Origin of the sequence: Clostridium sp. CM74B_53 (genome assembly GCF_036318045.1) — a bacterium.
Lineage (GTDB): Bacteria > Bacillota > Clostridia > Lachnospirales > Lachnospiraceae > Pilosibacter.
Genome location: NZ_JAWQDE010000018.1, coordinates 1 through 57671, shown reverse-complemented (window position 1 = coordinate 57671; position 57671 = coordinate 1). Strand labels below are relative to the sequence as shown.

Here is a 57671-nt window from a genome sequence, read left to right as displayed (position 1 = left end):
GACCAGATACTTGTTATCGCTCCACACGAAGCACTCATTTCCTCTGACACATGGCTTAAATGCCGGAAAAAACTTATGGCAAATACCACCTTCCAGCAGGGACGGAAACCGAAAAATACTTGGTTGGCCGGAAAAATCAAATGCGGGCATTGTGGGTATGCTCTGAAAGCCACCCATGTACCAAACAGCACCGGATATTTCCGCTGTACCAAACGGACGGAAAACAAAGGCTGTCCGGGCTGCGGAAAAATCCGCAAAGAAGAATTTGAGCAATTCATTTTCTCGGCCATGCAGGAAAAGTTCAAAGACTTTCAGATACTCCACGGCAGAGAGGAAAAAGTCAATCCGAAACTGACCGCCTATCAAGTGGAGCTGGCACAGGTGGAGGCAGAAATTGAAAAGCTGCTGGATACGCTAACCGGAGCCAATGCGACCTTGCTTGCCTACGCTAACAAAAAAATTGAAGAACTGGACACCCGACGCCAGACCATTTCAAAGGCAATCGCTGAATTGAGCGTTGAAACCATATCTCCCCAGCAGATAAAGAAGTTATCCTATTATCTCGACAACTGGGACAGCATAGATTTTGACGACAAAAGAAAAGCCGCCGATGGTTTGATCTCTACAATCAAGGCCACCAGCGACCGTGTTCAGATAGAGTGGAAAATCTGATATTTCCGCTCTATCGCCCCTCATTTCTATTTTATCTCGTTTGTACCCCTTGTACACCGATGTTTCCTTTAATTCATAATATTTTTCTTCTGTATAGCTGATCAACATAAGTACAATGGAAACCGGAGCAATCGCATAGATCCATGCATACGGGATCATAAGGATTGGCGTCTTACGGTTTGTACGCAGCATAACATTGATATAGTCTTTGCTCCTAAACAGGAAATAAATCAGTACTGCGTACACGATTACAGGAATTAAAAGTTCTATTCCTTTACGTATCTTTTTGGGAAGTGCGTCCACCAAAATTTCAATCGCCACATGGCTCTTCGTGCGGAACGCTGCAGGTGCTGCCAGGAATGTGATCCACACCATACATGCAAGCTGAAATTCTTCTTCCCACGTAAATGGCCGACTGAATATGTAACGCATTGGTACTCCAACAAATGTAACGCCAATCAGCACTGCCAGCACCAGAGATGCCACTGCAACCTCGATTCTGTCTAGGATATCCAGGAATTTTTTCATTGTTTTCACCATCCTTATCTACAGGGCTGTCAAAAATGACAGCCCCTGACAGATCTCTTTCTACTGGATTGCAGCTTTTACTGTATCGTACAAACCATCACTCCAGCCAAACTGAGAACCTTTCTCATAGAAGGAAAGGCTTGCTTCCTTCCACTGTGCTCTCTCTTCGTCTGTCAGCTCTGTGAAGGTTACGCCTGCATCTTCCAGTTTCTTGCGGTAGTCTTCGTTTGCAGCCTCCTGTTTCTCGTTGTTGTAGAGACCAGCTTCCTCACATGTCTTGAATAAGAGGTCCTGCTGTTCCTGGGTCAGAGTGTTGAGGTAATCTGTTCCGATGCACCATGTTGTGAAGTTTAAGATATGTCCTGTCATAAGGATATTCTTTGTAACTTCCTGGAAGCTCTGTCCGTATAATGTGGAAAGCGGGTTCTCAACGCCGTCAAGAGTACCGTTCTGTAATGCTGTGTATACATCACCAAGAGCCATCGGCACTGCGGTAGCGCCTAATGCATTGAAGCCCTCTACATAGATCTGGCTGTTTGCGAGACGGATCTTTTTACCCTTGATATCTGCCGGTACAACTGCTTTGTCTTTCGTCATTAACTCACGCTCACCATAGATCCAGTTGGAGCCAAGAACGGTAAGTCCTTTGTCGGCAAGCTTGCTGCACTGGTCTTTATACCAGTCACTGTCGATCAGCTTCCATACCTCATCCCAGTTATCGAAGAAGAACGGTCCATAGAGGATACCAAGATCCGGAACACCGTAATCAGCATAGAAAGCGCCGTCTGCGATCGTGATCACATTCTCACCCATGACCATCTGGTCGATCAGTTTACTCTTGTTTCCGAGTGCGCTGTTTGCGAATACTTTGAGTTCCATGGTGCCATTGCTCTCTTCTTTTAAGAGTTCTGCCCATTTTTCAACAGCCTGTCCGATCGGCTCCTCGGTCGTGTTCTCAAAACCGATGTTGATCGTTACAACGTCTCCGGATGCTGCCGCTGCGGTCGTCTCTTCTGCTTTTGTCTCCTCAGCTGCTTTTGTCTCTGCCGGTGCTGCGGTTGTGCTTGTGGATGCGCTGCTGCCACATGCGCTGAGTACCATGGATGCACACATTACTGCTGATACGGCTGCCATTGCTCTTTTCTTCATAAGTTTTTTCCTCCCATAAATAAAATACATTTTTACAGTTTCTGTTTAAAACTCGAATTCAGCTTTTACGATTTCCCCATAATTTTTATCGAGATCTTCAAATGCTTCTTCCGCATGATCTGCGGAATATGTTCTGGAAATCAGTTTTGTAAGATCCACAAATCCTTCGCGGACAAGTTTTAATACTGCCCGGAAATCGTCTGAGGTTGCACCTCTGGATCCATACATATTCAATTCTTTTCTCTGAACTTCCAGGAAATTGAAATCCGCATTTTTCTTCGCGACACCGATCACAACCATCTTTCCGCGGCTGGCAACTGCCTTCACACAGGCTAAGAATGTTGCCGGGGCGCCAACAGCTTCCACCGTTGCGTCGAATCCGTCTCCTCCTGTGACCGTCCCGATAAATTCCGTCAGCTTTTCCGGGCTGTCATTGACAAATCCGCCGTCCAGCCCGAAATCATTGACTGCTTTTTTTACCTTTTCTTCGGCAATATCCGTGATATAAGCTTTCGCTCCGAAACTTTTTGCCGCAACACCGGCCAGGATCCCGATCGCTCCCGCGCCAAAGATCAGCACCTTGTCCCCCGGTTTTAATTCCGCTCTGGACACACCGTGGTAACTGATACAGAATGGCTCAACGAGCGCCAGCTCCTTCGGATCGATCCCTGCGCCGTCAAACAGCCGCTCGACCGGCATCGTGAAGTAGTCGCTGAAAGCTCCTTCCCTCTGGACACCCATCGTCTCGTTGTGGATGCAGGCATTCACATAACCGCGCCGGCAGGAATAACAGGTCCCGCAGTTGAAATACGGGTTTCCCGTCACCAGCATTCCTTTTTTGATCCCATATGGATTCTCGCCGACTTCCACAACCTCGGCAGCGAATTCATGTCCGATCGTACGCGGATAGCTGACATATGCGGACTGGCCGCGGTAGGAAGCCAGGTCACTTCCGCAGATCCCTCCGCAGACCATTTTCAGTAATGCCTCTCCCTGTTTTGGAACCGGAATTTCTCTTTCGGCTGTCACAGCCTTCCACGGTTCCGGAAGAACGATTGCTCTCATTTCAGATCACTCCTTATTTTACCTCTGTCATGAACTCATGCAGGAAGCGGAAGCCCCAGCCTTCGCCTTCACGCGGACGGGCAAAACCATTGTCGATGACCATCGGATTATCGATGATCGCATCGATCCAGTCAAAGCTCTCTGCGCCATACGGGTTTGCAACTGTGCAGAGAAGCGGTACATCATAGTCTTTATAGTAGTGAGGAAGTACCGGAATATTGTAAGCGTTTGCAAGTGCCGCGCTGTCTCTCCATGCTTCAACACCGCCGAGACGGATCAGATCCGGCTGCCAAAGATCAAGGGCACGTCTTCCGATCAGTTCGCGGAGAGCAACTGTGGAGTACTCTCTCTCACCCATTGCAAGGCTGACCTTTGTCTTTGAGTGGATCGTTGCATATCCTTCAAAATCTGTATTAACGACCGGCTCCTCAAACCAGAAGATTCCGAGATGTTCCACATTGCTGATCAGTTTAACGGCTGACGGAACATCCATACCCTGGTTCGCATCCATCATGATCTTCATATTCGGACCGGTTGCCTCTCTTACAAGGTTTAATCTGCGGATATCACGTTCCATATCCGGACTTCCGACTTTGATCTTGACTGCTGTAAATCCACGTTTCTGGTAGTTTACAACCTCATCAACAAGTTCCTCGTCCGTGTAGCTGATCCATCCGCCGCTTCCGTATACCGGGATCGGTTTTCTGTGGCATCCGAACATCCGGTAGATCGGCTGTCCCATGGTTCTTGCCCATGCATCCCACATTGCTACGTTTAAAGTTGCCAGTGCCCATCTCTGAAGTCCGACGATTCCGAAATACTCACTTTCGATCTCGTAATCCTTCTGGACCTGTGCGGTCTCATATACATGATAATCTTTCGCGAGTACGAAATTCTTCATATCTTTTAAGGCGCCTTCAATTGCGTTCGGGCTGTAATGGAAGCTTAAAAGATATCCCTGACCGATCACTCCGCCCTTTGTCTCAACCTCAAGAACGTAAAACGCGATCTTGCTGATATCATGAGTGGAATCTGCGATCGGATGGCTCAGTTTGCTGACAGCCTGGTAGATTCGTATATCTTTGATATATGTCTCATTTTCATTCATTTTTCCTGTTCCTCCCGTTATTATTTTGTCTTTATTTTTGCCATGTGATATATCTATCATCATATTACACTATTTTGTGATATATTTCAATGGATTTCTGTGAATTTTCACTTGCAATTTGTCACAAAATTATATATGCTTGTTACAGCATATTTACCAAAAAGGAGGAGAACAATGGCAGAAGCATTGACAAATCAGGCATATGAATATCTCTATCGCAAGATCGTATCCTGTGAATACCTGCCGGGACAGGAACTTAATGAAAAGCAGCTTCTGGAAGAGACATCCTTTGGAAGAACGCCACTCCGCGAGGCGCTGCTCATGCTGCAGGCAGAGAATCTGATCGACATTTTCCCGCGCAAGGGAATGCGGATCACTCCTTTTACCGAAAAAAGTATCGACGATCTCTATCAGACACGTAAGCTGATCGAGCCGACTGTCTGTAGGAAATATATCTCCATGTACTCCAAGAGCAGGCTTTTAGAATATCTGAAGCAGTTTGAAAAGGCGGCCACCGGTCCGGATTATGATGAATTTCAGATCGATACCTCTTTTCATTCCTATCTGGTCGATATCACCGGGAACGAGATCCTGATCAACCTGTATCAGTCTGTGATGATCCAGCAGATGCGTCTCGCCGTCTACGCCGCATTGAAGGATGACCAGAACCGTGTTGACAACCTTGAACAGCACCGCGCCATTATCGATGCGCTTTTAAGGGAGAACGAAGATGCCGTCCAGGACGCGATCATCCTGCACATCAACCACTCCCTGATCAAATCACTGAAAATGATGGAAAACGATAACTGACAATAAAACCAAAAGGCTGCCGTGATCCCGTATCGGATTATCCGATTCCGAATCACGGCAGCCCGTCTTTTTTGTCTTCGTTTTTAATATTCGTCCGCTTTATTACAGGATGCCAAATACTTTAAACGCTTCCGTCGCGCTCATCCCGCCTTCGATCGCACTGCGGACTTTTTTCTCACCCGCTGCTTTTTCAAACGCCTTCTCGATACATTCTTTTTCCACTTCTTTCGGAATGATCAGCACACCGTCCATATCTCCGAACACAATGTCACCATCGTGGATCGTAACCTGGCCGATCTCGATCGTGCAGCGGAAGTCCACCACATTCGTTCTGATCGAAGAGTCCTGTGCCCAGCGTCCCCTTGCAAATACCGGGAAATTCTGTGCAAGGACCTGCGGAGTGTCACGTGTATATCCGTCAAGAACTGCTCCCACAGCTCCGCGTGTCCTGGCTGTCGCCGTGAGGAGTTCTCCCCAGAGAGCACTGTTTCCCGCTCCCGTCGCTATATAGATCTCATCTTCCTTCAGCTGGTCAAGTGCTTCTGTCAGAAGTCCAAACGGCTTTTTCTGTGCTTCATATACATTATGTTCCAGGATCGTACACGCTCTCCCGGCCAGTTTCATGTCATCTTTTAACGGCATGATCTCCGGAGGCAGGAACTGGTGATTATATCCCATGGTATCAAGGATGTCTCCTACGACCGGAGTATAGAGTTTTTCTTTCATAAGCTTAAAGAGTTCTTTGTCGTCGTTCCACTTGCTCATTGTGCACTTTCTCCTTTATTTTCTATATTATATTTGTATTATAGTGCAATATGTGATATAATTCAATCATCAAATTTGGTATTGTGATATATCTATGTTGTGTAATTGTGACATTCTGCGCTGAAAACTTCCGGAATGGAGTTTTTATCTTACAGTGCAGAGACTTTATTCATTTCAGGAGAATCATTATGATCATTACAAAGTTCGAGACATGGTGGGTAACCCGCGATAAATGTCTCTTCGACGAAAAACGTCAGGGCGGCGCCAAAATGGGTTGGGATGTTTTCGCGATCCGGCTGACCACAGATGACGGAACCGAAGGGACCGCAACCTGTATGGCTGCCCGCAGCGGCGGTGTAACCGAAAGTTATCTCCACGACAGTATCGCTCCGATCCTGCTCGGACGTGATCCGCACGATCATGAGGCGATCTTTTATGAGTTGTGGAATGTTGACCGTCATGAAGCATTTTTTCCCGTATTTCTTCCGGGTCCGGTGGATGTCGCACTTTGGGATATGTGTGCAAAAGCAGCCGGTCTTCCGCTTTATAAATATATCGGCGCTTACCGCACAAAGCTTCCGGTATATGCCAGCGGAAATTTCCACGCCACTGTGCAGGAATATGTCGACGAAGCACTTTATTATAAGAGCAAAGGGATTTTAGGATACAAGGCACATCCGGGCGGACCGGTTGAATTTGACATGAAAGTCCACGAAGCTGTCCGGGAAGCCGTTGGTCCGGATTATACGCTCATGAGTGACCCGGTCGGCGAGTATACGCTGGACGATGCCATCCGTGTCGCAAGACAGCTGGAGCGGCTTGGATATGAGTGGTTTGAGGAGCCGTTCCGCGATTTCGAACTTTACAAATACACCGAACTCTGCAAGACCGTAGACATCCCGATCGCCGCTACAGAGACGACCAGAGGCTGTCATTGGGGCGTCGCACAGAGTGTGGCACAGCATGCAGCCGATATCGTCCGCGCAGATGTAAGCTGGAAGGACGGCGTCACAGGGACTTTAAAGATCGCTCACATGGCAGACAGCTTCGGATTAAACTGTGAGATCCACACAACGACCATGAATTACATGGATCTTGCAAACGTGCATGTAAGCTGCAGCATCCGGAACTGTAAATATTTCGAGTACTTTGTCCCGGAAGATAACTACAGACTTCCCATGAAAGGTGATCTGCCGATCCGCGACGGATATATCTATGTACCTGACAAACCTGGTGTCGGGGCCGAGCTCGACTGGGATCTGATCAACGAAAACTGTCACAGCTATCGCTGCCAGAGCTTATAACTACAGATCTTCGATCTGTTTTATGATTTTGAGGAGGCATATATCATCATGAAAGAATTTGAAGGACGCACCGGTATCGTTACCGGCGGAAGCAGCGGGATCGGATACGCGATCGCAAATGTACTGGCCGAAAACGGGGCAACCGTATATGTGATCAGCCGTACCGGAAAGGAAAAAGAAGGTCTTGCGCCGTCTGCTCCCGGCGTGATCCATGTAAAGGGAGATGTCACGGATTATGATGCAATGAAAAAGCTGATCGGAGAGATCGCAGGAAAATCCGGTCTCGATTTTCTCGTAAACAATGCCGGGATCACCAAAAAGGCACGCGCGGAAGTTTTCCCGATGGATGACTTTAAAAAGATCCTGGATGTGGACGTGACAAGTCTGTTCGCATTGAGCCAGATCTGCTACCCGTATTTAAAAGAGAGCAAACATAAAGGACGCATCATCAATATCAGCAGCATGGCCGCGCATCTCGGCTTCACCGAAGTCGTTCCGTACTGCGTCAGCAAATCTGCGGTCTGCGGTCTGACACGCGGGCTCGCCATCGAGTGGGCAAACGACAACATCTGTGTCAACAGCATCGCGCCGGGCTGGTTCCCGAGTGAGATGAACAAGCAGGTCATGACTCCAGAAAGAAAAGCCGCGATCCTCGCAAGAATGCCGGTTCATGCGTTCGGCGATACCAGGGATCTCGGTGCAATGGCTAAGTTCCTGATCAGCGATGGTGCCACCTACATCACCGGGCAGGATTTCGCGGTTGATGGAGGCGCACTGGCTTACGGATATTGATCCGGTTTTGTCCGGATCGGAGATTCCGCGAATTTCCCCGGTCATCAAAAAGTCCGCAGCATAAAAATTGCTGCGGACTTTTTTAGATGTATATGAGTTTTATGAAATACCTACATGAATCTGGATACTGCCTTGCGGATCTGCGGTCCTGCGATGATCGCGATGATGATCTTTGCGGTATCGCCCGGAAGATACGGGATCACGCCGACTCCGAGTCCTGCGACAAAGCTCATTCCAAGCTGGCCTGCAAGCCATGCCGTACCAAACGCGTAGCAGACTGCCATACCGAGGATCATGCCGATCACATGCATATAGATCTTTGTCGGGAACTTCTCAACGAAGAAGCCGACGATCGCTGCAAGGAAGATAAAACCGATGAGATATCCGCCGGTCGGTCCGAGAAGCTTGCCGACACCGCCGGAAAATCCGGAGAATACCGGAAGTCCTACGGTTCCCAGGAGCAGATATAAGACATAGCTCGCTACGGAAAGCTTTGTTCCAAGAATATATGCCATAAAGAAGATCACCAGGTTTGTCAGACTGATCGGTACCGGGCTTACCGGGATCGGAAGTGCCATCGGGGCAAGAATACAGGTGATCGCTGTCATCAGCGCTGTCACCGTCATCTGTGCAGTTGACATGTGGTGTTTTGCTGCTGTGTTTTCCATTTTTATTTTCCTCCCAACATCCATCGTTTCCGCTGCCGTGATCTGAACTGTGGATCTTCTGGATTCGCATTCCGGCATATGTATCTCAAGATGGAATTGTTATGATTGACTCTTCCCATATCATACGCATGTTTCGTCCATTTGTCAACTTGTTTTTGTTTTATAGTTTACATTTCTTTGTCCCATTGTTGACAAATGCCGCCGCATCCAGATCCTTCTTCCCGGAAAAAAGTAATTTACAATCTTCTTTCATTCCATTTACCGCTTCCGGAAATCGTGCTATACTCTATGGGCTGTGATCCTGAAAAAGATCATGTTCCGACACATTCAGAGGTCTTTTACAGCCACATGCAGCTGATCTCAGCCTGCACTGATCAGGATCACACCAGATCTTACACACATCCTGTTTTCGACCTGGAGTAAATCATCAGGAGGTAATTATGGCAGCAGAAAATGATCTCGGCCGTGACAATATAAAAAAACTTGTGATCCGCATCGCGGTCCCCAGTATGCTGGCGCAGTTTGTCAGCGTTCTTTACAGCATCGTTGACCGCATGTATATCGGAAACATCCCTGTTTCCGGCGATATGGCGCTCGCCGGGGCCGGTGTCTGCGGTCCCGTTGTGACGATGATCGGCTCCGTCGCATTTCTCGTCGGGATCGGCGGTGCCCCGCTTATGAGCATGAAGATGGGACAAGGCGATAACAAGGCCGCCGAACGGATCCTCGCCAACTGTTTTTTAATGCTCGCGCTGTGTTCTGTCCTCATGGTCGCCTGTATCTACCCGATCCGGATCCCGATGCTGCGGTATTTCGGTGCGAGCGACACCACACTGCCCTACGCAAACGCGTACTTTACGATCTATCTGACAGGGACCGTATTCGCGCTCATGTCAACCGGCATGAATCAGTTTATCATCTGTCAGGGATTTGCGAAAACCGGTATGTACTCCGTCATCATCGGTGCGGTGTTAAATATTGTCCTGGATCCCGTATTTATCTTCGGTTTTCACATGGGTGTCTCCGGCGCCGCGACGGCAACAGTCCTCTCCCAGACGGCAAGCTGCGCCTTCGTGCTGAAAACGCTCTTCGGAAAGACTGTGCCGGTACGCATCACTTTCGGCGGTTATGACTGGCGGCTGATACGCAGGATCCTGACGATCGGCTTCACCCCATTCATCATCATCGCGATGGACAATGTCATGATCATCACGATGAACGCGATCCTTCAGAAATACGGCGGTGCGGCACGCGGCGATCTTCTCATCACCTGCGCGACGATCGCGCAGAGCTTCATGCTGGTCGTCACTATGCCTCTCGGGGGCATCACGAGCGGAACCCAGGCGGTCCTCGCTTACAATTTCGGAGCAGGAAACACCGACCGCGTAAAAGGTGCCCAGAAATATATCTTTATCCTGGCAGCGGCGTACACCACCTTGCTGTTTATCCTCGCACGCACCGTCGGCGGCCTGTTCGTCCGTCTCTTTACATCCGATCCGACGGTTGCCGCTGAGGCGCTCCGGGCGATCCGGATCTTCACGCTGGCGATCATCCCGCTGGCGTTCCAGTATGAGATCGTCGACGGTTTCACCGGGCTCGGTCAGGTACAGGTCGCTCTGCCGCTCTCATTCTTCCGAAAGGGCTTATATTTCGTCTCCCTGTTCCTGCTGCCTGCAATGTTCGGCGCGGAAGCGGCATTCTTTGCAGAACCGGTCTCCGATATCGCCGGACCGGTCGTGTCGGCCATCGTATATATCGTTTCAATGAAGGGGATCCTGGCAAAAGCCGGTGAAAACTGATTTGATCAAAAAAGCACAGGCTCTGTAGATTCCTTAGTTTAATCCATGGAATCCACAGAACCTGTGCTCTTTTTTTATTTTTACACGCTGCTGATTTTTATAGCAGATCAGTCAGGCCGCAAGATCAGTCATCATTCTCTTCGCTCTCAGTAAGAGTATATGTGAATCTCTTTCTCGCCATCTCATCGCTCTCAAGGTACTCGTCGTAGGTTGTGATCTTATCGATCAGCTGTCCGTTGACGATCTCCATGATACGGTTTGCAGTTGTCTCTACAACCTGGTGGTCACGGGAGGAGAAGATGATCACACCCGGGAACTTCTTCATTCCGTTGTTCAACGCAGTGATGGACTCCATGTCGAGATGGTCAGTCGGCTCATCGAACATCAGCACGTTCGCGCCGGAGATCATCATCTTGGAGAGCATACAGCGCACTTTCTCACCACCGGAGAGAACTTTTACCTTCTTCACACCGTCTTCACCAGCAAACAGCATTCTTCCGAGGAATCCGCGGACATAAGTAACATCCTTTTCCGGGGAATACTGGGTCAGCCAGTCTACGATCGTATCATCGTTGTTGAACTCGGCGCTGTTGTCCTTCGGGAAGTACGCCTGAGTCGTTGTGAGACCCCATTTGTAGCTTCCGGAATCCGGCTCCATCTCGCCTGCAAGGATCTTGAAGAGTGTTGTCTTCGCGATCTCGTTCGGGCCTACAAGTGCAACTTTATCTTCTCTTCCGAGTGTAAAGGAGATGTTGTCGAGAACCTTTACACCGTCGATCGTCTTTGTAAGTCCTTCAACAGAAAGCACTTCATTACCGATCTCACGCGCCGGGCGGAAGTCGATATACGGGTATTTTCTGCTGGACGGACGGATCTCATCGAGCTCGATCTTCTCTAAGGCACGTTTTCTGGATGTCGCCTGTTTGGACTTGGAAGCGTTCGCGGAGAATCTCTGGATGAACTCCTGTAACTCTTTGATCTTCTCCTCTTTCTTTCTGTTTGCTTCCTTCATCTGCTTGATCATTAACTGGCTGGACTCGAACCAGAAGTCGTAGTTTCCGGCATAGAGCTGAATCTTGCCGTAGTCGATATCAGCGATCTGTGTGCAGACCTTGTTTAAGAAGTAACGGTCATGGGATACAACGATGACCGTGTTCTCGAAGTTGATCAGGAACTCCTCGAGCCATGCGATCGCATCGAGATCCAGGTGGTTGGTCGGCTCGTCGAGGAGCAGGATATCCGGATTGCCGAATAACGCCTGTGCGAGGAGAACCTTGACCTTCTGCGCGCCGAGGAGGTCTTTCATCATTTTGTAGTGGAGCTCTGTCTCGATTCCGAGACCGTTTAAGAGGTTCTCAGCGTCAGACTCTGCTTCCCACCCGTTCATTGTTGCGAACTCGCCCTCAAGTTCTGCTGCCTTGATCCCGTCCTCATCAGTGAACTCTTCTTTTGCGTAGATCGCGTCTTTTTCCTTCATGATATCGTAGAGGCGCTTGTTGCCCATGATAACGGTATCAAGAACTGTATATTCGTCGTATTTAAAGTGGTCCTGCTGTAAGAAAGAAAGACGCTGGCCCGGAGTGATCACAACCTCACCGTTTGTCGGTTCGAGCTGACCGGATAAGATCTTTAAGAACGTGGACTTTCCGGCACCGTTGGCACCGATGAGACCGTAGCAGTTTCCTTCTGTAAATTTAATGTTTACGTCTTCAAATAAAGCTTTTTTGCCGACACGGAGTGTCACATTATTTGCACTAATCATTTTCTAAATCTCCTTTTGACTGACAAGGGGTACCTGTGAAATACTTACGGATCCACGTACAATGTGGATCATAACACAAAATGCGCCTTAGCGCATCCCGCGCCGGGCACAAACACTCTGCCACAGATCGATATATCCGGGCATAATCAAAATGGCAACTGTCCACAAATCATAAAATCAAGCCGAGCAGTTACCAAAGTCCTTCTTATTCTATTAGGAAATGCCGCATTTTGCAAGGCTTTTCTTGAAAAAAGCCTGTTTTAGGGGGAAATTTTATAGAGGTGCAGAAATTTCTATCATAAAAAGAATATGCCCTGGCACATTCTCGCGCCGAGCGCGGTCGCCTGCGACATCCTTCATCTTCACGCGAGCGCGCATCTTAGGCATGCAATGCCTTTTTATTTAACAGGAAGTTCCATCGGAATTTCCTGTTAAACAAACAAAAAACCGCCGCTCCGGATATTCCCGGAACGGCAGCTCTTTGTTTTCTCTTTTATTCGAATTAGAGTTTAACTACGTTAACAGCGCGAAGCTTCTTGCTGTTCTTCGGATCCTGCTCTGTGTCGAAAGTAACCTTCTGGCCCTCTTCAAGAGTCTTGAAGCCGTCGCCTACGATTGCGGAGAAGTGTACGAATACGTCGTCGCCGCCGTTGTCGTTGGAGATGAATCCGTAGCCTTTCTCAGAATTGAACCACTTAACTGTACCGTTGTTCATTTTGGTACCTCCATAAAAAATTGAATTTTTCCGTACTAAGCCCTACTGGAAATCTCCACACATCGCTGATGGTCTTTATTTCAAAAAACTCACATGCTTTTGTAATTCATCGTATCGCGCAAATGACTTACAAAAACATGTGAGTTCAATAGTGCATCGGAATTAACTTAACAATATCACAATTCCGGTCCGGTGTCAATCGAATTTCCAAGAAACGGGCGGTCTGTTTTCCCCTTACAAACCGCCCGTTTTTCCTTATTTTCCGGCACTGTACCGCGTACGGCACACATCTGTTGTTATCGACAAAAGCCGACTCTGTCACTCGGTATTTTTGTCCTGTGACCGCACCGTCAGAACCGTCCAAATGTATCCACAAGCCATGAAAGATGGTTGATGTGATCCTGGTTCAGTTCGCCCGGTTTCATTCTCCATCTCCAGTTGTTTCCAACTGTTCCCGGAGTGTTCATTCTCGCCCAGTTGTCCAGTTTCAGGATATCCTGAGCCTGGAAGATGACAACACTCGCGACAGACGCATAGGCGGTCTTCAGGACCTTGTCTACGACCTCATGCTGATGGGAGACGCCCATGTAATCCGCAATGTACTGTAATTCCCACCACTGGCGCTCTTCCGGCTTAAAATAGCCCACCAGAGTCTCATTGTCGTGGGTTCCGCCGTAAACGACAGAATTCGGAGAGTACATATGTGGGAGATGCTCGTTGAAGCGGTCACCGCTGAATGCAAACTCGATGATCTTCATTCCCGGATAGCCGGTCTCCTCGAGAAGTTCCTTGACTTCCGGAACAAAGATCCCGAGGTCCTCCGCGATGATCTTCGTGTCCCCGATGACCATGTTGATCGCATCCGTGAGTTTCTTTCCCGGTCCCTTTAACCATTCTCCGGTCTTTCCGTCCTCGGAACCGGCCGGGATCGCGTAATACTGGGTCACGCCGATAAAGTGGTCGATGCGGACTACATCATACAGGCGGGCGGACGCTTTCATACGCTCCTTCCACCATGCAAAATCTGTCTTTTCCTGGACATCCCAGCGATACAGCGGGTTGCCCCAGAGCTGTCCCGTCTCACTGAAGGCATCCGGCGGAACTCCGGCAACCTTGAGCGGAGTCAGGTTTTCCTCGTCCAGAAGGAATAATTCCGGATGTGTCCAGACGTCCGCACTGTCAAGCGCCACATAGATCGGAATATCACCGATGATGGAGATTCCCTGTTCATTCGCGTATGTGCGGAGTTTTCCCCACTGCTGGTAAAACTTATACTGCAGGAATTTCCAGAAGTCGATCTCGTCCTTTAACTCCTCACGGTAGGACTCCACTGCCTCTTTTTTGCGGAAGCGGATGTCTTCCGGCCAGGCCAGCCATTCTTTATTATCAAAATGGAACTTTAGTGCCATGTAGAACGCGTAATCGTTCAGCCAGTACCAGCTGTCCATGCAGAACTTCTCGTAGCCCTGTTCCTCCCGGTACTCACTTCTCGCATACGCTTTTTTAAGCAGCGGGAAACGGTACCAGAACACTGCATCATATGCCACCTGGGTCGGATTATCGCCCCAGTAGCAGGCGTTGATCTCATCCTGTGTGAGAAGTCCCTCTTTCACCAGTGTGTCCAGATCGATAAAATACGGATTCCCCGCAAACGCGGAAAACGACTGATACGGGCTGTCCCCGTAGCTTGTCGGTCCGACCGGCAGAACCTGCCAGTATTTCTGTCTTGCCTTCTTCAAAAAGTCCACAAACTCATAGGCCGCACTGCCAAATGTACCGATTCCATACGGTGACGGCAAACTTGACACCGGCATTAAAATTCCGGCTCCGCGCTCCAGCATTGTCTTCATATGTGTATCCCCTTCTGTCCGGCAGATCCCCGCCGGTTTGTCTTTTACCATTCAGCATTTTACCGTCCATAACGGCTCACAGCCCGGCACATATTATGCGCAGGGCTGTTGCTGATTTCTTCTGTATCGTCCACCTTCTACACTCCGCTGTTCATGCCATGCGCAGACAGCAGCAGAAACTTTCTGGTGAATTAACGATTCTTCTTGATTCTCTCGTCGTTTTCAAGGACTTTCTTCGCGATCATAATGAAGTGGAGCTTGAAGTTATCCTCTGTATCATTTACGTCAAGTCCGGTATTAATACGGACCATATTTAAGCTTGTCTTTACATCATCCTCAGACATTCCGAGCTGTCTTGCAGTCTCAGCGATGTCCTCTTTGCATTTGTAGTATTTCGCGAGAACCCGCTTCTCAGTCTCACCGAGCTGTTTTAATACGGTTCTGGTAAGGCGGTCACCGAAGTTTACAACCATCTGATTGATGCTGCTGTAAATCTCCATACCCATGTATTCAAGGATCACCCGGTCTTTCTTGAAGATCTCGCCGGCCTTTACCGCATCCTGGGCATTGCTGTATGTATGCTTGATGCCTTTGATGCCGCTCTCGATCGTACCGATGCCGACACGGATCTTTCTGTCGGACTCGATCTTTTCAACTTCCTGAAGAGCAGTCTCCTTGATCTGCGGGATCAGGTCGCGCATTCCAGACTTATCTTTCATGATCAGGATCACACAGTCACCGCTGTCGCAGGTAATGATCTGTTTGCCGCCGATCTTTTTGTTGATGTCGGATAGAGCGATGATCGCATTTGCCGCATTTGTAAGTTTCTCGCGGTCTTCCGGTTTTACGTTCATATCAGACGGATACTGGAATGATACCGCCATAAAGGTGTCCATATCCACGTCGAATCCAAGCTGTCTTCCAAACTGTTTTACCAGGTCCTCGTCCTCGTAATATCCGATCACGATGTCGTTAAAGTAAGCTGATAATGTGATATCTGTCGTGTTCTTGTTCATGAAATACACCCCTCATTTCTATATATTCGCCGCCGCTCTTTCTGTCCCTTCACCGGATCCGTATGCGGCGGACAATGCTCTCCGGGAAAGCTTAATTATAAGAAAAATCCTCGTATTTGTCAAGATGTCTGACAATGTTTCTCAGTATTGCTATGACTTTTTGCAATTTTAAAAGGTACCAGCATTAAAACCAGCCTTCAAAATGATTTTCCATGGATTTTATCTCATTCCAGATGCATTTAGTTTACATAACTTTTCAGAGAAATTGCCTGATGCTGTCGTTCTGAAATTAACTCAGCATCTCACCTATCCTTTCCAACGTATCCGCCTCGTAATCCACATGCACCCCGGCTGTATTCTCCTGATGGTGCGGGTTGTACCACAGGGTATCGATTCCGGCATTGTTTCCTCCACGGATGTCAGAAGTCAGGGAGTCACCGATGATCAGCATGTTCTCCACATCGTTTCTGCCCATCTTTTCAAAGCAGTAATCGAAATACTCCTGCTGCGGTTTCTGGTATCCGGATTCCTCGGAAACGTAGATTCCCTGAAACAGCTTGTCCAGGCCTGCTGCCGCGAGGCGTTTATACTGGGTCTCAGCGACACCGTTTGTAACGATATGAAGCTCATAGCGATCCTTTAAGCCGTTGAGAAGATCCATAACACCGTCCAGAAGGAACGCGCTCTCATTTAATGTCTGGCGATACAAACTGTCGACCTCAGCGCCATTTACCTTGATTCCGAAGTCACTGAAGAAATCCTCAAATCGCAGGCTTAACACCTGCTCTCTCGTGATCTCCCCGCGCTCTAACTTCTGCCAGTAGCTTTTGTTCAAATGGTGGTACTTCTGCACATTCTCCTCTGTAGCCGGTACGCCAAAGTGGGTGAGTACCCGCTCGATGCCGATCCTCTCCGCCTTGTCGAAATCCAGAAGTGTTCCATCCACATCAAAAAGAAGCACCTGGTATTTTTTCATGACTTGTTTTCTCCTGTTCTTTATTTCTCACAATTCTCAGCTTTGCCTCCTCCTGCATTGCTGAAAACAGCTGCACTCCCCAGCTCCCAGCCCCAACCGGATTCTCTGAGTCTTATCAGCCCGATGCCAGGGAGCTCTGCTGTATGTTCTTAATCCTTGTATACAATCTTTCCGCCGCAGATCGTGTATTTCACGCGTCCGAAAAGCTTTGTTCCGATAAACGGCGTGTTGTGGGATTTTGATGCGATCTCGTCATCTGTAACAGTCCATTCCTCGTTCTCATTGAAGATCACGATATCCGCATCTTTGCCCTCCGCGAGATATCCCTTATCAAAATGGTATAATTTCGCCGGATTCACACACATCTTCTCAACGAGTTGCATCGTGGTCAGATGGCCTTTCTTCACAAGCTCTGTCACTGCAAGGCCGAGAGCAGTCTCAAGACCAATGATTCCACTCGGAGCTTTCCATACCGGAAGAACTGCCTTTTCCTCCGCGCTGTGCGGAGCGTGGTCGGTGGCGATCATGTCGATGGAACCGTCCTTGATTCCCTCGATAATGCCCTCGCGGTCCTTCGCGGTTCTAAGGGGCGGGTTCATCTTCGCCATTGCGCCATGTTCTAAAACAGCGGTCTCATCTAATGTGAAATGGTGAGGTGTGACCTCCGCTGTCACATTTGCGCCAAGCTCTTTCGCAAGCTTCACAGCCTTTACAGATGTGGCGGAGCTGATATGCTGGATATTGACTGACGCGCCTGTGTGCAGGGCGATCATGCAGTCACGAGCCACGAGAGAATCCTCGGCAAGTGCCGGGGAACCTGTGATTCCAAGCTCTTTTGCGACTGCACCTGCGTTGATTCCGTTCTCTGAGATAAATGCCGGGTCTTCCTCATGGAAGCTCAGCGGTACATTTAGCTCTTTCGCCTTCTTCATGGCCTCGTAGACGAGTTTCTCGTTCATCAGCGGGATTCCATCGTCTGTGAATCCAACGGCTCCTGCTGCCTTTAAGGCGTCCATATCCGTGAGGTCCTGACCCTTCATTCCAACAGAAACGCATGCGGCAGGAAGAACATTGATCCCTGTCTTCTTTCCTTCTTCGATGATATATTTTACGGTCTCCACATTGTCTACCGGCGGTTTTGTATTTGCCATGGTGACAACCGTTGTGTATCCGCCCTTTTTCGCTGCGGCGGAACCTGTCTGGATATCCTCTTTGTATGTAAGTCCCGGATCGCGGAAGTGAACATGGACGTCAATGAGGCCCGGCGCTACGACACAGCCGTCTGCATCGATCACCTGCTCATAGCTTCCGTCATCTTCCACTTTTCCGATGGTCTTTATCTTTCCGCCATCAATGACAACGTCCAGAACCTCGTCTGTATTGCTCTTTGCGTCTACTACACGCCCGTTTTTAATCAGAATCATCTTAGCTCCTCCTGTTTTATCTGTTTCTATGTTTCCTATCCCTGACCGGCTGCTATTTTCTTTTCAGCGAGAACGTTTTCCTTCATCTCTGCCTGATGTGTAAATTTTCATATATCTGGCTGTCGGACCTTTTCATTATTTTCTTGTCGGCACGATCTCCAGCCAGTAATTATCCGGATCTGTGATAAAGTAGATCCCCATCTTCTCATTTTCAAAGCAGATGCATCCCATCTCTTTGTGCTTTGCGTGAGCTGCCTCGAAATCATCTACCCGGAATGCAAGATGGAACTCGTTATCTCCAAGATCATAGTGATCTTTCTCCCAGTCCCTGAGCCATGTGAGCTCTAACTGGTGCGGTGTCACGCCGTCTCCGAGGTATACCAGGATAAAGCTCCCGTCCGCCGCTTCTTTTCTTCTTACTTCCTTTAATCCAAGAGCTTCCTCATAAAATTTTAAGGACTTGTCAAGATCTGTAACGTTAAAATTATTGTGCGCAAATGTGAATTTCATGGTGTTCTCCTCTCAATTTATATTTGTTCACATTACGATGTCGGGGACAAAAGAATCCCTGTATAATTATGCAAAATGTCATCCGGCTGGATTGCGTCCGATACCATGGAAATTGCAAGCTTATACTCTGTTCCCTCTTCGCCAATTGAGCCATGTACCGGTACATACCGGTCAAAGCAGACATTTTGTTTTTTCTTTGTTGTGACAATTAGAGCAACGTACTCTTCGGTTGTCAGAAGCTTGTAGTAAACATCTTCTTCCGGAAATGTATTTCTCGCCCGGTCGATCATATCTGCATAGCTGTAATTTTCTGATCCATCAGCAGGACCGGACCTTTTTCCGTTGATCGCAGCCTGCAGTTTTTCTAAAACAGCTGCCGTCCTTGCCTCATTTTTCCTTTGTTCGATTTCTGACGCAATACTCACCTGCAGTAAAATGATCAGTACGATTCCTGTCATGCCAGCTATAGTCGTCAACCATACGGCGATTATCTTTGATTTCTTTTTCTTCTCTTCCTCTCTTGTAAGCCGGGTACAAGAAAATTCTTTTACAAAGGATGGCTGATTTTCATTTCCGTAAGCAATAATGGCATCTATTGTGTCATATCCCTCTTCAACACTGTACTTTCTCCAGACAGCATGCTCTGAATAAAACTTTTCCAGCCTATCGTAGAAACGCAGGAACCATCCCGTGTACCGCTTCCTTCGAATGAAAAATACGCTGATTCCGCCAATAAGAATCGTAAAATATCCGACTCCTATCACCCCGTAATAAAGGCCTTCTATTTTCGATACCTGTTTTTCCGGCAGTATGGCAAGGAAATGATACTCACCATCCGTTTCCTTCTCCCAGTATGTCTGAAGCCTGTTTCCGTAAGAATACTGTACCGGATCCATTCCAAGTTCGGCAAGTGTATACTGTACATGCTCACCTTTATTTGGATCTTTCAGACGCAATGACTGTCCATCTTCCTGTACAACTGCGATGACATTCTTTTTTCCTGTGAGTTTATAGCCCGTTATGCTCTGAAAAGGATCATACAGCCCAGCGCCGAAAAACCATATCAATGATAAGATCATATAAATAACGAATAGTGTTATGAGTTCTTTCCACACGTTATATTTCAATGACTTCTCTATCATTTCTTTTTCGTACTCAGGAATTCCAGGTAATGTAATATACCAGGAAGCAAACCGTTCTCTTTTCGCTTCTTCATCCATCACTTTCCCGATATTCATTGAGGTCGCAGGCTGCATTTTATTCCCCCTCTCAGATTTCCCAGCCTTCTCCCTCTTCATGGATCTCAACGATCCTGTCACGGTATCCCGCCGAACACGGCATTTTTTTCAGCCGCTCCGCCACATCGTATTCCCCCCAGAAGTGCATCGGGAAAATATGTTTCGCGTCGACTTCCTTCACGAAATCATCGATTCCCAAGTAAAAATATTCACCGAGTCTCGGATCCAGCGGTAAAAACGCAATATCCGCCGTCCGCCCATGCATCTTCGAGATCTCTTTCTGATACGCCTTCGTCATATTCTTATTCCACTGCGGATCTTCCCCATCCCAGTACCAGTGATTCAGGTCGCCTGCATGGTAGATCTCCAGACCATCCACACTGCACCAGAACGCGACGCCCTCATCCGTGGACTTAAATCCCTCGACCTTCAGCGTCCCATCCTTCAGGATCTGTCCCGGATTTAAAAATTCTGTCTTTCCTTTACAAGATTCCGGCACCCGCTTACTCCAGATATCAAATGCCAGAATATAATGGATCTTCGGATGTTTCTCCTCCAGTTCAAAGATCACCTTTGAAAAATGATCCGGATGTCTGTGACTGGCAAACACATAGAGCGGCTTTTCCTCAGAAAACTCCGGCAGTTTTCCCTGAAAATAGTCAAACAGCAGATACGCCGATTCCGTCTCCACAAGAAATGCGCTGTGATGAATGTATGTGATCTTCATGTCTTAAAACCTCTTTCCGCACTTCGGGCAATAGTCAAAATTTTCTTTCGTCTCATAGCCACAGTTTGAACACCGCTTCACCGGCACATCCCAGGCCGGGGCATCATGCCCCTCTGAAACAAGGGTAAGGTCTTCCTCCCGGATCGGCACATCCTCTCCTGCGGCGATCCGCTTTCCGGCTTCCTCGTCCAGCTGGTAAACGGTCCCGCAGCAGCTCGTCTTCACATAATATTTCCGTCCCCATTTAAAGATCGGAATAAAGAAAAAGGACAGGCACATATAGGTCATAAACACCTGATACCGTCCATATCTCCCGCAGCGGCCACAGATCATCGCCGCCGCGTTATAAACCAGCTCTTTTGTCCCCTGAGTAATTCCGCCAATAAAAAACATTGGGTTCCTCCAGTAATCTTATTTTAATAGCCTAAATTTTCCCCAACGATCACAACCTTGATCCGTCCGTCATATCGGGATCTCCGTGTAACAACGATCGAACAGCACATACAGTCGGGGGACTGGCAGTCCATGCAGACTCCCTTTACACCACATGGCGTTTTCCGGCCGGTAGCATCTGCAATGATCGGACAAGCCTGCGTCTGGATCCGGTCGATCCCATCCTCAATACTCCGCACTATCTTATTCATTCCGACAACAATGATCACCTGCTTTGGTCCATGAATCAGACAGGCTACACGGTTTCCCGCACCGTCAATATTGACCAGTTCGCCTTTTACAGTGATCGCATTCGTTCCCATAAGGAAACAGTCCGCACTGCAGGAGCCGAGATAAGACGGATTTCCCATCGTCTCTTTATCTTTCATCGGGTAATCCCGCATCTCATGCCCGGATTTCTCCAATTCATCCAGAATTCCCAGCTCCCGGATCGATGCCGAGCCGCCCCAGCCGATGGAAGCACCGGGTTCGATCAGCGAGAGGATCGTTTCCACTGTCTCTTTCTTATCCCGGCAATAGATCCCCTCCATGTTTCTTTTTTTCAAATTACAAATGACATTTTCGGCCATCCGTTTTTTTGCGTCCTCCAACATCGTACCTCTCTCCTTTATAACTGCCTGACCATCGTTTTTCCGATGCTTCGCATTTCAAATCGACAAAATTCACCATCACCACTGTATTGTACGGAATTTTCAGTTCAGAAAATTTCGATCCGTATACAGTAACCACTTTCTCAGTGCTAATTGTAGCATACTATTCCCATATCTTGCAATTCCTGCTCAAATATTTTATACTGGAATCCATCAGCATGTTACTGTTTGTGCCTTGCGCAAACAGTGGCACCGGCGTCCATCCGCCCCGCTGCGTGACTACCCGAAACACAATTTTAGGAAAGAGGAAGATATTTTGAGTATAAATCCAATGATGTTTCTGCAGTTCAAAAACTCCTGGCAGACCTTTACCAGAAACCACCCGAAATTCCCGGCTTTCTGGCGTGCTGTCTACAAACATGGCATTCAGGAAAACATGATCATCGAATTTAAGGTTATCGAACCGGATGGCAAAGAACTCGCCTCCAACATCCGTGTGACCAAATCCGATCTGGAGCTTTTTGAGAATCTGAAAAAAATGATCACAAACCAGTAAGTCTTTTTCTTGCAATTCGTGTACGAGTATTCTATACTTTATATGTCAGTGTCAAGCAGGAAAACGCCGCGCTGACCACACTTTCCCGGTTTAAATCCCGGATCTTCGCTGTCACTGTCAGGATCTCCGGTATTGTAAACTGTGGTATTCATTTAATCATGGAGGACAAACTTATGCTGGAAACTGGAATAAAAGGAAGACAGGAAGTTGTTGTCTCTGACGCAAACTCCGCAAAAACAATGGGAAGCGGCACACTCGACGTGTTCGCGACACCGGCTATGACCGCTTTAATGGAAAAGACCGCCTGGATGAGCGTTGCTGATCAGCTCGACGAGGGCTGCGGTACTGTGGGTACACTCTTAAACGTAACACACGACGCACCGACACCGCTTGGAATGACCGTATGGTGCGAGACTGAACTTGTCGAGGTAGACGGACGCCGCCTCGTATTTGATGTTGCCGCTTACGATGCCAAAGGAAAGATCGGCGGAGGCCGCCACGAGCGCTTCATTATCCAAAACGAGAAGTTTCAGGCGAAAGCGAATAAGAAGGCTGAGCAGTAATTTTTCTTCCGCCAGACTGAAATATGCAATTCATTTTTACCACCCGCTGGAACTTCCTGCCGGGTGGTATTTTTGATACCTGTAGTTCCCGCCTTTTGCATCGAACTTCAAATACTTTCCCGCTTTATCCGGGAACTATTTCATACATCTTTATGGAGACTTTATGATCACAAAAGCTTTAAAAAACTTCACCCTCCGTCAGATCGCCGACTCCGGGCAGTGTTTCCGCATGGTTCCGTGTGATCCGAACCGTTCACAGGCAGCTTACCGGGTCATCAGCAGCGGACATTTTCTTATTGTAGAGCAAACTGGAGACGAGGTAACTTTTCACTGTCCAAATGATGAGTTTGCATTCTGGGAACACTATTTTGACCTCAAGACGGATTATGACACTTATATCCGGGCGATCGATCCGATGGATGATTATCTCTCAAGGGCGGCAGCTTTCGGCAGCGGGATACGGATCCTGAATCAGGATCTCTGGGAAATGATCATTACGTTTATTATTTCGCAGCAGAAAACGATTCCGGCGATCCGAGCGCTGGTGGAGGCGCTGAGTGAGAGATATGGAACACGATATAAAATTCCGTCAGAGTGCAATTTCCGTACCCACACGGCAATTCTGCCCAACGTGCAGTTTTCCGATATATCCGCAGGGCAGCATGCTTCTGCGACTTTTCAGAAACAATTATCTACATCCGCCGCACCAGCAATCACAGATCCTTCATCCGGATATTATTATGCTTTTCCATCCCCTGAAGAGTTAAACCGCGCCTCTCTGGATGATCTTCTCGCCTTAAAGCTCGGCTACCGCGCCAAGTACATCAAGCGGACCTGCGAGGACATCTGCTCCGGAAAACTGGATCTTGACCGCCTGCAAGGGATGAACTATGCGGACTCCATGGAAGCTCTTCTCTCCTGCTATGGAATCGGCGTCAAGGTTGCCAACTGCATCTGCCTCTTCGGCCTTCACCATATCGGCGCTTTCCCGGTAGACACCTGGATCAAAAAGATCCTGCTGCGAGAGTACGCCCCGAAAAGCCACTGTACCGGACATGTCCCGGAAACGCGGCTCTGCGAGGCGCTGATCGCGGAGAACTTCTCGAAATATCCGGGATTTGCAGGTGTGCTGCAGCAGTATATCTTCTTTTATGAGAGAGAATTTTCGCAAAAAAATACTGCAGGATACGAACGGAATCAAATATAACAGGTGATTCCATCGAAATTTCCTGTTAAAAAGCCACCGGAAAGGTCGGCACTCATAAAACAGCATAGAGTTGTTTTCGAGAAACGGCATAGCTTCGGCTATGCCGTTTCTCCGTTTTACAGGTCAGCGAGCAAGGACGCGGGGAGTATTCCCACAAGGTCATAGGATATATCAATCTGCTGTTCCCTATGTCCGTTTGACTTGTCCGGCGTGTGAACATATACCGCCTTTACCATGTCATTCAAGACAGTGGGCGTCAGCTCGTCCAAATCGAGATACTTCCGTACCTTGCCGATAAACTTGTCAATGTTTTCTGCCTGTTCTTCCAGCTGTATAATTTCTTCATTTCCCGTCCTTTCCTTTGAAATTGGTGTTTACAGTTTCGTAGCAAGCATAGGAACAGGATAGCCTGTTCCGTAAAATGCCCCGCTGCCGCCGTTGCATTTTGCTTGATCCCAAGCCCTCATTTCGTTAGCCCCTTGAATTGCAGGAGTAGCTGACGCTCCAATTTCCAAACTTCGTCCATGAGCCGTTTTAGCTCGTCCATGTCGTTGTCATAAATACGCCCTGTTTCGTTGATACGCTTTGTAATCTGATTGAGATTGCCGTCGATTTTCTGAAGCTGTGCCGTATGCGCTTTGACCTTTTGCAAATCTAAAACAATGATGTACCCGTCAATCAGCATTTTACGGGAGTAAGCAGATAGGTTCATGGTCGGTATCTGCCTCATTCTTTCCTCAATCAACGTCCGCTCGTCCTCCGTCACTCGGACAATGATTTGCACGTTCCGTTTTCTATTTTCCATTCGCAGTTCTCCTTTCACTACCTACAACACCGCAGGAGGCGGTTTTGCCAAAGTTTCAGAGAAAGATTTTTCAAAAAATTTTCTCACTTCTTAATACGGAGAAAATCGAAAAATGCCAATTCTATAATGCAAAATTTTCAAACTATTGACAAAGCTCCCTCTTTACTGTATCATATAACAGTGATATATAACAATGTTATATGAGAGGAGTGAGTTAATGAATGAAGTAGAGCAGACGACATTACACTTAATTCTTTCAGCCGCCATGCAAGAATTTCTTGAAAAAGGCTTTAAGTCCGCTTCTTTGCGGAATATTGTCAAGACGGCGGGCGTGACAACTGGGGCGTTTTATGGTTACTATGACAGCAAGGAAGAATTATTTGAAGCGTTAGTCGGCGAACATTACAACTTTCTATTAGATTGCTTTCGCAAGGCGCAAAAAGAATTTGCAGAAATCCCGCCAGAGGAGCAGCCTGACAATCTTACCTCTACTTCCGGCGAGTGTATGTATGAAATGCTTTTGTACGCCTATGAACACTTGAATGAATTTAAGCTCATTCTTTGTTGTTCCGAGGGAACGCGCTTTTCAAAGCTGATTGATGAAATGGTGGAAATAGAAACAAAAGGCACACATGATTATTTAATAGTTCTTGAAAAGCTCGGCAGACCTGCCCCACCCATTGATGAACGGTTGGAGCATATCTTAATCACAGGAATGTTCAACACTTTTTTTGAATTGATTATACATGAAATGCCGCTTGAAGAAGCAAAGCATTATCTAAAAGAAATGAGAGCCTTTTACACCGCAGGGTGGATGAAAATTATGGGGCAATAAGCCCTATAATTTTTACATGTAAGTTAGTTGTTGCTAACTCAAAAAGTGGATATTTGAGGTTTCCATAATCTCTTTTATCATAAAAATTTTAAGGAGGTTTTTCAATGAAAAAACAGTCTAATCTATCAAGATTGATGGGTTATGCCGGAGGGCATAAAATATTGACCTATCTTTCCTGGGTACTGTCAGTCATGAGTGCGCTGTTGGCTCTTGTGCCGTTTTGGTATATATGGCGTATCATTCACGACATACTGGAAGTTTCCCCGGACTTCTCACAGGCGGGGAATGTCACAAGCTACGGCTGGTCTGCGGTATTGTTTGCGGTACTCTCTATTGTTGTCTATATCGCCGGTCTGATGTGTTCGCACATGAGCGCATTCCGGGTTGCCGCCAATATCCGAAAAGAGCTTATGCGGCACATCACAGCCCTGCCGCTGGGGGTAACAGAAAAGTACGGAAGCGGCAATCTGCGAAGGATTGTCAACACCTCAAGCGCTGCAACGGAAACCTATCTTGCACACAGGCTCCCCGACAAAGCGGGAGCGATTGCCACCCCCATAGGGCTGCTTGTTTTACTGCTTGCTTTCGATTGGCGGTTAGGGATTTTGAGCCTTGTTCCGGTTGTGCTTGGTTTTCTGTTTATGATGGGCATGACTGGAAAAGGGATGCAGGAAAAGATGAAAGAGTACCAGAACGCTCTTTCGGAGATGTCTAATGAGGCGGTGGAATATGTAAGGGGTGTGCCAGTGGTAAAGGCCTTTGGTCAGACTATCTTTTCCTTCAAACGATTTAAGGGCACCATTGATAACTATGAAAAATGGGTTATTGCCTATACAAAAGAAATGCGTCTGCCTATGATGTGCTACACAACGGCAATCAACGGCGTATTCGCGTTTCTGATTGCCGGAGGTATTCTCTTTACAAGGGGCGGCGTAACAAATGAACTGCTTCTAAACCTTATCTTCTATATTGTGATTACTCCTGTCATCGGTACAACACTCACAAAAATTATGTTTATGAGCGAGGACGCAATGATTGTAGGGGACGCATTAGGCAGAATTGATGAAGTGCTAAACGAAAAACCATTGTCTGAAAGCAGCGTGAATAATACCCCTAAAGACAATGGAATTACATTAGAACACGTTAGTTACAGCTATGACGGAGAAAAAAACGCGCTGAATGATGTGTCACTTCGGGTTGCACCGGGACAGGTGATTGCATTGGTAGGTGCATCCGGCGGCGGCAAGACGACCCTTGCAAATATTGTAACAAGATTTTTTGACCCGCAAAAAGGGCGCATACTGATAGGGAATATCGACATACGCAACATTCCAAAGGAAACATTGATGAATAAGGTGTCATTTGTATTTCAGAATAGCCGTCTTATCAAAGCGTCCATATTGGAAAATGTGCGTATGGCAAAGCCTGACGCCTCACACGAAGAAATCGCTCATGCACTGGAAGTTGCACAATGCCTGGATATTATCGAAAAATTACCGAATGGCATTGATACGGTTGTGGGTACAAACGGCGTGTACCTGTCCGGCGGTGAACAGCAAAGAATAGCGATTGCCCGCGCAATTTTGAAAAATGCGCCTATCCTAATTCTGGATGAAGCGACCGCATTTGCTGACCCCGATAATGAGGTGCGTGTCCAGAAGGCTTTATCTGCTCTCTCAAAGGGAAAAACTGTTATTATGATTGCACACAGGCTATCGTCAATCATAGGTGTTGATTGTATTTATGTAATGCAAGACGGCGAGATTGTCGAGAGCGGCACGCATAATGAGTTGATAGAGAGAAACGGCATATTTGCAAGAATGTGGAAGAATTATTCCGAAGCAGCAGAATGGAAAATTGCAAAGGAGGTAACAGAATGATTAAAACATTGCAAAGACGATTTGCGTTATCAAGACAAGGAGCTGTCGATTTGATAAAAGGTTGTATTGCCTGCATTTTGCAGGATATATCGTTTATGCTTCCGGTGGGGCTGCTCTATAATTTTGTTATTGATATCATGAACGGGGGCGTAAATGGAAGCCGCATTGCTTTCTATGGGGTTGGCGCTTTGGTTTGCCTATGCCTTATCTTTGTTGTAACTTGGTTTCAATATAACGCCACCTATTTAGCGACTTATGTGGAAAGCGGAGTAAGACGCATTTCGTTAGCAGAGCAGCTCCGCAAAATCCCCTTATCCTTTTTTGGAAAAAAAGACCTTGCCGATTTAACAAACTCCATTATGGGTGATTGTGCCACACTTGAACAGGCATTTTCCCATTATGTACCCGCTTTGGCAGGCTCCCTTATTTCAACAACGCTGGTTGCGATTTGCCTGTTTGCTATAGACTTTCGTATGGCTCTTGCGGCTGTTTGGGTTTTGCCGATAGCATTTACAATTACATTCCTTTCAGCCCGCATACAGGAATACTTTAATCGTAAATCCGTAGCGGCAAATGTCGCGCTTGAAAGCGGCGTACAGGAGTGTATCGAGAGTTTGCAGGACTTAAAGGCGAACAATGCGGAAGAAAGTTATCTGAAAGGGCTGGATAAGAAAATTGATAATGTGGAAAAGCGGCATATTATAACAGAACTTGGGACTGCCCTTTTCGTTGTTTCCTCTACGTTGATATTAAAGCTCGGGATTGCTACGGTTGCGCTTGTAGGCTCTGCTCTACTTATTCGTGGGGAGATTGATATTCCGCTGTTTTTTATGTTTTTACTTGTAGCTTCAAGGCTGTATGCCCCGCTTGAGGGTGCATTACAAAATCTTGCTGCGGTAATCTCCACCAAAACAAACATAAACCGTATGAACGAAATCCTTGACCAGCCCATTCAAACAGGCAGCAAGCATGTAACAAATAAAGGCTATGACATTGTATTCGACCATGTAGGATTTGCCTATAATACCGGAGAAACCGTTTTGAAAGACGTGTCCTTTACGGCAAAACAGGGAGAAGTTACCGCATTGGTCGGACCGTCCGGCGGAGGTAAAACTACGGTATCACGCCTTGCCGCTCGGTTTTGGGATATAAGCAAAGGAAAAATCACTGTCGGCGGTATGGACATATCGAAAATAGAGCCGGAAATCTTGCTGTCGCTGTACTCTATTGTGTTTCAGGATGTGACGCTGTTTAACAATACAATTATGGAGAATATCAGAATAGGCAGGAAGGACGCCACAGATGAGGAAGTGATTGCGGCGGCAAGACTGGCAAATTGTGAAGAATTTGCGGCAAAGCTCCCGGACGGTTATCACAGTATGATTGGTGAAAACGGCTGCGAACTGTCCGGCGGTGAAAGGCAGCGTATTTCAATCGCCCGCGCTTTCCTTAAAAATTCTCCTATCATCTTACTTGACGAAGCAACGGCAAGCCTTGATGTAGAGAATGAAACATTGATACAGGCTGCCTTGTCAAGGCTGATAAAGGATAAGACCGTACTTGTTATCGCCCACCGTATGCGTACCGTAAGCGGCGCGGATAAAGTAGTTGTGCTTTCAGACGGTTCCGTTGCCGAACAGGGAACGCCGGGGGAACTGATGAACGCGGGTAAGATTTACCCCCACATGGTAAAGCAGCAAATGATTAGTCAAGATTGGGGCATTTAGCATGAATACTGAATGGATAATATGCCCCATATGTCAGAGCAAAACAAGGTTGAGAATACGGGGCGATACCGAACTAAAAAACTTTCCCCTATACTGCCCAAAATGCAAGCAGGAAACTCTTATTAGCGTACAACAAATGAATATATCAGTTATCATAGAGCCAGACGCAAAGACGCAGAGCCGATAACACACAGGTTTGAAATGCGGTTATCGGCTCTTTCTTTTTTGACAACCTATGCGATTGCTGACAGATTGCAACTTAGGCGACAGTTTTATGAAGATAAAGCCGCCGTTCTCCTTTTGCAGAATTGGATTTACGGGGACGTGATAAAGTCGCCCATTTTTAGGGACATGGCGGTATCTTTGGAGGTATCGTCATGTCCGTTTTATGTCAACACGGTTTTCCAATCATACCCCTCAAAATGGCGTTCTACTGCGTAACAAAACGGACATATCGCCGTTTAGACGATACGCCCGTTTTGCTTTGCACCCTGTATGGCAGCTACCCTGTTTCAGTTTGTTGTGCTACTGTTTTATGAATAGCTACCAAATGGTAACTTTCGTTCTTCATTCCGATGGCTCAGCAATCGCTCTATTTACTCTTCTCAGTGTACTCTTTCTGCGCGCTGATACCGATAATTTCTATCTCTTATTTGATCTCATCCGCAATGTCATAGATCAGCTTCTCCGTATCATCCCATCCAAGACACGGATCCGTGATGGATTTTCCATAAATATGCTCGCCGATCTTCTGGCTGCCCGGCTCTAAGTAGCTCTCGACCATAACGCCTTTGATAAAGTTGTGGATCTCCTCTGAGTGACGGCGGCTGTGAAGAACTTCCTTCACGATACGGATCTGCTCCATATAACGCTTGTTGGAGTTGGAGTGGTTTGCGTCAACGATGCAGGCCGGATTCAACAGTTCCCGCTCCTGATACAGGCTGTAGAGAAGCTCCAGATCCTCGTAGTGATAGTTCGGCAGACACTGGCCATGTTTGCTGACTGCGCCTCTTAAAATCGTGTGTGCAAGCGGATTGCCCTTTGTCTCAACTTCCCATGTGCGGTAAATAAAATCGTGGCCATGCTGGGCTGCATAGACCGCATTTAACATAACCCCGAGGTCACCGCTGGTCGGGTTTTTCATTCCTACCGGAACGTCCATACCGCTGGATACAAGGCGGTGCTGCTGGTTCTCAACAGAACGCGCGCCAATTGCAACGTAGGAAAGTACATCGGAAAGATAGCTGTAGTTTTCCGGGTACAGCATTTCGTCAGCGGTTGTAAATCCATAATCCTTGATCACGCGCATATGAAGCTTACGGATTGCAACAAGTCCCTCATACATATTCGGCTTCTTCTCCGGATCCGGCTGATGAAGCATTCCCTTGTAGCCGCCGCCGGTGGTACGCGGTTTGTTCGTGTATACACGCGGTACGATCACAAGCTTATCCTTTACCTGCTCATTGACCTTTGCAAGGCGGCTCATATACTCGCATACAGCGTCCTCGCGGTCCGCGGAACACGGTCCGATAATTACGAGGAACTTTTCGCTCTTTCCTGTAATGACATCCGCAACTTCTTTATCTCTTGCCGCTTTTAATTCCACACACTCCGGTGTCAGCGGGAATTCCGCTTTGATCTGTGCCGGTGTCGGAAGTAAACTTTTGTAATTGAATGACATGATTTTCTCCCTCAAATGTATTTTTCTCACGACAATTTACCCTGTACCGAGTCCGGTAACATCAGGCTGCCGCATCCCTGACCGCGTATTTTTATTTCCGTACTTTATCGCTTTTAACTGCTGACGTGCTCATTTCTAAAAATGTCCCGCGCTGCACACATGTCAATGCGGGATATTTGTTATTATAGTACACATCTTTTGAGACTTCAAGTATTTATGTCTCTATATTTTATTTTTTTCGACACCGCTATTGTTACTTGTTCACGCCCTGCACAAACAGTAACCCGCCGCGCTCTTAATTCTGCGGTCTGTAAAGAAAACTCCTTCGGACTGTGAAATTTTACATATATTTCGTCCAGAACATACTGATAAAAAATACCAGTACCAGCGACGGAATATAGTCTGCCACCGGCGGATTTTTAAGCTTCGCGATCCGCAGCGCGTTTAAGAGCTGGATCAGGCCGCCGCAGGCTGAAAAATCCCCGATCATCTCAGCCGTAAGATGCGGCATCAGGAATTCTGAGAGCCCGTAAAAAATCATCAGCATGATCCCCAACGGAATACTGATGAGTGAGAGGACCCATCCGCTGCTCCCTGCAAAAAATATTGACGCAACACAATCCATGATCGTCTTTGTCATGAGCACGGTTGTGTCTCCCTCAAATCCCAGTGTCAATGCGCCGATGATTCCCGTGGTGCTGATACAGTATAAGGTAAAGGCAACCAGAAGTGTCTGTGCTGTTTCGCTTCCACCAGTTGCCGGAAGAAGCTTCGAGATATTAGCAAGCCGTCTGTCAATTCCAATGATATGGCCGATCGTACCGCCGATCAGGAGCGCCAGCACCGCCGCCGACATATGGACCGCTTTTCCCAATAGTCCCACACCGACCGCCGCCGAGATTACTGACAGAGCAAGATTGATGCTCTCATTTAAAGATCCCGAAATATGTTTCTTCATCGCACACCCGGCAAGTGTTCCGACGATCACACCGGCTACATCAAGTAAAATTACAGATGGCATATGGTATTCCTGCGCTTTCTATTTTTTCCACAGATTCTGCTGTTCCAATGATCTTTAAAGCTTCTGTAAATAGATCATTCACTTATCCTGCTCACCGGTTCCCTCAACCATCCTTCCTCTGGAACGCCCCACCGATTCCCAACTCCATACGGTATTTGGCAACCGTACGTCTTGAGATCGGCATTCCGGCATCCTGCAATAGTCCGGCAAGCTGTTCATCGCTCCACGGTTTTTTCCTGTCCTCCACAGAAACGAATTCCTTCAATTTCGCTTTCACGGCATTTCTGCTCACGTCACCATTCCCATCTCCCGATGGGATTCCTGTAGTGAACAGGCTGCGGAACAGGAAACATCCCGACGGTGCCCTCAGATACTTGTCACGGATCGCACGGCTGACCGTAGATTTGTGGATCTCCAGCGCATCAGCGATCTCCTCCAATGTCATCGGTTTTAACTGCCCCGTTCCGAGGAAGTACGGCTGCTGGCGTTTCAGTATCTCTCTGGTGATGCCTGTGAGTGTCTCCCGCCGCTGTTCCACCGCATTTATAATAAACCGTGCTCTTCGCAGCTTATTTTCAAAATATGACTTTAATTCCTGATCCTGGGCTGTTTCCATCATATGGATATAATAATCATTGATCTGAAGGTTTCCCGTCCACTTATCATTCAGTTCAATATTCCACTGTCCAGCCTGGTTGCTCAGTAGAACATCCGGAAGAATGTACTGGGCTTTTTCACCACCAATTCCGTTTAACGGGCGTGGATTTAACTCCTTGATAATATGAATCATTTTCCGGACATCCGCAGAAGACAGCTTTAACGCCCTGGAAATCGTACTGATCTTCCCCTCCGCAATATCCTGAAGATGGTTCTTTATTAAAAGAGACAATGTCTCTTCCTCATCCATTCCCCTCACCTGTATCAGAAGACATTCTTCCAGTCCGGAGGCGAAGAGTCCCTGCGGTTCCAGTTCCTTCAACATCGCAAGGACATTCTCGACCTGTTTTTCTGGAACATTCAATCGTTTTGCAATCTCCTGTGCCGGGATCAGGAGATAGCCGCTCTGCTCCAGCGACTGGATACAGAAGTCCACGATCTTATGCTCCGTCTCGCCGATCCGCTTCCAGTGAAGCTGCATGTTCACAAGATCCTCGATCGACTTTTCACTGTCCTCGATCTCATACAGTTCATTTTCCCGGCTGTCTTCCCTCTCCGTGCCATTATAAAAACGTTCCGTCTCATTGTATGTGACAGGAGCTGCTTCCTCTCCACGTCCTGCCATAAACTCTACCAGCGGATTTTCGATCTCCTCATTCTGCATGAAATCTTTCAGCTCCGTCATAGACATTGCAAGAATGTTTAAGGACTCCACTTGCATCTGTGAAAGTACCTGCTTTGTCTGCAAGGAAATTCCTGCCTTCAGTTCCATTGTTGTACCCCTGCTTTCCAATATTTCATCTTTTGCAGTCTTTTATGACCATTTTCTGTAAATTATAGTATACCACGTTTAAACGGCTTCCTGCAAGGTCTCTTTTCTGGTCTGAAAACTGCGCAAAAAAGCCGCCATAAAATCGCTGTGCGACTCTATGGCAGCTTTAGATCTCAATTTAAACTGTTTTTAGAAATATACTACACATGCCAGGATCGATACCAGAACGACCGTGATGAGGAACAGCGGTCCACCGATCAGACCGAAGTCTTTCCAGGTATATCCTGCCGGAAGGATCTGCATGTTTACAGCTGTACCGATTGGAGTTGCAATCGCAAGGTTTGTTCCGATCGCAAGGACTACGCACCACGGAACCGGGCTGATTCCCATAGTAAGCGCCATGGAAATAACGATCGGGGACATCAGAGCGGCAACGGTACTGTTCTGCAGGAACAGAGTCAGAACGCTGGAAAGTACACAGATAACAACGGTTAAGACAACTACGGATGCGTTTGCACCGCCGAACATATTGAGGACTGTGTCAGCGATAACTGCGCCGCCGCCGGAAACATCAAGTCCGGTACCAATGGCTGTTACAGCGCCGATACAGATCAGGATATCCCACGGAAGATCACGGAGAGCTTTCTTTACCGGCACGCAGCCTGTCAGGAAAAGAACTACAGAACCGAGCATAGCGATATTCGCGATGTTGAAATAGCTCTTAAACGGTTTATATCCACTTGCAATAAACAGAACGATACATGCCGCCATGACAACTAATGATACGGTTCCCTTCCATGCCGGTACATTTTCCTTATCTTCTGTGGATAACAGTTCCGGATTTGCGAAGGCATTGTTCTTATCAAAATCCGGGCTGCCCGGCTTTAATACCTTTTCAAGAAGTGTATAACCGATAGTTCCCCAGAAGATAACCTGTACAATAGCAACCGGTCCCATGATCTTTGTCATTTCGAACACGCCGAAACCTTCTTCAAATCCGGCTGTTCCCATTAACACACCGTTAACGACCGGCTGTGATACGGAACCGACTAATGTACATCCACCGCCAATGATACAGGCAATACCTGCTGGGAAAATTACCATCTTGGAACGGATCTTTCCGTTGGAACCTGCAGCGATGGAAGCAATGATCGGCATCCACATTGCAATAGTTCCAGAGTTGGAAAGGAACGCACTCATGAGTGTACAGATAATAACAACAGACATAATGAACACACGCTCATTTTTTGCCAGTGGAGTCGCCGCAATCTTTGCGCCAAGCTTCTGGGCAACACCTGTCTGGAACAGGGCATCACCGACGATACACATGCCGGCTACCATAACAACGGTACTTCCGCCGAATCCGGAATAGATCTGTGACAGCTTCATCTCTGGGATCAAAATACCCATTGCTAATGCCGCGGCACAGGATACCACGCTCATGGCAAATTTATTGCTGAAAAACAGTATCATCGTGATAAAGGTAATGATAATCGCTATCGTGCTGGATGACATAATATTGTACCCCCTTCTTCCAGCCGGTCTTCCCGGCCGGTATTGTATTTATTTTTTGCTATCCGAATAATCGTACCAACCTTTTCCTGTCTTTCTTCCAAACTCGCCTTTCTTGAACTTTTCAATTACCAATGGGTTTGGCGCGTCATACGGATCATGACTCTCTGCGTAACGGTCTACACGTACATAATAGTTTACATCGATTCCTGTAAGATCCATCAGACGGAACGGTCCCATCGGATAATTCAGCCCCTTTTCGCAGGCTGTATCGATATCTTCCACGGAAGCAACTCCCTGCTCTAAGAGAGATAACGCTTCATGGACAACAGCTGCATTGATACGGTTTACAACAAATCCCGGAACCTCCTTATGTAAAACGATCGGGGTCTTTCCTGTATCGATGGCGAACTGTCTTGCTGTTTCCGCTGCCTCATCAGATGTATGCGGACCTTTTACGATCTCAACAAGCTTCATCACGAGTGCCGGGTTAAAATAATGGATATTTAACAGGCGTTCCGAATGCTCTGTCACATCTGCAAGCTTCGAACTTACGATATTGGAGCTGTTTGTGCTCAGGATTGCATCCGGCTTACAGATCTTGCTGATACGGGCGAATAATTCTCTCTTTGTATTCAGATCCTCAATGATCGCTTCGATCACAAGGTCCGCTTCCTTTGCCGCCTCATCCACATCGCCGTTAATAACAAGACTTGCAGCTACCTTGTCTGCCTCTTCCTGGGTAAGACGTCCTTTTGCGACACGTCCGGCAAGATAATCTGCTGTCCATTTTGTTGCTTTCTCGATTGCTGCCGGGAAGCTGTCGCAAAGAATAACCTTGTAGCCTTTCTCCCGTCCGTTGAGTGCTGTGTTCATCGCGATCTGCTGTCCCATGGCGCCTGCACCGATGACAGCAACGGTTTTGATATTTTCTGCTTTCATAACATTTTACCTCACACCATATAATTCTCAAGATATAAATTGTTAATTTTTCTCCCTACACCATTTCGATCAGTGTAGCCATCGACTGTCCACCGCCGATGCAGAGTGTTGCAAGACCACGCTTCCCTCCTGTTCTCTTTAAATTGCTTATCAGAGTCACGATCAGTCTTGCTCCCGTGCATCCAAGCGGATGTCCCAGTGCGATCGCGCCTCCATTGATATTGACTTTCGCCGGATCTAACTTGAGATCCCTGATGCAGGCAACCGCCTGTGCCGCAAAGGCCTCGTTTAATTCCACAAGATCAAGGTCATCAATGGTCCAATTATTTCTATCTAAGATCTTATTTGTTGCTACGACAGGTCCGTATCCCATGATCTCCGGATCAAGGGCAGCAGCCGTCACGTCAACGATCTTCGCAATAGGTTTCACTCCTGTTTCTTTTACCTTTTTTCCGCTCATTAAGACCAGACAGGAAGCACCATCATTTAAACCGCAGGCATTTCCGGCTGTTACGGTTCCATCCGGTTTTACAATCGGTCTCAGCTTCGCAAGGATCTCCATGGTCGTTGTCGGTTTTACAAATTCATCTGTGTCAAAGATAAATGTATTTTTCCTTTCCTTTACCTCGATCGGAACGATCTCATCTTTAAAATATCCCATCTCGATGGCTTTCGCGGCACGGTGCTGGCTTTCCATGGAAAAGGCATCCTGCTCCTCGCGGGTAATGTGGAAACGTTCCGCAACATTCTCCGCCGTTCTCGACATGCTGAGTTCACTTCCGTATACGGAATACGGCTGAGCGGTTGTTCCAGCCTCAACATTGGAATCTACCAGCGTATTCTTGTTTCCGCCCCAACGTGTTCCACGAAGGTAAATCGGTGCACGGCTCAGGTTTTCGGTACCGCCCGCAACAATACAGTCAGCATCTCCCAGCCAAATCTCCTGACATCCGGAATTGACTGCCTGCATAGCTGATGCACATAAGCGATTTACAGTAAATCCCGGGATTGTCTCCGGAAGACCTGCTTCCAGAAGAGCTGAACGTGCGATATTGGAAGCTTCTGTGCTCTGACGTACTTCTCCAAGAATTACCTCGTTGATAATATCCTTCTCGATGCCCGCGCGCTTAACAGCTTCCTTTATAACTTCCGCAGCTAATGTGTGAGCTGGAACATTCTTTAATGATCCGCCGTATTTACCGATTGCAGTTCTTACTCCACTGACGATATAAACTTCTTCCATCTCTAAAATCCTCCTGTTAAATTGCACATTGCTTGTCATGCTCTCTGCTCTCTTTATTGAGCAATTACTGTGCCAATTTTTCGCATTCTTTCTCATTTTTTCTTTTCCACACATCAAAAACATGCACTGATCTGTTTCTCTTCCTTATACATGTCAATTCATCTTTTTCTTCCATCTCTTTTTCTCCGTGTTGTATTCCGCTCATTTTTTGTCTGTTTCCACCATCCCGCCTCTCCTGTGTGCATGGGAAATGATTTCCTTGCACAATTTCTTGCACAATTCCCTGCACATGTTTGTGCATATATGTGCAAAATTTGCATATTGATTGCACATATTTATTTTTTGTGCATTTTTATCTTTTCTCAACAGCTCTTCTGTTTTCCCCTCTATATAGAAATGACCAGCCATTTTAATGCCGATTCCATTCTTTTCCGCCATTCTTTCCAAACTTGGCACACATCTTGCTATATAGATGGTTAGATAAAAACGCAAAGGAAACTCGCCTGATTCAGGCAAACGAAAGGAGATCTATTACATGGGATTTGAAAATGTTCTCTATGAGATAAACGACGGGATCCTCTATCTGACACTCAACCGGCCGGAGGCACGTAACGCTTTGACCCCGGGAATGTGGAAGGATATCCAGGCAGCCGTTGAGATGGCACGTTTTGATGACAATATCAAAGTCGTGATCGTCAGTGGATCTGGCGACAAGGCACTCGCGAGCGGTGCCGATATTCAGGAGATCCATGATCGTGAAACTTTAAAAATGTTAGAGGGAATTTCTACTATCGCCTTAAAACAGCTGGAAGACCTCTATAAACCAGTTATCTGCGCTATCAACGGATACGCCCTCGGCGGCGGATGTGAACTGGCAATGGCCTGTGATATCCGAATCGCCACGAGCCGTTCCAAATTTGGACAGCCGGAAACAAATTTAAGTATTATCCCGGGAGCCGGCGGAACCCAGCGTCTTCCGCGTCTTGTAGGTGTCGGACGTGCGAAGGAACTGATCTACACGGGCCGCATCATTACCGCTGAAGAGGCTAAAGAAATCGGCCTTGTCAATCAGGTAACCGGCGATACCCGCGAAGAACTGATGGAAGCTGCGAGAGCGATGGCGATGAAGATCATGAAGAAAGGACCGGTTGCGATCACCATGGCGAAGATGGCAATCAACGTGGGCATGGACACCGATATCAACACTGGTCTTCTCTTTGAACGCGTTGCCCAGACTGTGGCATTTGCGACAGATGACAGAAAAGAAGGTACTGCGGCATTTCTTGAAAAACGTGATGCCCATTTTACAGGACGATAAGAAGATATGACATTTATCATTTGAAGGAGGATATGATTTATGAAACCGTTGGAAGGCATTAAAGTAGTTGAACTTTCCACCATGCTGGCTGGCCCGATGACCGCACGCATCCTGGCTGAATGGGGCGCTGATGTAATAAAAGTAGAGTCCACAAACGGTGATGCCTGGAGAGATCAGGCCGGAACCTCTCTCTCCCCAAAGACAGACATCGCCAATCCAAACTTCGATATGCAAAACTTGAATAAGCGCTTCCTTTCCATCAATACAAGAACTGTTGACGGAAAACAGGCACTGATGAAGCTTCTGGAGACAGCAGATGTATTCTTAACAAACTACCGCGTGCAGGCTCTTGAGAAAATGGGACTTACATACGATCAGTTAAAAGGCGCTTACCCGAAGCTCATCCACGCTTCCGTCCTCGGATACGGCGAGAAAGGTCCGGAAAAAGACCGTCCCGGCTACGATTACACCGCTTTCTGCGCAAGAACCGGTCTTCTAGCAGATATGGCCCCGGCAGGAGGTCCACCTATGATGACAGTTGCAGGCTTAGGTGATCACAGTGTTGCCGTAGCTCTTTCTGGTGCCATCGCCGCAGCACTCTTCCGCAGAGAACGCACCGGCGAAGGTGAGAAGGTCGACGTTTCCCTCCTCCAGATCGGTACCTTTATCTTATCCACCGGACTCTTAAATGGTTTCAACGGACGTAAGTTCCCGAGAACCCATGCGGACTGCAGCCATGCCTGCAGTAATACCTACCAGGCAGCCGACGGCGAATGGCTATATCTGGCCATTGTGGATTACCGCCGCTTCCCGGAATTCTGTCAGGTTGTAGGTCTTCCGGAACTGGCAACGGATCCGAAATTTTCCACATCCACTGCTTATTATGCAAACAAAAAGGAACTGGTTACCATTCTCGATGAGAAATTTAAAGAGCATCCGCTTCCTTACTGGCATGAACTCTTAAATGCCCATGACCTGCCGCACGAAGTTCTTGCACATTTCAAGGATGTTCCGGATGATCCGCAGGTCATCGCAAACAATTATGCTTACCACTATGAATACTCCGACGGAACGAAGACCGTCTTCACAAACGGTCCGTCCCACTTCCGCTCCATCGATCCGGACAAGATCCCGCATAAGATCTCCGGGCCGATCGGATGTGATACGGCTGCGATCTTAAAAGAACTTGGATATGATGACGAAAAGATCAAATCCATGTACGAAGCAGGCGATATCCGCTAATAGATCCTTTGCCAGACAGGGCAGCCGGAATACCCCCCCCATTTCAGTCTCCGGCTGCCACTCCATATCAAGGAGGAATCTTTATGTATACATTAGGAATCGATATCGGTTCTACCTCCAGTAAAACGGTTATTCTGGAAGACGGCATCAAGATTGCCGCCCATGTCGTTATCCCGCTCGGAACCGGCACCATCGGTCCAGAGACGGCATTGGACGAGATTTTCAGGCAGTCCGGAATCTCCAAAGACCAGATCACATACACCGTAGCGACTGGTTACGGACGTTTAACCTGTCCAGAAGCCAACGCCCAGATCAGCGAGTTGAGCTGTCACGCAAAAGGAATCCATTTTCTTCTTCCACAGGTGGACACCGTCGTCGACATTGGCGGCCAGGATGCCAAAGCGCTCACCATATCTCCGCAGGGAAAGCTTGCCGCTTTCCAAATGAATGACAAATGTGCCGCCGGAACCGGTCGTTTTCTCGATGTCATGGCGCGTGTCTTAAATGTCCCAATCGAACAGCTCGGTCCATTATCCGAGACCAGTGAACATCCCGCTACCATCAGCAACACCTGTACCGTATTTGCGGAGTCTGAAGTCATCAGCCAGCTATCTGCCAAGGTTCCGCTTGCTGACATCGCCGCTGGAATCCACAATTCTGTAGCCAAGCGTGTCGCAGGTATGGCTCTCCGGCTGGGACGTCCCGGCTGTATGGCCATGAGCGGCGGCGTTGCGTTAAATACCGGTGTTGTCCGGGCCATGGAACGCGAGATGGGATGTCCGATCCTTGTTGATCCTTTATGTCAGTCCGCCGGCGCCATCGGCGCAGCCGTACTGGCTTATGAAAAATTATCGAAATCAAAGGAGTGAATATTATGAGTGAACATACAGAAAACGTAAGAATAGAGACCAGCACTCCGCAGACTGCTGCACCAGCCGCAGACGCAGCACCAGCAAAACCGAAACGTCCAAAGCCGAAGAGCATGATCATGTTGGGCGAGCAGACCGCTGCTCTCTTCGATAATGCCCGCCTCGCAAAAGAACGCGGCGAGAAAGTCGGCTGGTCCGCCTCTATCTTCCCGCAGGAAATCGCCGAAACCTTAGGTCTCAATGTCCTCTATCCGGAAAACCATTCTGCAGGAATCGCTGCCAGACACCAGGCTGACCCGTTTCTTCAGGAATGCGAAGGTCCTCTCGGCTACTCCAACGACCTCTGCGCATATGCGAAAGTCAATCTGGCATATGCCTCCGTCTTAAATGGCGAGAGTGATGTGGAGCTTCCGGATGGTGGAAAGATGGTAAAACCAGATTTTCTTCTCCTCACAAACAATATCTGCAACCAGCTCACCAAATGGTATGAAAATCTGGCAAGGCAGATGAATATTCCGATCTTCTTTATCGATACATGTTACAACCCGTGGGATTATGTGACCGAAACCCGTGTCCGCTATGTACGTGCACAAATCGACCAGCTCATCAAGGATCTCTGTGAATTTACCGGAAAGACCTGGGATGATGAGCGCTTTAAAGAAGTCATGAAGATCAGTCAGCGAAACAGCTACCTCTGGGAACGCGCCAACAATCTTCTTGACCGCAAGCCTTCTCCATTAAGTGGATTTGAGCTTTTCAACTACATGTCTGCAATGGTCTGCAACCGTGGAAAGACTTCCTCCACCGCAATTTTGGAGCAGCTCAACAGCGAGATTGAAAAACATATTGAAGAAGGCACTTCCACATTCCCGGTCGAGGAACAGTTCCGTATCTCCTGGGACGGCATTGCCTGTTGGCCGTATCTGAGCCATAATCTCCGCACCTTAAAAAAATATGGCATCAACATGGTTGCTTCCAGTTACGGAAAAGCATGGGCGATCGAATATGAGGATCTCGACGGCATGGCACGGGCTTACTGTTTCGCTTCCACAAACGGCGACAATGCCAGCACCATGATTGACCGCCGTCTTGAAGCGCTGAAACGCTTCGGATGTGAAGGAACGATCTACCATGTCAACCGAAGCTGTAAGGTTATGGACTGCCAGATGATGGAAGTTCAGCGCCAACTCTCCAAGGCCGCCGGTGTACCGTTTACCGCATTTGACGGAGATCAGGCTGACTACCGAAATTACAGTGAAGCACAGTTTGAAACGCGCATCCAAGGTCTTGTGGAAGTTATGAAACAGAATAAGGAGGACTTTTAAGATGGCTGATTTACATACAAATATTGAATGTCTTAAGAATGCCTGTAAAAATCCCCGGGCACAGCTCGATAAATATCTGGCAGCCGGAAAAAAAGTAATTGGCTGCTTTGAACCATACACTCCGGAGGAACTCGTCCATGCCAGCGGCATGATTCCAATGGGACTCTGGGGCGGTCACACCGAATTAAAGCTCGTAAAGAGTTATCTCCCTGCATTTGCCTGCCCGATCATGCAGGCAGACCTGGAATTTGGCCTCAACGGCACTTATAAAGGAATCAGCGGTGTTATTATCCCGGCGATCTGCGATACACTCCGCTGCATGACCCAGAACTGGCGCTTCGGCGTTCCGGATATTCCGATGATCCCCATCGTATATCCGCAGAACCGCACCTCACCGGCAAGCACAGACTACCTGATCAGCGAGTACGAGAATGTTCTTGTCATGCTGGCCACCACTACTGGTCAGATGATGACGGAAAAAGCACTCTGCAGATCCATTGAGATCTATAATGAACACAATGCCGTTATGCGGGAATTCTCTGCACTGGCAGTCAAGCATCTTGATGTTATCACTCCTACTGTCCGTCATGCAGTAATGAAGAGCGCATTCTTCTTCGAAAAATCCGAGCACACCGCTATCGTAAAAGAGATCAATGAGGCTCTCAAAGCGCTGCCGGACTATAAGTTTACCGGCAAAAAAGTCGTTCTCACCGGCATCACCGGTGAACCGGAAGAATTTCTGGAAATTCTTGAAGCAAACAACATCGCCGTTGTCGGAGATGATCTGGCACAGGAAAGCCGCCAGATCCGCACCGATACCCCACTTTCCGGAGGCGGCGGACTCAAGCGTCTCGCACTCCAGTGGAAAGATCGGACCTGCTGCAGCCTGATCCACGAAATCGGCAAGCCGCGCGGTGCTCTTTTAATCGAGCTCTGCAAGGAAAATGATGCTGACGGTGTCATCAACTGCCTGATGAAATTCTGTGATCCGGAAGAGTACGACCAGCCATGGTTCGAAGGTGACTTGAAAAAAGCCGGTTATCCGTGCCTGACCGTCGAAGTCGATCCGTTAAATACAAGCTTTGAGCAGCTTCGCACCCGCATCCAGACGTTTGCCGAAATGCTCTGATTTTCCAGCAGAAACCCTCAATCCCCTTCTTCTCCTATAAGAAAAACGCAGGAATCAGGACCCCCATAAATTTTCCTCCTGATTTCTGCGTTTTTGTATGATATAATAGTACAAAAGAAAAATATGAAAGGAACTCCTGTATGGCCGATTCTGAACTTCATAATTTACTTCCTTTTGCTGAAATACTCGATAACATTGATGTCGGGATCGCCTTGTTCGATCCGCAGGGAAATTACCTGTTTGTCAATACAAACCTGATCAACTGGAGAAATATTCCCCGCGCGGAATTTCTCAGCCACAATGTCCATGATTTTTTGAAGATCATGGATGTCTGCGTCTTTGATCTTGTCATGGAAAAAAAGCAGCTAGTAAAGCGGCTTCAGACCTACCGTAATTTCCACAATATGGATGGAGTGACCCGACTGCGTATGGTCACCGGAATACCGATCTTCGACGCATTCGGAAATATCCAGTATGTGATCAGTATGATGCAGGATATACAGACTTTTGAAGATCTGTATCATTCCCTGTTAAAAGAACATAAGATCATCAACTATGATACAAAGGAACCTGCTGTCCGTGAAAAGCAGGATATCGTGGCGAAAAGTCCCGCATTTCAACAGCTCCTGTCCGTCGCAGCGAATGTGGCTTCTTTGGATTCCACAGTCCTTCTCTACGGAGAATCTGGAAGCGGAAAGGAAGTTCTTGCCCACTATATCTATGAACACAGTGAGCGGTGTGGCAAACCGCTGATTACGGTCAACTGTGCCGCATTTCCTGAAAATCTGATTGAGGCAGAGCTATTCGGCTATGAAAAAGGGTCTTTTACCGGCGCTGCAAAGGATGGAAAAATAGGATTGGTGGAAGCTGCAGACGGTGGTACCCTGTTTCTCGATGAGATTAATTCACTGCCAATCAATGTACAGGGAAAGCTGCTCCGAACACTGGAAGAAAAAAGTATTCAGAGAATCGGCTCCACAAAAACAAAAAAGGTCAATTTTCGCCTAATCGCGGCAACAAACCGGAACCTCCAGAAACTCGTGGAGCAAGGGCAATTTCGTGAGGACCTGTATTACCGGATCCAGGTCATTCCTCTTACGATTCCACCACTCCACAACCGTAAAGAAGATATTATTCCCCTGTGCCTTCATTTTCTTCACTATTTTGGAAAAAAGTATAATCTTCAAAAGGAATTTTCCGATTCTGTTCTGGACGCAGTACAGCGCTATTCATGGCCGGGAAACGTCCGGGAACTACGCAATTTTGTGGAGCGTATGGTCGTCATGACCCCTCGCGCCACCAGAATGATCAGCCAGATTCCGGATGGTCTGCTGGATATTACTCCCGATGAGCGACATGACTCTGGCAAGGATATTCCTGGGACGAAATCCACGGTCTCTGCGATTTTCCCAAGCGGACCGATTCCACAGGCATCACTCCCGATATCATTTTCAGGCAGTATTACCAATCATTTTCCCGGCGATGTCACCGTTCCGGCCACAATTTCCGGTGTCAGGCGCTCCAATATGCCTACCCGCGACCAAATTATCGCCGCCCTCCAGACCTGCTCTGGACATCGTGAAAAGACGGCCGAATATCTTGGAATCTCACGAAGATGCCTGCAATACAAAATCAAGGAGTACCATATTTCGCCACGGTGCCATTATGATGATAAATAGAATAGAACACGGGTCCGGAGCTCTTCCCATATAAAAGAGATAAGCCTTTTTGATCGACCGGAAGCTTCTGCCAATAAAAAGGGGCTGGTGCACTAACGTGCGGCAGCTCATTTTATATATCCAACACAAAACGCCGAGCTTCGAAAAGCCCGGCGTTCGTGGTATAATCAGTTTATGCGACTAAACAAAATAATACAGAGGGATTATACCTCATTTTCGCTGGATTATCAAATCAAACTTCCGCTGGATTTAGAGATTTCTATTCCATCTGATGATCCAGTTCGTCTGGTAAGTGCCTTTGTGGAGGAAATGGACCTTTCTGAACTATATAAAACTTATGGCAGGATCAGAAAAAATCAGGCAACGCCGCGTCAGATGCTGAAACTCGTTATCTATGCAGCAATGAATCGAATCTACTCAAGTCGAGATATCCGAAAAGCATGTAAACGGGATATCAACTTTATGTATCTCCTTGAAGGAATGCCTGCTCCTGATCATGCAACGATTGCGCGTTTTATCTCCCTACATTTTTCTGCCTGCGCAAAGGTTCTTCTTGCCCAAATGTCAGATCTGCTCTATCTTTTTGGTGAGATTTCGGGAAAGACCATTTTTATTGATGGCACCAAGATTGAATCGGCAGCCAATAAATATACATTTGTATGGAAACGGGCTATTACGAAAAATCAGGCCCGGTTATACACAAAACTAACTTCTTTTGTGGCTGAATGCGAAGAACTCTATGGAATCAGGACCGTATACCATGACCAGATATCCATCCACACATTAAAACGGTTAAAAAAGCAGTTGTGCCGCGTCAAAGTACAGGAGGGAATTGTGTTCGTGCATGGAATTGGACGTAGAAAAACACAGTTGCAGAAATCCCTGGAACAGCTGGATCAATATCTGGAGAAACTAAAGGAATATACGAAAAAACTGTATACGCTTGGAGATAGAAACAATTATTCCAAAACAGACCCGGATGCGACCTTCATGAGAATGAAAGAAGATGCGATGCTGAATGGACAGTTAAAACCTGCTTATAACATCCAGCACGGAGTGGACTCTGAATACATCATATGGATTGATATTAGCCCGCGTCCAACCGATACATGCACCCTGATCCCTTTTTTAAAAGATATGGAATTTGCTATTGCGACAGCCCCTTTTTTATGGAAGGCAACCTTGTAATTCGGGAAAGGTCAACTGCTCGAAATAAATCGGTTGCAAAAAATCATTTTCTTAGGTGCGGATATAGCTAAGCGAATAGTAAAATGACAATATTACTACATCCACATCAAAAATGAAGAATTTCTTACATTTCAACTGAAAACTTGCAGAATTTTTATGATTGATTTACTAATATTGCGCTTTTAAAACAACTATGATAGAATTTACACATAGAAAAACAAAACACATGCTTAATTTCGCTATATTTAAACATAAAAGGAGTGAATCCAATGAACAAATAAATACTTTTATTTTAAGCACCCCCACAATTTGACACTATCAAATCAAGGAGGTACTTTTATAAAAAAAATTAGAAAAAGAATTATGAGTCTTATTCTTACAGCAATTCTTATTTGCACCACTTTTACGTCAACTGTCTTGGCTGCAGAAACTGCACCATTAAGATTATACATGTCATCCGGGGAAATTGCCAGAGAGCAGGCATACTTCGATTCTCTCAGCAGGGATGAACTGATCCAGGTATTAATGACAAAATACGGAGCTACAGAAACTGAAGCTGAAAGGTTAGTTAACCTTGCTTATGAAAATACCCAGCCGTATTCCGCAAGGGCGAAAGCTTTTCCTTCGAACCCATCCATTGGGCAAACATGCGTTATTGATGTAACGATTCACGTTGACGATGCCGCAACAGCTGCTGGAATTGCTAGTGAAATTATGGCTGCTTCGCCTTATGTGACTTTAGCAACCGCGCTTTATGCTGCCAATATATTACTTACGGCTGGAAGTATGATATATGGATATACAGTTGTACTCCATATTAGTTATACCTATGGATATACAAACGATGGTGTTTTAGGTTGGACCCCGGGCTATGTATCTTATGAGATTTATTAATTGAGAGGTATGCTATGAAATATAAGGGAAATGTCTATTCGTATTTTAATTTATCAGGGATATTATTTTGTATTTTTATTGCATGGGCATCCTATTACAATTATAAGAATTTACAAATAACCGGACTTTTGGCTTTTTTTGTATTCTGCGTATTGAAGTGTGCAATGCTTGCAAAATTTAAAAAAGATATACTTGAAAAAGATACTCCCTTATTATTTAAAGTTTCTAACCATGTGTTTGGAATAGCATTTATTATCATGGATATCTTTATCTTTTATGTAAATAGGTGATCACTGGTCGCCTATGTTAAAGGAACTTAAGGCGGAAATACACATGGATGCATTTCCGCCTTTTACTATGCAATTGGAAATTTAGATAAGTCGTTTCTATATTTGTAGTAAGTGCCGCGACTGATGCCGATTACTTTCATGCAGTCAGATGGACAAAGATCTCCACCAAAGAGCGTATCACGTTTCAGAATAATATTTTTTGCCTTTCGTTCCTTCTCGGTGATGCACCGGCCACGAGGCCGGCCGAGCTGCTTTCCAGAACGTCTGGCTGTTTCTAATCCCTCGATCGTTCGTTGCCTGAGATCATCCAGTTCCTTCTGGGCCTGTTAAAAGGCAATACGGACTTGCTTTTCTGCAAGCTTCACTTGATATGCTTCGATGGCCTCCAGAATTATATCAACCTCCGTGCCAGTCCGTGGAATTTGCATCTGACAGGCTTCCCGATATACATCCGTGTTGATCCCAGGCTCCACGAAGAAAAACAAGTTCACTTTTCTTTTATACAGATCCAGGTACTCCTTTACTCCATCATCCTCATCACGGGCCATTCTGGAAACCGAATCAAAATAGATATTATCTCCAGGCATAAATCTGGGATAATATCTCCGCCACTTATGCCGATCCTGTGTGCTACCAGTAAAAATTTCCTTGATGATAACAAGGTTCGGATCCGGACACATCAGGCGGATGTTGCGCTCCTGTCGTTCCACGTTCTGAAATTTTGTAGAAATCCTTATATATCCATAGTTCAATGCACATCTCTCCCGATTGTATGAAAAAAATGTTATATTTATAGTGTACAGATGATTGGCAATATACGCAAGTTGAAACTGTATAAAAAACGACCGTTTTTTTCGTACACTTATATCTTTCATTATCTGAGCGATTATTGTATAATATAAACGTAAGCTTTTTATCATACGTCTCGGAGGATACCTCATTGATATACGGATACGCAAGAATTTCCAGCAAGCACCAAAACATCGACCGCCAGATTCGCAATATTAAATCCCGCTACCCAGATGCCATAATGATCATCGAAGTTTATACTGGGCGAACGCAGGACCGCCCTAAATGGGTAAATCTGATCTCAATGGTAAAAGGAAATGACAAAATCGTCTTCGACTCTGTCTCCCGAATGTCCCGTACTTCAGATGAAGGATTTGCAGACTATAAAGCGCTCTATCAGCGGGGCATTACATTAGAATTTATAAATGAGCCACAAATCGATACTGCTGTGTACCGCGAATCTCTTCAGATTGATATTCCAATGACCGGTACTGATGCTGATCTGATTCTTAAAGGCGTGGAGCAGTATCTGATGAAATTAGCTGAGAAGCAAATTAAAATCGCCTTTGACCAGGCACAGAAAGAAGTTGACGATCTCCGTCAGCGTACCATTGAGGGTCTGCAAACTGCCCGCTTATCCGGGAAAAAGCTCGGTCGTCCACATGGACGCTGTATTACAGAAAAGGAACGGAAGGCAAAAAATATCATCATCAAGCGGGACAGACTCTTTGGCGGAGATCTATGTCCGACTGACTGTATGAAAGTAATTGGCATCAGCCGTAACACCTATTATCGATATCGCAAGGACCTACAGCAGGCAACTAATGCATAGATTTTCACCTGCTGCCCCAACTAAAAATGAGAGCAGTTGCTATCCACATAGCTTCTGCTCTCAAAATTTGTAAAATGCTTTAGTTGCCGACTTTCCTCTAATTAAACTGAAACTTCGCTATCCCATAAATCGGGATCGTGTAAGTATTTCCATGGATTCCACCATGCGTATTTCCCTTTGCATACAGAACATAATCTGCTTTTCTCTTCTCCAGGATCTCCTCCGCGGTCTTTCCACTGTTTTTTCCAGCCTTAACCTCAACAGCATACGTGTGTTGGCCTGCATGAACTGACTTTACGAAGAAATCAATCTCATATTTCCCCCATGTAGAAAACGCCGGGGTCTCCAATGCAATCTCCCTTGGATATGAAATTCTTCGTTTCAGATCAAGATATACGAAATTTTCGTTGACCACTCCCTGAATATCCCCTGCTCTGCAGCCTGTCTGGGTCAGAAAATACGTTGTAAGTCCCAGATCCATGAAGAACGCTCTTGATTTTGCTTTGTAAGACAGAATATCACATCCAGTCAGTTTTCCGGCAAATCCAATAATTCCAGCACTGTGGAGCCAGTCAATTGCCCGGTTTACCGCAGCTTTTGAAAGATTGCTTGAGTATTCTCTCACAACAAGGCTTTGAAGTTCTTCACTGAAACTGTCTTCCTCGAATCCCTTTTTTTCCCTCACAAGAAGTCTTGCGACACTCGTAAACAGGTTCTCATAGCTATCGTATTCCAAGATGTCTTTAAAGTATCTCCGGCTCTCATTTGCAAACAGGCGAACGATCTTCTCAAGAGTCAATTGGCACTGAGAGATGCTACCTGTCTCCATATAAGTTAGCACAACTGCCGGATATCCGCCAATCGTGCAGTATATATGGTAAAGCTCTTCCAGCTCCCGGTACGTATTTTCACTGCTGTTTCCATATAAATCCAGCTGCCGGTATAGCTTTTCCTTTCCTAATGCCATTAAAAACTCTTCAAAGCTGAGAGTCTGAATATCAATTGCGTCCAAATCCCCAGCCGAATATTTAAAGTCGTCATTCAGAATTCTTCCACGGTAGCTTCCTGTAATGATAAAATCACACGCCAGATTTCTCGTAAACTCCCGAATCCGGTTATAAATATCTACCGATTCCTGAATCTCATCAATGATCACAACCGTGTCTGAGTCATCAACAAACGTAGGGTCATATCGTTTAATCAACTCATACACAGGATTCTCATACCGTTCTCCCTGTTTCATGTTCTGAATGAGATCTCTGTAATGGCTCACCAGTAATTCCCCAGAAAGTTCCAGAAGATTTACATAAATTTTTCTTTTATATTCCCGGTCCGCAAACTTATTGACCAGATAAGTTTTTCCAACCTGTCTTGCCCCTGACACTTCAAGTGTAGAATGGTTCGGTTTATTCTTCCATGCAAGCAATTTACTAGATGCTTTTCTTTCTAAATCGATTTGCATCTTGTCCTCCCGTCCACTCATTCATCCATTTTATACTGTCTCATAGGGGAATCGGCATCCGATCGTATAAATCGGTATCGTTGCAAAGCGTGATCCCTGACCTCCATGAGAAAGTGCACACCGGAACCCTTTGTCAACCATACCCTTATCTCTATAATACTCCAAAGATTTGGCACGATTATTTCCGCTCTTTACCTCAAGTCCATAGCGAACATCATCTTTATCGACAACCACAAAATCCAGTTCATAGTCTCCACAGGTAGAAAAGCACGGCTTGTCACCCCGAACACGCTTTTTCCCCGGAGCAGCCTGATACAAGCGACTAAGCTCTGTATACGCAAATGTCTCTGTCAACATTCCCTCGGTCGCGTCTTTCGGAACTGTAACCATACTGGAAATATAATTTGCGATTCCCGGATCAGCAAAGTATGCCCTTCGATTGCTGACAACATCTGTCACATCCCCATTATTATAAAGATCGCAGTAGCCGATAATTCCGGAATATAACAGCCACGAAGCCGCTGTGCGCACCTCATTCCTGCTCACCGGTTCCTTTACCGTGTCTTTCACAAAATTCGTGACAAATTCCAGAAATGTCTTTCCAGTGCCCTTCTCCTCTTCCGCAATCTGCACCAGAACTGCTTTATACGCTTCCTGGAAAATACTAAGTGCCGTACTATTGGTAAAGAATCGACTTGACTCTGCCGTAAAGGTACGAATCAGATCTTCAAGAACCACCATACAGTCGTCAATCTGTCTGGATTCTATGAATGTTGTGACAACCAGCGGATACCCACCAATTTTTCGATATACCTGATAGGCCTCTTCAAGTTTCTGATAATCTTCATCCTTGGATTCTGACTTCAAGCTGATTGTTTCCAATATATCTTCTATATTCAATGCTCTGCAAAATTCTTTGAATGACAGCGGGTACATTTGAAGGTACGCAATCCCTGCCGGAAGGAAGAAGTCTCTGGAATTGACGGTTCTGGCAAGATAACTGCCGCTGACAATGATGTCGCATCCAAGCTGTTCCCGCAGATCACGGATCGCATTGTAGACATTCGCACGCTCCTGAATCTCATCAATCACGAGAACTGTACTTTCATCATCCACATACTCACCAATTCCTGCATTCCTGCAATATTCCCGCATAAAATGATCTGTAAGCATTAGATCTTCAAATCCATATTCATCACGCACGAGATTCACATAGACGACCTGTTTATAATGGCTATATACAAACTTCTTGACCTCATGCGTCTTTCCAACATGCCATGGTCCTTCTATTTGTAATACAGTATGATGCCGTTTATTCTTCCAGTTCAGAAGCTCATTCTGTACATCCCGCTCTAACTCGATTTTGCTCTGTACAAATCCGGTCATCCCTGATTCCTTTCCTGCTCTTCAACCATCGTTGTTATCATTATAGCAAACTCCATTTAAAATTCCTATCATCGTCTGAAAAAATATTCGTTTATGCAGCCCTCCCCTTATCTTCTGCATCCGACTGAATCTCTTCTATCGTTGTCGCAATATGGCACCTCTGCAACGCCTCCTCATATGTAACTCCATGATTCTCAATTTTTAAAATTCCTTCACACATCCGACGATGTACCGGATTTTTTGAACACCGCAGCCTCTGAATTCGGTTCGGCTCTTTCTTCAGATGACAACCAAATCCACACATCACACAGCCAGTTCGGCTCTCGCCTGTCGTAACCCATTCTCCCGTTTTATCCCATACCACTTCTCCATATATGCAACAGATGGGAATTCTATGATCCATTTTATATTGCAATACGTCTGCCCTTATCCAGAACCCCATCGGCTGACTCTTAATTGTATGGCCATCATAGACATTGCACCCCGTATGATTATACTGGTTTTCTCTTTTAAATCCCTCATCCAGGTTCTTTTTCGATGAGTTCCATGATTTCTGATAAATGAAAGACCTTATTAACCGGTAAAGTAGCAAGAAATTCTCGTATCTGCGTTGTGCTTACCCCATTTGCCATCTTATTTTTCTCCTCTCTACACACAAAGGCACTGCAAAAACCTTCACTCTATCAGATTTCACAGTGCCCGCTTATTTACAGATTACATTTATATCTTTTTTCTTTCCCTAAAGCTCACTTTCATCCCATATCTGCCTCGACTGCTGCTGCCAAGTCAATCGTCGCCAATGGATTAGAAACAATATTGACACCAAATGGAACTTTTATCTCTTTTTTTAATTCTCCCACAACCCGTCCCATCGCTGCCACAGTTACGTAGGAAACCTTTTTTTCATACGGAAGGCTGAATTCATTGGCAATCAAAACTCCATCTACTCCTCCCTCCTGGAGCGCCTGAAGCTCTCTGGCTGCATTTTCAATTACCTCTCCCATCGTTGCGTCTTTTTCATACAGAGGATCCCCCCGGCAGCGCCCGCAAATGCAACAGTGCAATGATTGGCTTTTTTACATGAAATAATTCATCTGTCCACATATTCTTTCTCTCCTCTATTCCATGTACATTCTCAAATTCTGCACATTTCTTTTGTCATAACGAAATGGATCCAGGTAATACGCTGGTGCTGTCAGTTCCTGCGTAAAATATCCCTCATATCCATTTTTTACCATGTCCTCTAAATCCTTTCTTAAGTTTCTCTTCCCTTCACCCCAGATGTAATGCCCATAGGGATCACAATCCTGAAAATGTGCATGTACAATGTTTTCCTTTCCAAAAACATCAAACCACTGCTGAATCGTTTCACCAGAAACTGACATTGCTGTCAAATCAATCATAACTTTAAAGCGCGGATGATCGACTAAATCAAATAACTGTTTCATTTGCTGCAAACTATACCCAATTCTTGATTCCTGCGGCCGTAAAGTCTCTGCCACAATTGTCACGCCATTTTCCTCTGCGACCTCACAAAGTCTCTGATGCATCTCAGCTGCCCGCTTCAACCCATCCTCCTCCGCTTCATCCCAGTAACCCCATCCAGAATTTGCTTCCATCTTGTCTGCCCCCAGCGCAGCCCCCAGACGTATCGCATTTGCAAAAAATCCAAATGTTTTTTCTCTCAGTTCTGGTTCTTTTACACCAAATTGATAACCAAACCGGCAATTCTGTGGTGTAAATACTGGGCACTTCAAACCGTGTTCCTGTAATTTTTTACGGACTGGCTCTGGATCCTGATATTCATTTGGATCCAGCCAAAGTCCTTGATGCCCTCCCAGCAATTCTACATTTTTGATTCCCAGTTCCTGCATACAATCCAGGAAATAATCCAACGTATATTGGCAATAATGAAGATTCAATACCGAAAGTTTATCAAAATCAACTATTTTCATTTTCGCTTCCTCCTCATACAATTAATCCATTATAAACGGTTCCAATTCACGCATATTCTGCCGATCGGCTGCAGCCGGATCCTCCAGGTAGCGTGCATCATTCAGTGCCAGGCTTAGCAATCCTTTATATTTGTACTGATCCAGACAAGTCAATTGATCCTCTAACGGTCTCAAACCATCTCCCCATGCAAGGCATCCCTGCGGACGTCCATCCACAAAACGGATATGATATATTTTGTCTCCTAATGCTTCAAACCAGTCTTTCATCGACTCTCCTGCCACTCCGGCACTCGTCAAATTCAGGGCAGCCTGTATCTGCGGCTCATTAACCGACTCCAAAAGTTTTTTTAGCTCTGGAAGCATATTAATAACCGTTGCGTCTTCTGGCCGTACTGTTTCCACTGCAAGAACAACCCCCTCTTCCGCAGCAGTTTTTGAAAGCCGACGCAAGGTTTGAACCGCACGTTCAAAAATACGTCTCGGATCTTCATTTCTTGCACCGCCGCAGCAATTGAGTACCATCACTTTCGCACCAGCTTCTGCCGCTGCACGGATTCCATTTTCAAAATATCCGATTGAATGCTTCCTTGCCGTCTCGTCATGACAGCAAAGTGCATAATTATAAATCGTACACTCCGGTGAAAAAGCTCCGATTGTCAATCCATAATCTGCTGCATTCTTTTTTAATTCAGCCGCATCCTCAAACCCATAATCATCTAGCAGGAAATGCGGTCTTGCACACCAAAACTCTATATTTTTTATTCCGAGAGCCTGCTGCGTTTTAAAGAAATAATCCAAAGTTCTGTATTTATAGTGCATATTCATTCCTGCAATCTGTTCCCGCCTTATCTTTATCATCCAGTTGTTCCTCCTCGTATTATATAGCAGTAGTATATCATATAATTTTATGAAATACTTTACAAAGATTTTTATTTCTAGGGAAGAAAAAAGTGTCTGAAAATATAGATCACATCAATTTATAAAGAACGTTATTCTATTTATTGATAACGTTATCATATAGAAAGATGTACGTTCTTTTTGTGCAATTTGCTATTATAGAGTGAAAAAATAAATTTACAGTGCATTTCAGCATAATGAAAATACTTAGTCGTTCATATTATCATCTTGGAAAATTTCTACATCATCGTCTTTTGAATTTAATCGAGCGAACCAATCAGTTGTTGCTCCAGTAACCATTCCAGCAACCGCTCCTGTAGCGGCGCCGATTGCACCAATTGCACCGATTGGTGTTGTCATTCCGACAACGGCGCCGATTGTACCGATTGGAGATAAACCAGCGCCCAGTATGCCAGCACCAACTGTTGCACCAACAGTAGCTGCATGTGCAATACTTGAAACGGCTTTTTTGCGAAATTTATTTTGCGGAGCTGTAGCCTCGTACAAAAATTTTGCTTGATAATTTTTAAATTCCTCACGTGTTAGCTTGGCGTCTAATAATTTATCCATAGCATTTTTTAAGAGTTCTACATAAGGAGCTTTAGAGTGAGTAATTTCATATTCAAAAATATATCGCAAACCAATATATTGCAATTTACTCATTGTGGATTTCCCATTTTCTAAATTGCTGATGGTTTGCTTGGTAAGCCCGATCCGATCCCCTAATTCCTGTGTGGTCCAGCCACAGATTTTTCGTAATATAAATAAATTCTCCTTGGAAGAAGAGCCGGATGAGGTTGATGTTAGAATATTACACCGGCGGATCGCAGATCAAAGGATCATCAATGCTGTTACTTGGTATAAAGTACAGCATACACAGCTGTTTATTAGTAACGATAAAGCGTTACTAGAGGCAATTGTTACTGCAGATCAGATGGAAGCAGTTCACGGGAAGCCAGTTTACGCGACCAGCCTATCTGATGACGGTGAGCTTATCAAATACACTAAGGCGGAAGCTATTGATTGGGACGCGGTTGATAAAGATATTTCTGATACGAATAGAGACTATATAAACGGAAAAATCATAGGCACTATTATGGGAAGTATCTTTAGTACCATTATAGTCGGAGGGATTTCCTACTTGGCACATTCACATACAAAAATTTCAAAACCGTGTAAACACTTTTAACAAAAAGGGGCTGTGAAAAAACATAGCCTATAAAAAAGAAGGACCAAGGATTCATAATGAATCCAAGGTCCTCTTTTTGTGTTAAAATTAATCTGCAATGAAAAAAATAACACACACTTATTCTAACCCCAAACAGGCAGTTTTGCCAATACTAATTCAAGATTATCTGGACATTTGTGATCCGGTGCTGACATTTAATCGATTTATGGGAGAAATCGATTTGGAGAAATACCTGAAGGAAATCCCGAAACATGAGGTGGGAAGACTTCGGTATAACCCGGTCAGTATGCTGAAAACAATCCTGTTCGGATTTATGACAAATGGATATGTTTCTCTTCGTGAGCTGGAAGACAGCTGCAAAGTGAATCTAAGATTCATGTATCTGATGGATCATGAAGTCCCATCCTATCGGACTTTTGGATATTTTATCAATGAGATACTCAGCGATTCTATTGAGAAACTATTCTGTGATATCAATCAAAAAATTTTTGAGAAAGAACATACGGACCTGCAACATTTATATATTGACGGTTCTAAGTTTGAAGCCAACGCAAACAAGTATTCCTGGGTATGGAAGAAAGCGACTGAAAAATCCAGATACCGCCTGTTTGAGAAGATCACTTCCCTGTTTCAGGAAATTAATCTTGAGCTTCAATACACAGGGATAAAGTTCAGTATTAATACGGAATACTCGCCAAAATACCTAAAGGAAGCCGCATCGAAATACGTAGAAATCTGGCAGTTGGATGAAACAACGTTTGTCGCTGGGAAAGGACATCGAAAGTCAGTCCAGCAGCGCCATTATGAAAAACTTCAGGAATATCTGTCAAAGCTGAATGACTATGTAGAAAAGATCCAAATCTGTGGAGATGGACGCAATAGCTATTCCAAGACTGATCATTCCGCTACTTTCATGCGAATCAAAAAGGACTATATGGGAAATGACCAGCTGCTCCCGGCGTATAATGTCCAGGTCGGTGTGGCGGATGAGTAATAGCGGTTGTTGATGTGAACCAATACCGTTCAGATATGGACTTTTTCATCCCCCTCATGAATAAGTTCCATGATATTTATGGCTTCTACCCCAAATATCCGGTAGCAGATGCCGGTTACGGCTCGTATAATAACTATATTTTCTGTGAACAGAATCTTCCATGTTAATTCCACTCCTATTCCAGCAAAAAGAGAAGGAAGCCTTCTACTCAATTTATTGTATGAATATAGATAGGTAAATCTTCATACAATGCACTGTTTTCAGACCGCAAACACGCGCAAACATCAAAATCACAAAGAAAAAACCCCAGAGTCCTTATAAATAAAGGATTCTGAGGCTCTCATAAGAGAGGCGACAACCAGATTTGAACTGGTGATCAGGGTGTTGCAGACCCACGCCTTACCACTTGGCTATGTCGCCATATTTAGTTAAATGACCCCAACGAGGTTCGAACTCGTGTTACCGCCGTGAAAGGGCGATGTCTTAACCGCTTGACCATGGGGCCTTAAATATATACTATCATATTTACTTGCCTCTGTCAACCGGATAAACGCGAATCCATCGATTACCAGATTTGAACTGGTGACCAGGGCGTTTCAGACCCACATCTCATCAGGTTTACCGAACACATTGGATAGTATGAAAAAACTCCCCGAGTAGGACTCGAACCTACGACAGCGCGGTTAACAGCCGCGTGCTCTACCGACTGAGCTATCGAGGAATAATGAAGGAACATACCTTCAAAACCACATATTGAACATCATCAACCTTCGAATCTCCACTTGACCTTCCTGGATAAGCCCTCGACCGATTAGTAACAGTCAGCTCCATGCATTACTGCACTTCCACCTCTGCCCTATCTACCTCGTCGTCTTCAAGGGGTCTTACTTCTTTCGAATGGGATATCTCAT

54 protein-coding genes, 3 tRNA genes, 1 rRNA gene and 4 pseudogenes (1 of these 62 running past the window's edge) are annotated in these 57671 nt (G+C 46.2%); 24 read left to right on the top strand and 38 right to left on the bottom strand.

What is annotated here, in order from left to right; translation table 11 throughout:
* A protein-coding gene (locus V2546_RS13365; protein WP_055302675.1) for a recombinase family protein crosses the window boundary here: on the top strand, positions 1-672 show its final stretch. It extends 837 nt beyond the left edge of the window; only the last 672 of its 1509 coding nucleotides appear in the window; its start codon lies beyond the left edge, outside the window; the stop codon is at positions 670-672.
* Positions 673-768: 96 nt separating this feature from the next.
* Here the strand turns inward: V2546_RS13365 and V2546_RS13360 are convergent.
* From V2546_RS13360 to V2546_RS13345, 4 genes and pseudogenes are all read right to left on the bottom strand, one after another.
* Positions 769-1200, bottom strand: a pseudogene (locus V2546_RS13360) (TRAP transporter small permease); the annotation flags it as partial.
* 60 nt (positions 1201-1260) lie between these two features.
* Positions 1261-2349, bottom strand: coding sequence for a C4-dicarboxylate TRAP transporter substrate-binding protein (locus V2546_RS13355; protein ID WP_118532627.1), 1089 nt, complete (start codon positions 2347-2349; stop codon positions 1261-1263).
* A gap of 45 nt (positions 2350-2394) precedes the next feature.
* A complete protein-coding gene (locus tag V2546_RS13350; RefSeq protein WP_215702581.1) occupies positions 2395-3414 on the bottom strand; it encodes an alcohol dehydrogenase catalytic domain-containing protein in 1020 nt (339 codons plus the stop codon).
* A 13-nt stretch (positions 3415-3427) separates the two neighbouring features.
* Positions 3428-4522 (bottom strand): mandelate racemase/muconate lactonizing enzyme family protein, encoded by a 1095-nt coding sequence (locus tag V2546_RS13345; RefSeq protein WP_118298400.1) that lies wholly within the window; start codon positions 4520-4522, stop codon positions 3428-3430.
* A gap of 174 nt (positions 4523-4696) precedes the next feature.
* On the opposite strand from V2546_RS13345, the gene V2546_RS13340 reads away from it, so the two are divergent.
* On the top strand, positions 4697-5332 hold the full coding sequence (locus tag V2546_RS13340; RefSeq protein ID WP_329752598.1) for a GntR family transcriptional regulator: 636 nt from the start codon (positions 4697-4699) through the stop codon (positions 5330-5332).
* A gap of 102 nt (positions 5333-5434) precedes the next feature.
* Here V2546_RS13340 and V2546_RS13335 read toward each other — a convergent pair whose 3' ends face one another.
* A complete protein-coding gene (locus V2546_RS13335) occupies positions 5435-6097 on the bottom strand; it encodes an RraA family protein (RefSeq protein ID WP_118298402.1) in 663 nt (220 codons plus the stop codon).
* 188 nt (positions 6098-6285) lie between these two features.
* On the opposite strand from V2546_RS13335, the gene V2546_RS13330 reads away from it, so the two are divergent.
* Entirely contained in the window at positions 6286-7401 is a 1116-nt protein-coding gene (locus V2546_RS13330; protein WP_329752597.1) for an enolase C-terminal domain-like protein, read from the top strand.
* Between the two features lie 48 nt (positions 7402-7449).
* Positions 7450-8193, top strand: coding sequence for an SDR family NAD(P)-dependent oxidoreductase (locus V2546_RS13325; RefSeq protein ID WP_118298404.1), 744 nt, complete (start codon positions 7450-7452; stop codon positions 8191-8193).
* Positions 8194-8303: 110 nt separating this feature from the next.
* Here V2546_RS13325 and V2546_RS13320 read toward each other — a convergent pair whose 3' ends face one another.
* Complete coding sequence (locus V2546_RS13320; protein ID WP_118532689.1) at positions 8304-8861, bottom strand: biotin transporter BioY; 558 nt, start codon at positions 8859-8861, stop codon at positions 8304-8306.
* A gap of 440 nt (positions 8862-9301) precedes the next feature.
* Here V2546_RS13320 and V2546_RS13315 point away from each other — a divergent pair, with 440 nt between their 5' ends.
* A complete protein-coding gene (locus tag V2546_RS13315; protein ID WP_329752596.1) occupies positions 9302-10660 on the top strand; it encodes an MATE family efflux transporter in 1359 nt (452 codons plus the stop codon).
* Positions 10661-10784: 124 nt separating this feature from the next.
* Here the strand turns inward: V2546_RS13315 and V2546_RS13310 are convergent, their stop codons facing one another.
* The 11 genes from V2546_RS13310 to V2546_RS13260 form a co-directional block, all read right to left on the bottom strand.
* On the bottom strand, positions 10785-12422 hold the full coding sequence (locus V2546_RS13310; RefSeq protein ID WP_118297534.1) for an ABC-F family ATP-binding cassette domain-containing protein: 1638 nt from the start codon (positions 12420-12422) through the stop codon (positions 10785-10787).
* A 502-nt stretch (positions 12423-12924) separates the two neighbouring features.
* Positions 12925-13137 carry a cold-shock protein gene (locus tag V2546_RS13305; protein ID WP_015552243.1) on the bottom strand — a complete coding sequence of 71 codons (213 nt, stop codon included), beginning with the start codon at positions 13135-13137 and terminating at the stop codon, positions 12925-12927.
* 350 nt (positions 13138-13487) lie between these two features.
* Positions 13488-14987 carry a 4-alpha-glucanotransferase gene (gene malQ, locus V2546_RS13300; RefSeq protein ID WP_329752595.1) on the bottom strand — a complete coding sequence of 500 codons (1500 nt, stop codon included), beginning with the start codon at positions 14985-14987 and terminating at the stop codon, positions 13488-13490.
* Positions 14988-15178: 191 nt separating this feature from the next.
* Entirely contained in the window at positions 15179-16003 is an 825-nt protein-coding gene (locus V2546_RS13295; RefSeq protein ID WP_117515863.1) for a hypothetical protein, read from the bottom strand.
* A gap of 289 nt (positions 16004-16292) precedes the next feature.
* Positions 16293-16979, bottom strand: coding sequence for a YjjG family noncanonical pyrimidine nucleotidase (locus V2546_RS13290; RefSeq protein WP_329752594.1), 687 nt, complete (start codon positions 16977-16979; stop codon positions 16293-16295).
* Between the two features lie 149 nt (positions 16980-17128).
* Complete coding sequence (locus V2546_RS13285; protein WP_329752593.1) at positions 17129-18403, bottom strand: dihydroorotase; 1275 nt, start codon at positions 18401-18403, stop codon at positions 17129-17131.
* A gap of 135 nt (positions 18404-18538) precedes the next feature.
* The gene (locus V2546_RS13280; RefSeq protein ID WP_015552238.1) at positions 18539-18913 is read right to left on the bottom strand and encodes a VOC family protein; all 375 of its coding nucleotides are present in this window, start codon (positions 18911-18913) and stop codon (positions 18539-18541) included.
* Between the two features lie 32 nt (positions 18914-18945).
* Complete coding sequence (locus tag V2546_RS13275) at positions 18946-20211, bottom strand: hypothetical protein (protein ID WP_329752592.1); 1266 nt, start codon at positions 20209-20211, stop codon at positions 18946-18948.
* Entirely contained in the window at positions 20183-20878 is a 696-nt protein-coding gene (locus tag V2546_RS13270; protein ID WP_329752591.1) for an MBL fold metallo-hydrolase, read from the bottom strand. The genes V2546_RS13275 and V2546_RS13270 overlap by 29 nt, the downstream gene beginning before the upstream one ends.
* A 3-nt stretch (positions 20879-20881) precedes the next feature.
* Positions 20882-21271, bottom strand: a complete 390-nt coding sequence (locus tag V2546_RS13265) for a zinc ribbon domain-containing protein (RefSeq protein WP_118532645.1) — start codon at positions 21269-21271, stop codon at positions 20882-20884.
* Between the two features lie 23 nt (positions 21272-21294).
* Complete coding sequence (locus V2546_RS13260) at positions 21295-21924, bottom strand: lactate utilization protein (protein WP_329752590.1); 630 nt, start codon at positions 21922-21924, stop codon at positions 21295-21297.
* Between the two features lie 313 nt (positions 21925-22237).
* On the opposite strand from V2546_RS13260, the gene V2546_RS13255 reads away from it, so the two are divergent.
* The 3 genes from V2546_RS13255 (at position 22238) to V2546_RS13245 (ending at position 24247) form a co-directional block, all read left to right on the top strand.
* A complete protein-coding gene (locus V2546_RS13255; protein ID WP_243019601.1) occupies positions 22238-22477 on the top strand; it encodes a hypothetical protein in 240 nt (79 codons plus the stop codon).
* Between the two features lie 173 nt (positions 22478-22650).
* Positions 22651-23040 carry a thioesterase family protein gene (locus V2546_RS13250; protein WP_021905862.1) on the top strand — a complete coding sequence of 130 codons (390 nt, stop codon included), beginning with the start codon at positions 22651-22653 and terminating at the stop codon, positions 23038-23040.
* A gap of 163 nt (positions 23041-23203) precedes the next feature.
* The gene (locus tag V2546_RS13245) at positions 23204-24247 is read left to right on the top strand and encodes a DNA glycosylase (RefSeq protein ID WP_329752589.1); all 1044 of its coding nucleotides are present in this window, start codon (positions 23204-23206) and stop codon (positions 24245-24247) included.
* Positions 24248-24363: 116 nt separating this feature from the next.
* On the opposite strand, the gene V2546_RS13240 is transcribed toward V2546_RS13245, so the two are convergent.
* Together V2546_RS13240 and V2546_RS13235 are read right to left on the bottom strand one after the other, a co-directional pair.
* Positions 24364-24576: a DUF4368 domain-containing protein gene (locus tag V2546_RS13240; protein WP_329752599.1), complete on the bottom strand. Its 213-nt coding sequence runs from the start codon at positions 24574-24576 to the stop codon at positions 24364-24366.
* 134 nt (positions 24577-24710) lie between these two features.
* Complete coding sequence (locus V2546_RS13235) at positions 24711-25052, bottom strand: plasmid mobilization protein (RefSeq protein WP_329752588.1); 342 nt, start codon at positions 25050-25052, stop codon at positions 24711-24713.
* Between the two features lie 217 nt (positions 25053-25269).
* Here V2546_RS13235 and V2546_RS13230 point away from each other — a divergent pair, with 217 nt between their 5' ends.
* The 4 genes from V2546_RS13230 to V2546_RS13215 all read left to right on the top strand — a co-directional run bounded on the left by V2546_RS13230 (position 25270) and on the right by V2546_RS13215 (position 29681).
* Positions 25270-25887 (top strand): helix-turn-helix domain-containing protein, encoded by a 618-nt coding sequence (locus tag V2546_RS13230; RefSeq protein ID WP_329752587.1) that lies wholly within the window; start codon positions 25270-25272, stop codon positions 25885-25887.
* 104 nt (positions 25888-25991) lie between these two features.
* Entirely contained in the window at positions 25992-27767 is a 1776-nt protein-coding gene (locus V2546_RS13225; protein WP_329752586.1) for an ABC transporter ATP-binding protein, read from the top strand.
* Entirely contained in the window at positions 27764-29494 is a 1731-nt protein-coding gene (locus tag V2546_RS13220; RefSeq protein ID WP_329752585.1) for an ABC transporter ATP-binding protein, read from the top strand. The genes V2546_RS13225 and V2546_RS13220 overlap by 4 nt, the downstream gene beginning before the upstream one ends.
* 1 nt (position 29495) lies before the next feature.
* Positions 29496-29681, top strand: coding sequence for a cysteine-rich KTR domain-containing protein (locus V2546_RS13215; RefSeq protein WP_117751003.1), 186 nt, complete (start codon positions 29496-29498; stop codon positions 29679-29681).
* A 462-nt stretch (positions 29682-30143) separates the two neighbouring features.
* On the opposite strand, the gene V2546_RS13210 is transcribed toward V2546_RS13215, so the two are convergent.
* The 7 genes from V2546_RS13210 to V2546_RS13180 all read right to left on the bottom strand — a co-directional run bounded on the left by V2546_RS13210 (position 30144) and on the right by V2546_RS13180 (position 37769).
* Complete coding sequence (locus V2546_RS13210; protein WP_118532651.1) at positions 30144-31175, bottom strand: 3-deoxy-7-phosphoheptulonate synthase; 1032 nt, start codon at positions 31173-31175, stop codon at positions 30144-30146.
* Positions 31176-31515: 340 nt separating this feature from the next.
* Positions 31516-32196, bottom strand: a complete 681-nt coding sequence (locus V2546_RS13205) for a DUF554 family protein (RefSeq protein WP_329752584.1) — start codon at positions 32194-32196, stop codon at positions 31516-31518.
* Between the two features lie 103 nt (positions 32197-32299).
* On the bottom strand, positions 32300-33625 hold the full coding sequence (gene rpoN, locus V2546_RS13200; RefSeq protein ID WP_329752583.1) for an RNA polymerase factor sigma-54: 1326 nt from the start codon (positions 33623-33625) through the stop codon (positions 32300-32302).
* 189 nt (positions 33626-33814) lie between these two features.
* Positions 33815-35140, bottom strand: a complete 1326-nt coding sequence (locus V2546_RS13195; protein ID WP_329752582.1) for an SLC13 family permease — start codon at positions 35138-35140, stop codon at positions 33815-33817.
* Between the two features lie 48 nt (positions 35141-35188).
* Positions 35189-36079 carry a 3-hydroxyacyl-CoA dehydrogenase family protein gene (locus V2546_RS13190; protein WP_329752581.1) on the bottom strand — a complete coding sequence of 297 codons (891 nt, stop codon included), beginning with the start codon at positions 36077-36079 and terminating at the stop codon, positions 35189-35191.
* A gap of 55 nt (positions 36080-36134) precedes the next feature.
* Positions 36135-37322, bottom strand: a complete 1188-nt coding sequence (locus V2546_RS13185; RefSeq protein ID WP_329752580.1) for a thiolase family protein — start codon at positions 37320-37322, stop codon at positions 36135-36137.
* A gap of 201 nt (positions 37323-37523) precedes the next feature.
* Positions 37524-37769 carry a hypothetical protein gene (locus V2546_RS13180; protein ID WP_329752579.1) on the bottom strand — a complete coding sequence of 82 codons (246 nt, stop codon included), beginning with the start codon at positions 37767-37769 and terminating at the stop codon, positions 37524-37526.
* 88 nt (positions 37770-37857) lie between these two features.
* Between V2546_RS13180 and V2546_RS13175 the strand changes: the two genes are divergently transcribed.
* The 9 genes and pseudogenes from V2546_RS13175 to V2546_RS13135 all read left to right on the top strand — a co-directional run bounded on the left by V2546_RS13175 (position 37858) and on the right by V2546_RS13135 (position 47256).
* Complete coding sequence (locus V2546_RS13175) at positions 37858-38640, top strand: enoyl-CoA hydratase/isomerase family protein (RefSeq protein WP_118532665.1); 783 nt, start codon at positions 37858-37860, stop codon at positions 38638-38640.
* A 39-nt stretch (positions 38641-38679) separates the two neighbouring features.
* Positions 38680-39882 (top strand): CaiB/BaiF CoA-transferase family protein, encoded by a 1203-nt coding sequence (locus V2546_RS13170; protein ID WP_329752578.1) that lies wholly within the window; start codon positions 38680-38682, stop codon positions 39880-39882.
* A gap of 83 nt (positions 39883-39965) precedes the next feature.
* The gene (locus V2546_RS13165) at positions 39966-40751 is read left to right on the top strand and encodes an acyl-CoA dehydratase activase (RefSeq protein WP_118532669.1); all 786 of its coding nucleotides are present in this window, start codon (positions 39966-39968) and stop codon (positions 40749-40751) included.
* Between the two features lie 5 nt (positions 40752-40756).
* Positions 40757-42076 (top strand): 2-hydroxyacyl-CoA dehydratase family protein, encoded by a 1320-nt coding sequence (locus tag V2546_RS13160; RefSeq protein WP_329752577.1) that lies wholly within the window; start codon positions 40757-40759, stop codon positions 42074-42076.
* Between the two features lies 1 nt (position 42077).
* Entirely contained in the window at positions 42078-43205 is a 1128-nt protein-coding gene (locus tag V2546_RS13155; protein ID WP_329752576.1) for a 2-hydroxyacyl-CoA dehydratase family protein, read from the top strand.
* A 140-nt stretch (positions 43206-43345) separates the two neighbouring features.
* On the top strand, positions 43346-44884 hold the full coding sequence (locus V2546_RS13150) for a sigma-54 interaction domain-containing protein (RefSeq protein ID WP_243022343.1): 1539 nt from the start codon (positions 43346-43348) through the stop codon (positions 44882-44884).
* Positions 44885-45058: 174 nt separating this feature from the next.
* Positions 45059-46027, top strand: a pseudogene (locus V2546_RS13145) (transposase); the annotation flags it as partial.
* A 408-nt stretch (positions 46028-46435) separates the two neighbouring features.
* Positions 46436-46966, top strand: coding sequence for a hypothetical protein (locus tag V2546_RS13140; RefSeq protein ID WP_329752575.1), 531 nt, complete (start codon positions 46436-46438; stop codon positions 46964-46966).
* A 14-nt stretch (positions 46967-46980) separates the two neighbouring features.
* Positions 46981-47256: a hypothetical protein gene (locus V2546_RS13135; protein WP_015552225.1), complete on the top strand. Its 276-nt coding sequence runs from the start codon at positions 46981-46983 to the stop codon at positions 47254-47256.
* Positions 47257-47582: 326 nt separating this feature from the next.
* On the opposite strand, the gene V2546_RS13130 is transcribed toward V2546_RS13135, so the two are convergent.
* Positions 47583-48008, bottom strand: coding sequence for a recombinase family protein (locus tag V2546_RS13130; protein ID WP_329752574.1), 426 nt, complete (start codon positions 48006-48008; stop codon positions 47583-47585).
* 188 nt (positions 48009-48196) lie between these two features.
* On the opposite strand from V2546_RS13130, the gene V2546_RS13125 reads away from it, so the two are divergent.
* Positions 48197-48877, top strand: a complete 681-nt coding sequence (locus V2546_RS13125; protein ID WP_329752573.1) for a recombinase family protein — start codon at positions 48197-48199, stop codon at positions 48875-48877.
* Between the two features lie 97 nt (positions 48878-48974).
* Here V2546_RS13125 and V2546_RS13120 read toward each other — a convergent pair whose 3' ends face one another.
* The 7 genes and pseudogenes from V2546_RS13120 to V2546_RS15755 form a co-directional block, all read right to left on the bottom strand.
* Entirely contained in the window at positions 48975-50339 is a 1365-nt protein-coding gene (locus V2546_RS13120) for an AAA family ATPase (protein ID WP_329752572.1), read from the bottom strand.
* A gap of 30 nt (positions 50340-50369) precedes the next feature.
* Positions 50370-51725: an AAA family ATPase gene (locus V2546_RS13115; RefSeq protein WP_118532681.1), complete on the bottom strand. Its 1356-nt coding sequence runs from the start codon at positions 51723-51725 to the stop codon at positions 50370-50372.
* Positions 51726-52477: 752 nt separating this feature from the next.
* Positions 52478-52729, bottom strand: coding sequence for a BtpA/SgcQ family protein (locus V2546_RS13110; RefSeq protein WP_243022344.1), 252 nt, complete (start codon positions 52727-52729; stop codon positions 52478-52480).
* Positions 52730-52843: 114 nt separating this feature from the next.
* Complete coding sequence (locus V2546_RS13105) at positions 52844-53680, bottom strand: sugar phosphate isomerase/epimerase family protein (protein WP_118532685.1); 837 nt, start codon at positions 53678-53680, stop codon at positions 52844-52846.
* Between the two features lie 21 nt (positions 53681-53701).
* Positions 53702-54538 (bottom strand): sugar phosphate isomerase/epimerase family protein, encoded by an 837-nt coding sequence (locus V2546_RS13100; RefSeq protein ID WP_118532687.1) that lies wholly within the window; start codon positions 54536-54538, stop codon positions 53702-53704.
* 246 nt (positions 54539-54784) lie between these two features.
* Positions 54785-55240, bottom strand: coding sequence for a hypothetical protein (locus V2546_RS13095; protein ID WP_243022345.1), 456 nt, complete (start codon positions 55238-55240; stop codon positions 54785-54787).
* Between the two features lie 15 nt (positions 55241-55255).
* Positions 55256-55327 (bottom strand): annotated as a pseudogene (locus tag V2546_RS15755) (helix-turn-helix transcriptional regulator); the annotation flags it as partial.
* Positions 55328-55352: 25 nt separating this feature from the next.
* On the opposite strand from V2546_RS15755, the gene V2546_RS13090 reads away from it, so the two are divergent.
* Positions 55353-55766: a hypothetical protein gene (locus V2546_RS13090; protein WP_147352740.1), complete on the top strand. Its 414-nt coding sequence runs from the start codon at positions 55353-55355 to the stop codon at positions 55764-55766.
* A 97-nt stretch (positions 55767-55863) separates the two neighbouring features.
* Positions 55864-56749: pseudogene (locus V2546_RS13085) on the top strand (transposase); the annotation flags it as partial.
* Positions 56750-57109: 360 nt separating this feature from the next.
* Here V2546_RS13085 and V2546_RS13080 read toward each other — a convergent pair.
* From V2546_RS13080 to V2546_RS13065, 4 genes are all read right to left on the bottom strand, one after another.
* Positions 57110-57180: transfer RNA gene (locus V2546_RS13080), tRNA-Cys, on the bottom strand.
* Between the two features lie 13 nt (positions 57181-57193).
* Positions 57194-57265 (bottom strand) — tRNA-Glu (locus V2546_RS13075).
* 143 nt (positions 57266-57408) lie between these two features.
* Positions 57409-57481 (bottom strand) — tRNA-Asn (locus V2546_RS13070).
* Between the two features lie 70 nt (positions 57482-57551).
* A 23S ribosomal RNA gene (locus V2546_RS13065) occupies positions 57552-57671 on the bottom strand; the annotation flags it as partial.

What these genes read in the sequence shown, in the direction of transcription:
- malQ (WP_329752595.1), bottom strand. Translation starts at nt 14,987, where the DNA reads ATGAAGACAATGCTGGAGCGCGGAGCCGGAATTTTAATGCCGGTGTCA.
- V2546_RS13155 (WP_329752576.1), top strand. Translation starts at nt 42,078, where the DNA reads ATGGCTGATTTACATACAAATATTGAATGTCTTAAGAATGCCTGTAAA.
- V2546_RS13220 (WP_329752585.1), top strand. Translation starts at nt 27,764, where the DNA reads ATGATTAAAACATTGCAAAGACGATTTGCGTTATCAAGACAAGGAGCT.
- V2546_RS13225 (WP_329752586.1), top strand. Translation starts at nt 25,992, where the DNA reads ATGAAAAAACAGTCTAATCTATCAAGATTGATGGGTTATGCCGGAGGG.
- V2546_RS13310 (WP_118297534.1), bottom strand. Translation starts at nt 12,422, where the DNA reads ATGATTAGTGCAAATAATGTGACACTCCGTGTCGGCAAAAAAGCTTTA.
- V2546_RS13135 (WP_015552225.1), top strand. Translation starts at nt 46,981, where the DNA reads ATGAAATATAAGGGAAATGTCTATTCGTATTTTAATTTATCAGGGATA.
- V2546_RS13150 (WP_243022343.1), top strand. Translation starts at nt 43,346, where the DNA reads ATGGCCGATTCTGAACTTCATAATTTACTTCCTTTTGCTGAAATACTC.
- V2546_RS13325 (WP_118298404.1), top strand. Translation starts at nt 7,450, where the DNA reads ATGAAAGAATTTGAAGGACGCACCGGTATCGTTACCGGCGGAAGCAGC.
- V2546_RS13250 (WP_021905862.1), top strand. Translation starts at nt 22,651, where the DNA reads ATGCTGGAAACTGGAATAAAAGGAAGACAGGAAGTTGTTGTCTCTGAC.
- V2546_RS13165 (WP_118532669.1), top strand. Translation starts at nt 39,966, where the DNA reads ATGTATACATTAGGAATCGATATCGGTTCTACCTCCAGTAAAACGGTT.
- V2546_RS13105 (WP_118532685.1), bottom strand. Translation starts at nt 53,680, where the DNA reads ATGAAAATAGTTGATTTTGATAAACTTTCGGTATTGAATCTTCATTAT.
- V2546_RS13235 (WP_329752588.1), bottom strand. Translation starts at nt 25,052, where the DNA reads ATGGAAAATAGAAAACGGAACGTGCAAATCATTGTCCGAGTGACGGAG.
- V2546_RS13330 (WP_329752597.1), top strand. Translation starts at nt 6,286, where the DNA reads ATGATCATTACAAAGTTCGAGACATGGTGGGTAACCCGCGATAAATGT.
- V2546_RS13120 (WP_329752572.1), bottom strand. Translation starts at nt 50,339, where the DNA reads ATGCAAATCGATTTAGAAAGAAAAGCATCTAGTAAATTGCTTGCATGG.
- V2546_RS13320 (WP_118532689.1), bottom strand. Translation starts at nt 8,861, where the DNA reads ATGGAAAACACAGCAGCAAAACACCACATGTCAACTGCACAGATGACG.
- V2546_RS13290 (WP_329752594.1), bottom strand. Translation starts at nt 16,979, where the DNA reads ATGAAAAAATACCAGGTGCTTCTTTTTGATGTGGATGGAACACTTCTG.
- V2546_RS13190 (WP_329752581.1), bottom strand. Translation starts at nt 36,079, where the DNA reads ATGAAAGCAGAAAATATCAAAACCGTTGCTGTCATCGGTGCAGGCGCC.
- V2546_RS13140 (WP_329752575.1), top strand. Translation starts at nt 46,436, where the DNA reads ATGAGTCTTATTCTTACAGCAATTCTTATTTGCACCACTTTTACGTCA.
- V2546_RS13245 (WP_329752589.1), top strand. Translation starts at nt 23,204, where the DNA reads ATGATCACAAAAGCTTTAAAAAACTTCACCCTCCGTCAGATCGCCGAC.
- V2546_RS13110 (WP_243022344.1), bottom strand. Translation starts at nt 52,729, where the DNA reads ATGGGAGAGGTAATTGAAAATGCAGCCAGAGAGCTTCAGGCGCTCCAG.
- V2546_RS13315 (WP_329752596.1), top strand. Translation starts at nt 9,302, where the DNA reads ATGGCAGCAGAAAATGATCTCGGCCGTGACAATATAAAAAAACTTGTG.
- V2546_RS13230 (WP_329752587.1), top strand. Translation starts at nt 25,270, where the DNA reads ATGAATGAAGTAGAGCAGACGACATTACACTTAATTCTTTCAGCCGCC.
- rpoN (WP_329752583.1), bottom strand. Translation starts at nt 33,625, where the DNA reads ATGGAACTGAAGGCAGGAATTTCCTTGCAGACAAAGCAGGTACTTTCA.
- V2546_RS13095 (WP_243022345.1), bottom strand. Translation starts at nt 55,240, where the DNA reads ATGAGTAAATTGCAATATATTGGTTTGCGATATATTTTTGAATATGAA.
- V2546_RS13355 (WP_118532627.1), bottom strand. Translation starts at nt 2,349, where the DNA reads ATGAAGAAAAGAGCAATGGCAGCCGTATCAGCAGTAATGTGTGCATCC.
- V2546_RS13275 (WP_329752592.1), bottom strand. Translation starts at nt 20,211, where the DNA reads ATGAAGAGGGAGAAGGCTGGGAAATCTGAGAGGGGGAATAAAATGCAG.
- V2546_RS13340 (WP_329752598.1), top strand. Translation starts at nt 4,697, where the DNA reads ATGGCAGAAGCATTGACAAATCAGGCATATGAATATCTCTATCGCAAG.
- V2546_RS13265 (WP_118532645.1), bottom strand. Translation starts at nt 21,271, where the DNA reads ATGTTTTTTATTGGCGGAATTACTCAGGGGACAAAAGAGCTGGTTTAT.
- V2546_RS13295 (WP_117515863.1), bottom strand. Translation starts at nt 16,003, where the DNA reads ATGAACAAGAACACGACAGATATCACATTATCAGCTTACTTTAACGAC.
- V2546_RS13270 (WP_329752591.1), bottom strand. Translation starts at nt 20,878, where the DNA reads ATGAAGATCACATACATTCATCACAGCGCATTTCTTGTGGAGACGGAA.
- V2546_RS13260 (WP_329752590.1), bottom strand. Translation starts at nt 21,924, where the DNA reads ATGTTGGAGGACGCAAAAAAACGGATGGCCGAAAATGTCATTTGTAAT.
- V2546_RS13210 (WP_118532651.1), bottom strand. Translation starts at nt 31,175, where the DNA reads ATGTCATTCAATTACAAAAGTTTACTTCCGACACCGGCACAGATCAAA.
- V2546_RS13205 (WP_329752584.1), bottom strand. Translation starts at nt 32,196, where the DNA reads ATGCCATCTGTAATTTTACTTGATGTAGCCGGTGTGATCGTCGGAACA.
- V2546_RS13160 (WP_329752577.1), top strand. Translation starts at nt 40,757, where the DNA reads ATGAGTGAACATACAGAAAACGTAAGAATAGAGACCAGCACTCCGCAG.
- V2546_RS13185 (WP_329752580.1), bottom strand. Translation starts at nt 37,322, where the DNA reads ATGGAAGAAGTTTATATCGTCAGTGGAGTAAGAACTGCAATCGGTAAA.
- V2546_RS13115 (WP_118532681.1), bottom strand. Translation starts at nt 51,725, where the DNA reads ATGACCGGATTTGTACAGAGCAAAATCGAGTTAGAGCGGGATGTACAG.
- V2546_RS13215 (WP_117751003.1), top strand. Translation starts at nt 29,496, where the DNA reads ATGAATACTGAATGGATAATATGCCCCATATGTCAGAGCAAAACAAGG.
- V2546_RS13100 (WP_118532687.1), bottom strand. Translation starts at nt 54,538, where the DNA reads ATGATAAAGATAAGGCGGGAACAGATTGCAGGAATGAATATGCACTAT.
- V2546_RS13280 (WP_015552238.1), bottom strand. Translation starts at nt 18,913, where the DNA reads ATGAAATTCACATTTGCGCACAATAATTTTAACGTTACAGATCTTGAC.
- V2546_RS13305 (WP_015552243.1), bottom strand. Translation starts at nt 13,137, where the DNA reads ATGAACAACGGTACAGTTAAGTGGTTCAATTCTGAGAAAGGCTACGGA.
- V2546_RS13285 (WP_329752593.1), bottom strand. Translation starts at nt 18,403, where the DNA reads ATGATTCTGATTAAAAACGGGCGTGTAGTAGACGCAAAGAGCAATACA.
- V2546_RS13175 (WP_118532665.1), top strand. Translation starts at nt 37,858, where the DNA reads ATGGGATTTGAAAATGTTCTCTATGAGATAAACGACGGGATCCTCTAT.
- V2546_RS13170 (WP_329752578.1), top strand. Translation starts at nt 38,680, where the DNA reads ATGAAACCGTTGGAAGGCATTAAAGTAGTTGAACTTTCCACCATGCTG.
- V2546_RS13335 (WP_118298402.1), bottom strand. Translation starts at nt 6,097, where the DNA reads ATGAGCAAGTGGAACGACGACAAAGAACTCTTTAAGCTTATGAAAGAA.
- V2546_RS13195 (WP_329752582.1), bottom strand. Translation starts at nt 35,140, where the DNA reads ATGTCATCCAGCACGATAGCGATTATCATTACCTTTATCACGATGATA.
- V2546_RS13350 (WP_215702581.1), bottom strand. Translation starts at nt 3,414, where the DNA reads ATGAGAGCAATCGTTCTTCCGGAACCGTGGAAGGCTGTGACAGCCGAA.
- V2546_RS13345 (WP_118298400.1), bottom strand. Translation starts at nt 4,522, where the DNA reads ATGAATGAAAATGAGACATATATCAAAGATATACGAATCTACCAGGCT.